The organism is Bacillus sp. FSL M7-1345, assembly GCF_038006985.1.
Lineage (GTDB): Bacteria > Bacillota > Bacilli > Bacillales > Bacillaceae_G > Bacillus_A > Bacillus_A cereus_U.
In genome coordinates, this window is record NZ_JBBOWG010000001.1 from 4,399,846 (window position 1) to 4,457,516 (window position 57,671).

Genomic DNA, 57,671 nt, shown 5'->3' on the forward strand with positions numbered 1-57,671 from the left:
CCGCTTATAGCGATAGCTGCCCCTTTATTACTTCGCGCTCACAATCTTATAATAAGAACGAACTGTTAAAAAGTAATATCCGATATAAATGACACCGTATACTCCGATACTAATTAGGAGCGGAATCATAATTTCAAATGGTAGTATGTTCCCTAAACCTTTTAATGCAAACAAACTGTGTAGAATTCCGATTACTAACGGAATCGCAAAGATAAAGCTTACTTGTTTTGCGATAGCTTTTTTCATTTCCTGTTTCGTTACCCCGACTTTACGAAGTACAACATAACGCTCACGATCAGCATTTGCTTCTGTTAATTGTTTAAAGTAAATGATAGAACCTGTTGCTAGTAAGAATACAAGTCCTAAGAACATTCCGATGAACATCATTAGTCCAGTTCCTTCAAGCCCCATTTGGAAACCAGTGTAGAAATCTCTAAATGATGGTACCATTTCTGATTCACCAGCTGGCATCACTTTTGTTAATTTTTCTGTTAATACTTTACTGTTTCTTTCATCTTTTACATCAATATTTTTTACAACACGTGTTCCAAATGCTTGCTTTGCTTGTTCATATGTTTCATCTGAAACGACAACAACTAGTTCACCTAAGTTCGTAATTGCATTATCATTTGCGCCTTGAATCGCTAATTTCTTCGTTTCATTTCCAATTTGGAATACCGCTTTATTTCCTTTATATTGAGGGCTAAACTCATGCCCTTCAATATAAGAACTATCATATATAAATGCTTCACCAGCAGCTACATTCACTGTTTCTGCATCGATTTTTTTAGCAAGTTTATTAAATTCAGATTGAGACATAAATTGATATTTCTCTGAGATACTGTAGTTCATATTAAGGATGAAATCAACTTTATCTCCTTCAAACTTTCCTTTTACAGGAACCATCTCAACTTCAAATTGATCTTTTACAGGATGATTCTCTTTCTCTTCAGCAAAAATCGCATTTACTTTCTTATCTAGTTCTGCATCTTTTTTCTCATAAGAATAGCTGTATGGCGCGAATGCTTTTGATTGTGTAAATGTGTTGTAATACATCGTAACTGATGTACCAACTGCCGTTAATGTTACCGCACTTAAAATAGAAATTGTTGCAAGTGACTTTGCATTCCCTTTAATACGATATAGTAGCTGTGACGTCGTTACCATATTCATACCGTTATAAAACGATGATTTATTATTTCTTGCACGTTTTAATACGAATACTGTAAAGAACATAAATAGTAAGTACGTACCTACTACTGTCGCAAGTAAAATATAAAGTGCAACTGCCATAAAGTCTGCATACTTAACTGCCTTCATGAACATTAATGCTAAGAAATAACCTGAACCGATTAAGAAAATCGAAATTAACGCCATAATTACAGATCCTTTTGGCATTGCTTCTCCTTCGCGTTCTGCGCGGAAAAGTTCAATTAGCTTGAATCGATAAATTAAACGATATCCTTGAAGTGATGTATACAATATAATCACAAAGAAAATAATTGCTGTATCAACAATTGCAGCCATCGGTACTTCAAAATGAACATTTAAATTTAACCCCATCATACTTACTAGTAGTTCAAGGAATAGTTTTGAAAGGACGCTACCAATCGCAATCCCAATAATTAAAGACATTAATCCCATTAACATATTTTCATAAAAGAGCATTTTACCGATCTGTCTTTTTCGAATACCTAGTAACGAATATAGCCCAACTTCTTTTTTACGCTTCCGTGTAAAGAAACCGTTCGAATATATAATGAACACCGCTACGAAGATGATTAGCATGACACTTGAAACTTGAAACGCACCGCTAATTTTTTTAGAACCTTCCGCAGCTTTTTCCATTTGCGAATTATATTGTAGTGCTTTAAATGTAAAGTAAATTACAATACTAAAAATCATAGATGCAAAATATACAAAGTAGTCTTTAAAGTTCCGCTGTATGTTGCGGAGGGCAATGCTAGATAAGGTCATCAGCCATACCTCCAGAAATGGAAGACATTACGTCAACGACTTTTTGGAAGAACTGTTTACGTGTTGATTCACCGCGGTGCAATTCTTTATATAACTCACCATCTTTAATGAAAATAACTCGTTTACAATAACTCGCCGCAAATGCATCATGCGTTACCATTAAAATTGTAGAGTTATCATATTCATTTAACGACTTCATACTTTCTAATAAATCTGTCGCTGATTTAGAATCAAGTGCTCCAGTCGGCTCGTCCCCAAATATCATACTAGGACTTGTAACGATCGCACGCGATGCTGCGCAGCGCTGCTTCTGTCCACCAGATACTTGATATGGGAACTGACTTAAAATATGATCAATACCGAATTTCTTTGAGATTTCAAGAACGCGGCGATCAATCTCATTCGCTTTCACCTTCGATAACGCAAGAGGTAACGCAATGTTTTCTTTTACCGTTAACGTATCTAATAAGTTATAATCTTGGAAGATGAAACCTAAATGATCACGGCGGAACAACGCCAGCTTATCATCGTTCATCTTCACGATATCTTTTCCATCAATTAAAATTTCACCGTCCGTCGCATTATCAATTGTAGAAAGAACATTTAAAAGAGTCGTCTTACCAGAACCAGAAGGTCCCATAATTCCAACGAACTCACCTTCTTTTACTTGTAAGTTAATACCTTTTAAAGCTGCAAATTTATTCCCACCTGTGTCATACACTTTTTCAATATTTTTTGCTTCTAACACTGTTTTCATCTCGACATCCCTCATTTCTTCTATTCTCTATTTTCAACTATATACACTCTCTACTCTTGCCACTATCGATGTTTCTTACACAAACATGACAGTTATGTAAGGCACATAAGTAAAGACATAAAAATTTAACCTACTGAATGAAAGTACTTTGTTACTATAGCATTGGGATATCATACCATCCATTCATTCTCCTTACAGGAACATTACAATTTTGTAAGGTTAAAAATGCACCCTACAAAGCTGTGCACGAAATGTCGGATGGAGCTATTTTGTTCCTGATATTCTATTTATAGAGGAGGTCATATAATGGATTCACTTAAAAATATGAATGCGGCAATGCAGTATATTGAAGACAACCTTACACACGAAATTGATTTTAAAGAAGTCGCAAAAATAGCTCTCTGCTCCGAATTTCATTTCAAAAGAATGTTTTCTTTTTTAGCTGGCATATCACTATCAGAATATATTCGCTGTAGACGTCTTACGCTTGCTGCCTTTGAACTAAAAGATAGCAATGCAAAAGTCATTGATGTCGCTATAAAATATGGATACAACTCACCAGATTCTTTTACACGTGCATTTCAAAATTTGCACGGAATAACGCCTTCAGAAGCTCGAAGTACAATTCGTTCTTTGAAAGCTTATTCACCAATGACCTTCCAACTATCCATTCAAGGAGGAAATGAAATGAACTATCGAATTGAAGAAAAAGAGCCATTTCAAATCATTGGTATACAAAAACGAGTACCGATTGTTTTTAACGGTGTAAACGAAGAAATTGCTTCTATGTGGAAAAGTTTAGACAGCCAATCAATCGAAACATTAAAGTCCCTTTCAAATATTGAACCTACAGGAATTATTAGTGCTTCTACGAATTTTTCTGAAGGAAGAATGGAGGAAAAAGGAGAACTCGATCACTATATTGGAGTAACTACGACAAAAGATTGTCCAAAGCAATTCAAACAACTTGAAATCGCAGCTTCAACATGGGCTATATTTGAAGCTGTCGGTCCATTTCCTGATGCATTACAAAATGTATGGGGACGTATTTATTCCGAATGGTTCCCTTCTTCAAACTATGAATTAGCGGAAGGACCGGAAATATTGTGGAATGAAAGTAAAGACGTATCTTCGCCGAATTTCAGAAGCGAGATATGGATACCTGTTTTGAAGAAATAATATCTAAGTCCAAATTTCCCTAAAATAAAAAAGCTACTCTTCCTTTGAAAGGAGCAGTAGCTTTTTATTTTAACTTCTTCTTTATAAACAAAATACGAATATGACATTAACTTTATTTTATACTTCTTCTCGATTCGTTCTTATACAAGAAAATAGTAATAATCGTAAGCACTATAATAACTACAAAAGTAAATACTCTGTAGTTCGAGATCGTAGCAGTACCGATTAAAAAGGCAGGTATAACAGCCGTAATTAAACCACCAAACATACCAACAAACGATCCTACACTTTGTTTTACTATTTGAGTTTCTGATATCCAATCATAATAACCAAATCGATTATTAATAAAAATCCCCCATACTGCCGAAAAGAATGAATATGCTATCGGTGTTATTACGACTAAAAGAGAACTCCAAACATCTAGTTTTAATCCTATTATCAGTAATAAAGCACTAATAAGTGATGCAGGTATACTTAATGAAAGATTCATAAGAATTTTACTGTCATAAATCATCTTTGGCGCTATAGGCAATGACTTAATAATCCATACATTTTTTCCTTCTAAAGACAATGACACACATGTTGTACACGTCATCGAAATCGCTGCTGCAATAGCAAATGGCGCAATCTTTTGCAACAGGGTCTCAATTCCAGGATACGCTATTAATTGACTTGGTCCTACTACAACTATAGCTAGCGCGAAAGCTATCGCCATCACGACTCCCATTCCACTGTTTATGACATACACTGTAGAAGAAAAGAAACGCTTCATCTCTTTTTTATACAATGCGGCCAATACACTTTCTTTTCTCATGCTATGAATCTCATAATTTGAAAGCATATGATAAGTGGTAATCTCTGTGTTTATTTGCTTATATTTTAGCGAAAGTATTTTTACAAAAAGATAATACCAAATAACCGATATCCCAACAAACAGGGTGAAAGCTACAATATCAGCATGAACAATTGCTTTTTGAAACATGTTAGCTAATGGGTAAACTTTAGTTAATTGCTCTGAAACAATTGCACCCATTCCGTTCATATCATTAAGGCTATATTGAGCATTTCCGCTTTTTAGCATAAAGAAACCGAATGTAATCATTACTATAAAACTTAAAATCGTAGTTATTTTATTCGTATTTTTAAATTTAGAAGCGATTGCCGTAATCGCAGCTCCAAAGATCGCTGCTATTGTTGTTGGAATTAAAGATGCTATAAACATACTGATAAACCACATAAAGTAAAAAGAAACTGATGGCCTCTCATGTATGCCATAAACAACTCCCATTGGTAGCATGATTATGATTGAAAAGAGTGTATTCAGCAAATATAAATACAAAAACCTACTTGTAATAACAGTACTTACACGAATCGGTAATGACATTAAAAGATCGTAGTCCTTAAAAGCAAAAATCTCTCCATTTGCCTTAAATATAGTGAAAAACAACGTCAATACACTGCTAATAACTAGTGCATAAACTGGGATAATTTCACTTATCCCTAGTTTCACCAACCCATATGCTGAGGCTCCGCAATATAGCATTAACATGACACCAACTAAGGCAATAGATGCTGTCAGCAAAATTTTATTCTGCTTCTTTTTCTTATCTTTTTCATATTTAAAAGTATTTAAACCAAGCTGCGTTATCAACCGGATTTTCAAAAGACCTAGACTATTAGTATTCATTAGCAAGCTCCTTCATAAAGAGCTCTTCCAATGATCCTTCCTTTATTAAAGAATTCACTTCCCCTGAAAGTGCTAATTTCCCTCTATTAATCATCGCTATTTTATTACATAACTTCTCCGCCACATCTAAAACATGTGTAGAAAAGAAAATCGCACTTCCCTTTTCACAAAGCTCCTTCATAATACCTTTCAATACTACGGCTGCCTTTGGATCAAGACCAACGAAAGGTTCATCTAAAACTAATAATTTCGGTTTATGCAAAACCGCTGATATAATCGCCACTTTTTGTTTCATACCGTGTGAATAGGAAGATATTAAATCTCCCAAGTAAGGTGTAATCTCAAAAGCATCCCCATACTTTTGTATCTGTGCTTCTCGATCCTTCGCAGACACTTTAAACACATCAGCAACAAAGTTCAAATATTGAATTCCTGTTAATTGCTCATATAAATCTGGATTATCAGGAATGTACGCCATTACTTTCTTACATGCAATCGGATCCTTTTTTACTGAATGGCCATCAACAAAAATTTCACCCTCTTCAAAATCTATAACTCCTACTAACGACTTAATCGTTGTACTCTTCCCCGCACCGTTATGCCCAATAAATCCAAAGATATCTCCTGCTTGAACAGTAATATTTAACTGATCTACTGCTTTCTTGCCACCTTTGTATGTCTTGCTAAAATTTATAATTTCTAACATGTGATTTCCCCCAAACTATCCTTTTTAACTGAATTTTCAGACCTAAAAGCAAAAAATTTACTCAGCGAGCTTTTTCATTATCCCCACTGAGTATTTAAATCTCTTAACACATAGAAACTATAAAATTTGACTAATACAGCTCACAATTGCATTTCTTTTTTATAAACTACATATGAATATATCATCGTACCAACAACCAGTACAACGACAACGCTTAACAAACAAATCATCTTCCACATTCCCGGAAGAAACGAGGAAAATATGATTACAATACCACCAATCATCATAATCTTTGATCCTATCCTCTGCGTTTTTCTCCATACATTTTCACTACTTAAAGTCCATGGTGTCTTAATACCTATGAAGAAATTTGGTTTACATTGCTGCATATAATTGCCGAGTACAACGAAAAGGATACCGACCATTATGTTCACAACAATTCCAATTGGAATGTTGTACCCTAAAGCATTTGCTAGTGTCATCATATTAATAGTAAATAAGAAAAATAAAATTGCTCCATTTATCATTCCAAGTGCTTTAGGAAATCTTTTGTAGTTGTCGTACTTCGGATCTATCTTAGGCAATACAGTAACTAGTGCATATATAAAAACCATAATTGCTACATCAAAAATCAGCATTCCCATTTTTGACATATGTCCATCTACCTCACCATTAATATTCCAATGACTTGGAACTTCTCCCGGTAAATAAGGCCACGCGATGCACCATGCAATAATCGTTAAAGCAATTAATAATAATGGAAATAGATGCTTCCTCATTTCCCCTCTTCCCCCTTATTCGTAAACGTAAATACCCAGGTCAATAAATCTTGAAATACAGTTGTGTTCAAAGAATACATAACGAATTGCCCTTTTTTTTCATCTTGGATAAGTTCAGCATTTTTGAGCGCATTTAGGTGATGTGAAATACTTGGCTTTGTCATATTGAACTGTTCAGCAATTTCGCCAGCTGTTAAATCGCCTTCTTTTAATAAATCTAAAATTTTTCGCCTTGTTGGGTCTGCTAATGCTTTGAATGCTTGATTCAATGTCTTTCTTCCCTTCACTAATTAGACATTTAGATATTTATCTAAACATTAAATTAAAAACCAGTAATTGTCAATTGTATCCATAGCCTTTTTACTTTTTCCACTTTTGACCTATAAATACGCCACAGCTATGCTATATATAACAAACAGGAAACCCTATTCATTTGATTTCTTTGTTTTTACTTCGTACGGGGCAAAAAAGGCTCTGACCGCTTCTATGCATGGCTGGATCCTCTCTCTCCCCTAAAAAGATAGGTTTTATGTTATTTTTAAAATCTTTATATTTATATAGCTCTCATTTCAACATAATGAAAAGACGAGAAACACATGGTACACTATAGCTACAATTGTTTTTTTTAGGAGGAATATACATATGTATAAAATTTTAATCGTTGAAGACGATCCAAATATTTCATCATTACTACAATCTCACATTCAAAAATATGGCTATGATGCTGTTGTTGCGGAGAACTTCGATGATATTATGGAATCGTTTAACGCTGTGAAACCACATCTTGTTTTACTTGATGTAAACTTACCGAAATTCGATGGTTTCTACTGGTGCCGTCAAATCCGTCATGAATCTACTTGTCCAATTATTTTCATTTCAGCTCGTGCTGGTGAAATGGAACAAATTATGGCGATTGAAAGTGGCGCGGATGATTACATTACGAAACCGTTCCACTATGACGTTGTAATGGCAAAAATTAAAGGTCAATTACGCCGTATTTATGGTGATTATGCACCAAATATTTCTGAACGTATCGTTGAAGTAGAAGGTTTAAAACTATTCCCTGAACGTCCAGAAATTCATTTCGGATCTGAGCAAGTTCTTTTAACAAAGAAAGAAGCTATTTTAGCAGAAATGCTATTATCTAAATTCCCTCGTACAGCAAGCCGTGAAGATTTATTAGCTGCCCTTTGGGATGATGAGAGCTTCGTTGAAGAAAATACATTAAACGTAAACATTACGCGTCTTCGTAAAAAGTTTAATGAGCTTGGTATTGAGAACTCTATTGAAACAGTACGTGGACTCGGATATCGTTTTAACACAACTTGGAGTGAATAAGCATGAAGCTATTTTTACGTGATCATTTTGCATTTTTTCTACTATATGTATTAAACTTCGGAATCATTTTCGTTCTCTATGATGCAGTAGATGGATTTCAAAATAATAAGTTTTACTTCATCGTTTTAAGCTTATATTTATTCATCTGTTTCCTCGCTTATCGTTACGTTCGTAATCGTAGAATGTACCACAGATTAAGTGAACCACCAGAGAAAATGGAAGATGCGTTTATTGAAAGAGCGACTGCTCCTATGCCCCACGGTGTAAACGAGCTCGTTCGTACGCAATATCGTCTATTCCAAAAAGACCTACAAACATTTGAAGTAAAACAGCAAGAACACCAATTATTTATTAACCACTGGGTACATCAAATGAAAACGCCCGTTTCTGTTATGCAACTTATGGTGCTTGAGATGGAAGATGAACATTTAATCCCGCAATTTAAAAAAGAATTAGAGCGACTAAATCAAGGACTCGATATGGCTTTATACATGGCAAGGTTAAACAACTTCCATGAAGACTTCCATGTTGAGACCGTTTCATTAAAAGATGCTGTAACAAAAAATATTAACGGATTAAAAGAACTATTCATTCGAAACGGGGTCTTCCCTGTTTTAGAAGTTCATTCAGATTTAAAAGTTGCTTCTGATGCGAAATGGCTAAAGTTCATCATTTATCAGTTAATGACAAATGCTGTTCGTTATTCTGGTGAACGCGGAAAGAAAGTTTTCTTATCAGCTTATCGAAATGGAAAAGATATCATTTTGGAAGTTCGTGATGAGGGCGTTGGTATTCCGCAAGAAGATGTTCGAAGAGTATTTGAACCATTTTACACTGGGAAAAATGGTCGTACATTCGGAGAATCTACTGGTATGGGACTTTATATCGTAAGTAAAATTTGTGATTATTTAGGTCATTCTGTAAAACTAGACTCTGAAGTTGGTAAAGGAACGACGATTAAAATCATCTTCCACAACGCTGCAAACAATCAAGCAGAAAATACGGAGAAGGTGACCAAAGCATGATCGGAACATATGCTAGCAAAATGTATGAGAATATACTCTCATACATTTTTTGCAATAAAACTACATATTGGCCTTCTAACGGGAGGTACATATTATGACATTTTGGCAATTTGCATTTAAAAATGTAACGCGCAACTCAAGAGCTTATTTTGCCTATTTTTTAAGCAGTTCCTTTTCCATTGCTGTTTTCTTTTCGTTTGCTGTTTATTTATTTCATCCGAAATTACAAAATTTCAGTATGATCTCTGAAATTTCAGGATTAATGATTTTTTCAGAAGTTGTCATTGTACTGTTCTCTTTCTTCTTTTTACTATATTCAATCGGATCGTTTTTAAAAGTTCGTAAAAAACAGTTTGGTATTTTAACCGTTTTAGGTATATCGAAAAAGCAATTACATCGTCTTGTTTTTACGGAAAATATGTTAATTGGTATTTTATCTATCTTTTTTGGTATGCAGTTTGGGCTTGTCTTTTCGCAATTTTTCTTATTAGTGACGGCGAAAATTACGCACGTACCAGGGATATATTTATATATACCTACGAATGCTTTCATTTTAACAACGATTGTGTTTCTTGGTCTCTTTATCGCTGTATCTGCATTCACACCAATGCTTATTCGAACAAAAAAAGCATTGCACCTTTTAAAAACAAACAATGTAAAACAAAAAGAAAGAAAACCATCCATATTAATTTCTCTATTTGGTGCTATCTGTTTATTAGGTGGTTATATTTTAGCTGTAAATCCTAAATATTTCTTCTCAGTAAACCCGCAAGTAGGCGTTATATATATGGTTTCAAGTATTTTTGTGATTCCAGCACTTGTTACAATTGGGACATATTTTTTCTTTTCTCAAATTAGTTTCTTACTTATTTATATTTTAAAGAAAAGAAGAAGTTTTTATATGAAACGGATTAATATGCTTTGGATTTCTGATTTAGCAAGTCGTATTCGAACAAATATTAATATGCTTTTTATTGTAGCGATGCTATCTACAGTAGCCTTCACAATGATTACATTTCTATATGGATTTGGAAAGTTTACAAAGCTAGATGTTACGAGAAGTTCACCTTTTCCATTTTCTTATTTTTCATATGACGCAAATCCTTTTGCTAACAAGCATTTAACTTGGCTTGAACAGCAGTTACAAAAAGAAAATTTCTCTTATAAAAAGATAGAAGCTGATTTATATGAAACACCACTGAAAGAAGATGCAGGTATAACGACTTACAATGACGTCTATGCAATGAAACAAAGTGACTATAATAAACTTGCAGCTTCCCTGCGAATGAAACAACTATTCATGAGCGATAACGAAGCATATGTCTTAAGCGGCAGCGCTTATTTCACCTTATTCAGCCAATTTGATCCAAGCTTCAATAGAAAATCCATTACACTTTCTAGCACAAATACGATATTACAAGTAAAGGGCTATGAACAAGCAGGGGCCATTCCATCTAACTTTTCATATCAAACTTTAATTTTACCTGATGTTGTTGTAAACAACTTACCAAGTACAACAAAGCATGTATCAGCGTACAATTATAACGTACAAAACTGGGAAAAGACGTATGAAATTGCTAATGATTTTATGAAAAAAATACAAAAAGATCGACAGGAATTCCAATACGAAGGCCCCCTTATACGCTCCTATGAATCAGCAGACTCATTATATAGAATCACATCAGGAAGTGCTGCATATTTCCTAATCGGGACATTCTTAGGTGTCATTTTCTTTATTGGAGCAGGCAGCGTTCTTTACTTCAGAATGTATACAGATTTAACAAACGAACAAGAAAAATATGTAGCAATTTCAAAAATTGGTGTAACAAATGCAGAGATGAAACGATCTGCAACCATTCAACTTAGCATTTTATTTTTCGTTCCATATGTTATGGCATCCATTCATACAATGTTCGCAACAAAAATGCTTCAAGATATAATTGATTTATCACTATTCAAAGAAATTTCAGCCGTTCTTATTATTTTTGGCATAGTTGAAATCGTCTTTTTCTTATTCATTCGTTCCTTTTACATGCAAAAGTTATCAGAGTATACGAATGGTTAAGTTTTATGAATATATTAGTACAGGAAAAGGGTATCTCTTATATCCTTTTCCTCTTCACTCTATTAGGAGGTTCAGGTGAATGACATTTTGGCAGTTTGCCTTTAAAAACGTAACACGGAACGCCAGAGCTTATTTCGCCTATTTTGTAAGCAGTGCGTTTTCCATTGCTATTTTTTTCTCATTTGCAGTTTATTTATTTCATCCTAAATTGCATATGACAGACGTGAATTATGCTCTGAACATATTAATGACAATTTCAGAAGTTATTATTGTATTCTTTTCATTTTTCTTCTTACTATATTCGATCGGTACGTTTTTGAAAGTACGAAAAAAGCAATTTGGAATTTTAACAGTACTTGGCATATCTCAAAAGCAGTTAAAACGGCTCATATTTCTAGAAAATATGTTAATTGGTGTCCTATCCATATTTTTCGGCATTCAATTTGGCCTTGTCTTTTCACAGTTCTTTCTACTAGTTACTGCCAAAATTACACATGTACCTGGTCTATATTTATATTGGCCGACAAGTGCTATTATTTTAACAATAATAATCTTTTTCGGACTCTTTATTCTCGTATCTTCCTTTACACCGATGCTGATTCGTACGAGAAAAGCTGTACGACTTTTGCAAGAAGGTGAAAAACAAAAAGAAAGAAAAGCATCTGTACTCATTTCTCTCTTTGGCGCGACATGTTTACTATCTGGATATGTATTAGCAGCAAACCCGCTATATTTTATGTCACTAGGAGATATTGCTGGAGTTTTGTACGCCGCCACCAGTATATTTGTCATTCCATCACTTGCTGCAGCTGGGACATATTTTTTCTTTTCACAAATTAGCTTCTTACTCATTCGTATATTAAAAGCGAGAAGAAAGTTTTATATGAAACGTATTAATATGCTTTGGATTTCTGATTTAGCAACCCGTATCCGGACGAATATTAACATGCTCTTTATTGTGACGATGTTATCAACGCTCGCTTTCACAATGATTACATTCTTATATGGGTTTGGGAAATTCACAAAGTTTGATGAAATAAGGCAAAACCCTTTCCCTTTTACTTATTTATCACATACCGAAAATACGTTAGCTGATGAACATTTAAATTGGTTAGAACAAAAATTTAACGAAGAGCAGTTTACTTATAAGAAATTTAAAACAGATATATATGAAGTATCTTCGGCGGAAGAAAGCCCGCAGCTCTATTATGCAATTAAACAAAGTGACTACAACATACTGGCTAATGCATTAAGCTGGGAACATCTCAACGTAAAAAATAATGAATCTTATATCCTTATTAAAGATTTAGACAGTCAAGTTATTGGAACCATTCATGATCAAAAAGCAAAAAACACTCTTACTCTGAACCAAAATTCTTTACAGTTACAAATAAAAGAATATAAAAGTTATAACCCGTTCCCAAATAGCTTAATATCACAGTTACTCGTATTATCTGATGAAAATGTAGAAGCATTATCAAACGTTTCAAAACAGATGAGTGTATATAGTTTCAAAGTGAACGATTGGGAAAAAGCACATGACATTGGTTCAGCATTTACAACAAAAATTAATAAAGATGATGAAGCTATCCAAGCAGAACACCCACCGTTCCATGCAAGTGAAGCGAGCGATTCTCTATACAAAACAAAACTAAATGTCGCTTCGTTCTTCTTAATCGGTACTTTCCTAGGTGTCATTTTCTTTATCGGTGCTGGTAGCGTTCTTTACTTCCGTATGTATACAGATTTAACAAATGAGCAAGAAAAGTATATAACGATTACGAAAATCGGCTTAACAGAAGCCGAGATGAAGCGTTCAGCGACAATTCAACTTGCTATCTTATTCTTTGTTCCATACATTATGGCATCGATCCATACGATGTTTGCGACAAAGATGTTGCAAGAAATATTAAATCTCTCATTATTCGCTGAGATTACAGTTGTACTTGTAATCTTTGGAACGGTTGAAATTCTCTTTTTCCTTTTAATTCGTTCCTTTTATATGCAAAAATTATCACAACATATTAAGTTTTAAAAATAGAAAGGTGATTATTATGGAAGAAGTATTACACATAAAAAACGTCTCAAAAGTGTATGAAGGAAAAGTCCCTCATACTGCTTTAAAAAATATAAATTTACACGTAGATAAAGGTGAATTCGTTGCAATTATGGGGCCGTCTGGAAGCGGAAAATCTACATTTTTAAACGTTATCTCTACAATTGATTCACCTACTTCTGGTGAAGTCATTATTAATGGAAAACAACCGCACACGTTCCGCAGAGAGAAGCTTGCTATTTTCCGTCGCCAAGAGTTAGGATTTGTTTTCCAAAACTTTAACCTATTAGATACACTAACAATCGGTGAAAATATCGTGCTACCTTTAACGTTAGATAATGTCCCTTTGAAAGAAATGGACGAGAAGCTCGATAACATTTCAACAAAACTTGGAATTGATCATATTTTGGACAAGCGTATTTTTGAAGTTTCTGGAGGACAAGCACAACGTACCGCAGTAGCACGTGCTGTTATTCATCACCCATCACTTCTACTTGCGGATGAACCGACAGGAAACTTAGATTCGAAAGCGGCAATTGATGTAATGGAATTATTTACGAAATTAAATAAAGAAGAAGATGCAACAATTTTAATGGTTACTCACGATCCGTTTGCAGCAAGTTATTGTAACCGAGTTATTTTCATTAAAGATGGTGGGCTTTACAACGAATTGCACCGCGGATTATATCGTGAGAAGTTTTATCAAGAAATATTAGATGTTTTAGCATTATTAGGAGGAAGACGTGGATGACGTTTTGGCAATTTGCATTTAAAAATGTCTCGCGTAATTCTAAAGCTTATTTCGCTTACTTTGTAAGTAGTGCATTTTCTATCATGGTTTTCTTTTCCTTTACTGTATACGCGTATCATCCGCGGTTACAAATTATAAATAAATTGCATGAACAAGATCCGCTCATGAACTTAGCTGGCATGGCACAGTTTATTATCGTTTTGTTCTCGTTCTTCTTTCTCTTATATTCTATCGGGACGTTTTTAAATGTACGAAAACAACAATTTGGTGTTTTAACTGTTCTCGGTATATCTCAAAAACAGTTAAAACGTCTTTTGTTTACTGAAAATATGATAATTGGAATGCTCGCTATCTTTGCAGGTATTCAAGGCGGCCTTGTGTTTTCTAACTTTTTCTTACTCGTTACCTCTAAATTAACAAGTGCAAAAGGCCTCTATTTATATTGGCCAACACAAGCAATTATCGTTACAACAGTAACTTTTATTATTTTATTTTTCATCGTTTCTACATTTACACCGATGTTCATTCGTACTCGTAAAACAACTCGATTAATTAAAAATAATAAAAATGAAAAAAACGAAAAAAGACCGTCTATACTCATTTCATTATTTGCCTTAATGTGTTTAGGGCTATGCTATTGTATTGCCGGTTACCCGCAAAGCTATATAACAGAAAAAAATTTACAAAACGGCTCTGTATACCTTATTATGTTATCTATTTTACCGCTCGTAGTAGTCGGAACATATTTATTCTTTTCACAAACATTTCTCCTCTTTATCTTTATCTTAAAAAAGCGGAGAAAGTTTTATATGAAACAAATAAACATGTTATGGATTTCAGATTTAGCTAGTCGTACTCGTAGTAATATTAATGTGCTCTTTATCGTTTCTATGTTATCAGCACTTGCATTTACAATTATTATTGGATTATTTGCCGCTAATAATAATACGAAAGCATCGATATTAGAACGATATCCTTTCCCCTTCACATATATGTCCAAAGATGGAAATTCATTTGAACAAAAACACATTGCTACAATTGAAACGGAGCTTACAAATGCAAATTTTCAATATAACAAATATAAGTTTACAGTATTAAAAGATACAGCTTTAAAAGAAGACATTGCTCTTATGAAAATGAGTGACTATAACACACTTGCAAAACAATTAAAAAGACCGGAAATAACTCTTGATTCTACACAAGTTTATATTATTTCTCGGTACTCGCCAGAGCTCTTAAATCTTGTATCAAATCCATTTGCAAAACAAAATACAATTACAATTGGATCTAATAAAAAGGAATTTCATATTAAAGGATTTATTAATAAAGGGATCGAACCAGCCTTTCTTTTCCCACATATAATTGTTGTACAAGATTATGTATTTGATAATATGATTCCTCATATTGAAACGACCATAGTTTATAACTACTTCGTTGAGAACTGGGAAGATTCAATTGTTCCGACGAAAAATATGTTAAAACATATTAGGAATGATACGGATAGCTTCTATGAGGCATATAAAGATACAGAATTGGCTCCTAACACCCCATTTGATATTTATACAGCTGCTGATGATCTAAACTACAGTAAAGGAAATTCAATTGCTACTTTCTTTATTTGGACATTTCTCGGCTTTATTTTCTTTATCGGGGCAGCCAGTGTTTTATACTTCCGTATGTATAACGACTTAACGACTGAAAAACAAAAGTACATTACGATTACAAAACTCGGCTTAACAGAATCAGAAATGTTTCGTTCTGCAACAATTCAATTAGGAATTTTATTTTTCATTCCTTATATAGTTGCTGGTATTCATACAATATTTGCGATTAAGTTTTTACAAAGCATGTTTTCTTTCTCTTTATTAAAAGAATTAATCATTATACTTACGTTATTCGGGATTATCGAGATTATTTTCTTCTTCTTAATCCGCTCCCTGTACATTAATAAATTATCACAGCATATAAAAATATGAATAAAATAGCCTTGTGCAATATGCACAAGGCTATTTTCAATAGTTTTTAATAATTAGCAGTATCCACCATAGCCGCCGCCATAGCCACCATAACCGCCGTAACCACAACCACCGCCGCCTCCGCCGAAGCAGCTAGCACCGATAATGATTAATAAAATAAACAATACGATTAGAAGCGCAAAACCGCCTCCGCAGCCACGTCTACGGTCGCAATCATCATGCCTGTGTTCACACTTTTCGCTCATTACTCTATTCCTCCTTTAGTATCATTCATAACAAGTTCAACTTGCTCTAAATGAGGGGATTCCATTTATATTATGTTTTCAGGGCAAATAGGAAGCTTGGCATTCCTAAAAACGGGCTTGTTTCGTGAAAAGAACCCCAACACAAAAAGAGGATACCTTTAAATAGGCACCCCCTTCTTTTAAACGAACATATTAAGTAAAAGTACAAAACCAAATGCAATAAATGATAATAATGTCTCAAGTACAGTCCACGTTTTAAACGTTTCCTTCACTGTTAATCCTAAATACTCTTTTACAAGCCAAAATCCCGCATCATTTACATGAGAAAACATTAATGATCCTGCCCCTGTTGCAATAACGAGCAATTCTAAATTTACACCAGACATATGCTGAATGACTGGTGATACAATTCCTGCCGCTGTCGTTAATGCTACTGTAGCTGATCCTGTTGCAATTCGAATTAATCCAGCTACCATGAAAGCTAATACAATTGGTGATAATGAAACATGCTCTGCCATTTGAGCGATTGCTGTTCCGACACCGCTTTCAATTAATATTTGTTTAAATCCACCACCTGCACCGATAATTAAAATAATTGAACCGACCGGTAATAAACTTTCATCTGTTAATTTTTTAATCATCTTTTTATCAATACCTTGTCGTATACCTAATAAATAAAACGCTGCGAAACATGAAATAAGTAAAGCGATTACCGGACTTCCTACAAATACTAAAAATTCAGTTATTTTATCCGGTAATGAAATATATGGTGCGACTACTGATAAAATCATTAAAACTACTGGTAATAAAATGATAAAGAATGAAGCTTTACGACTTGGTAAATCGGTAGATACTGTTGTAACACGAACAAGTTCTGGTTCATTTTCAGGTATAACTCGCTTATGTAGCCACTTTGCAAATACAGGCCCTGCGATAATTGCTGTTGGTAACGCGATAATTAATGAATACAATAGTACCTTCCCTAAATTCGCATTATAAATACCGATTGCTGTCATCGCACCTGGATGCGGCGGCACTAGCCCATGTACTATGGATAATCCCGCAATAACAGGCAAAGCAATTAATAATATATTTTGCTTCGTTGTTTTTCGAATAGAAATAACGAGTGGTAATAAGATGACGATCCCTACTTCAAAAAACACTGGAATCCCGATTACAAATCCAGCAAATAACATTGCCCAAGGTAATTTTTTTACCCCGAAGAATCGAATGAAGAAATCTGCTACTTGCATGCCAGCCCCTGAATCAGACATCATTTTACCCAAAATTGTTCCGAGAGCTAAAATACCAACTAAATGTCCTAGTACACTACCAACACCAGTTTCATAGGCAATCACTATTTTTGTTAAGTTCAGCCCAGACATAATAGCTAAAAACAAACTAGCAACTGTTAAACTAATAAATGCATGCCACTTCCACCACGATACTCCTAAAATAACAATTGCGATTGCAATTAACGTGACGATTAATAAGTATATATCCATATCCCATTCCCCTTCGATATGAAAAATTTTTACAAAAAAAGAGGGAATTAGTCCCTCTTCACTTTTTACACATCATAATTTACAACGTAATGCTGCATTTCCGTATTGTAGTAGCCTTCACTATATTCAATTACTTCGCCAACTTCATCGTAAGAATAGCGCATACGTTTTAATAATGCTGTCCCCTCTTTTTCACCTAAATATTCCGCAACGAAACTAGGTGCAAATCCAACAGCGAATTCATCTCTGAAGTTTTCTAAATGTATACCTCGGTCCTCGACTAAATCATAAAGCGATTGTAAATCAAAGTCCGATAAGTCTGTACTTGCCATTCGAGCTGAAAAATAGTGTGTATAATGAATGTACGGGGCATCATTTAAAGCGTATAGACGCTCGATTCTGAAACTCTCTTTGCCAAATAAACGAAATGGCACTGTCCCTTCTTCATTATGGACTACTTCTGCCTTTAACAATTTCTTTTGTACTTTATATCCTTCTTCCACTAACACTTCTGTAAATTTCTTACCCTTTGACAATTTTGTCGCAGAAGTATTACGAATCACTTTCGTTCCTTTACCGCTTTTCTTTTCCAAATACCCTTCTTGAACGAGTTCTTTAATTGCGTTTCGCACTGTAATTTTACTCACTTTGAACTCTTCTTCTAATTGTGGTTCAGAAGGAATATTTGTATGAATCGCATATACACCATGCAATATTCGATCACGAATAATATTTTTTATTTGTAAATATAATGGTCCTTTTTTTCTCGTTACGTTCACCGTTACACCCACTACCTTTCCACATCACCTACTGATGCCGTCATTGCCCGAAGTATATCTTTCTCTGATGACATTGGCGTATCACCGACGATTGTATGTGCAAGCATTCCAGCTGCTGACGCAAATGAAACAGCTTTCTCTGGTGCAAATTCTTCTATCTCGCCATGAATAATTCCGCTCGTATAAGCATCTCCAGCACCTATTCTATCATATACAGAAAACGTAAGTGTTTTTGCAAAAGTGAACGTCCCATCTTTACATATGAATCCGCGAAGTGAGTGTGTATTATCGCTATTAATAGAACGATGTGTACCAGCAATTGTAGCGATATGATATATTTCAGCCACTTTTGGAATAAGGTCAACAAGTTGTGCTTCTCGCTCTGTCTCTTCTGTTTTCATTCCAAGAACGAACATTGCATCTTTTTCGTTCATCATTACAATATCAGCTAGCCCTAGCATTTCTTCATAATGCGGTTTTGCCTGTTCATACCCATCTTCTCCCCAAAGCGATGGACGATAGTTGCAATCAAAAACAACAGTACCTCCGTTTGCCTTAACTGCCTTCGCCAAAGATTTCATATGATGACGCACAGTATCATTCATCGCAAGTGTAATCCCGCAAAAATGAACGATATCAATTTCTTTTGCGATTTCTTCAAATTGGTACATCTCTTCACATGCCGTATTGAAACTACTTTCTAAACGATTGGAATACGTAACGCGGCTTGCACGTACGCCAAACCCATTTTCTAAAAAGTACATGCCAACATATTTACCGCCCCTTGAAATAAACGGTGCCTGAATGCCTAACTTTTGAATATGCGATACCGCAGCATCTCCAACCGAGTTTTCCGGTAAAGTTGAAACAAGAAACCCTTCATGCCCTAGATGAGAAAGGGCCGCTGCAACGTTCACGCCTGTACCTGAAAAAGAATAATTTAGCGTATTAGCTTGCGACAACAATTCATATCCTGGTACTTGCAGGCGCATCATTACTTCGCCGAACGCTGCAATTTTCTTACGCATATTGATCAACTAACTTCCTCACTACCGCTAATAGTTCGCGAACATCTTCTACTTTCGTATTGCCAGTTTCTTTATCAATAATAGAAGAGTACACATGCGGGATAACTTGCTCTACGTTTGCTTCAAGCGCAATACGTACAATTGTTTCAAAGTTTTCTTTATCAATTCCGCCTGTTGGCTCTAATGCGAATCCTTCTTCCGCACAAGCTTTCGCAACTGCGCGATATTCTTCTTCGTGAGCCAAACCTTTCATCGGGAAGTATTTCAATGAATTTCCGCCCATATCACGTACAAGTGCGATCGCTGTTTTAATTGGAACGATTGCCTTTTCTTCTCCAGCTGCACTTATTGGACCAGTAGAAATATTTACGTAACCTACTTTTCCTGTTGGTGATACTAAACTATTAATCCAGCTATCTTTCCCGCCAAGATTTGCGCGCGTTGCCCCAACTGAAGGGAACACTTGGTTAATATGACTACCAGGATAATGCTTCGCAATTTCAGCTACAACCGCCGCTTGACGATTATCTCCAGCACCTAGTCCGATTGATACCGCGTCATCAATTTCTTTTCCGTATGCTTTCATCGCTGTAACTGCTTCTTCTACTGTCGGATAATCTTTTGATAACACGCCGACTACTACATAACCTTCTGCTGCTTCAAAAATGTTTTTCGCATTCTCGATATTGTTCGCTAATACATTTAATGCTACGCGGCCTTTATAAAAACGTTTTTGAATGTTTGTCATTTTAGTTTCCCCCTACAATTTCTCTCATTTTTTCTTCAATCACATGTATATCATCACCTTGAAGTGGACGTGGATCGATATCAAAGAACCCTTGTCTTACTCCGTAATCACGTGTGTAAATTGCGATTTCCCCTTCGCGTAACGCGGTCACAACATCTTTTGCAGTTTTATTTAATTCGTTCTCGTTAATATGAATACGCGCTCTAAAGATCGATCTTCCAGCTTCATCTTGAACGATTGTTACATTTACACCGTTTAACTCTTTCAGCGGCATAAGTACTTGCAACAATTCTTTTTCTTGTTCACTCTTATCTTCTTTCACTCCGTATTCATCCAGTGCTTGAAGTAAACCGAAAGTCGTCTCTTTCCCAACTTTCATACTTCTTCCGATGCAATGTAATTGCACCTTTAGCCATTCAATATATTTTCGTTTACCGCCAACAATACCAGAAGTAGGTCCTTCAATCGCCTTTGAACCGCTATAAATTGCTAGATCTGAATACTTCACATATTTTTGAATGTCTTCTTCAGCTGCCGCATCAACGATAAGTGGTACATTATTTCGCTGTGCAACTTCCCATGCTTCTTCAACAGAAATCATATTTTTTTGCACTGCATGATGGGATTTTACATAAAGAATAGCTGCTGTATTTTCACCAATCGCATCTTCAATATGCTCTGCTTTCCCTTCATTTGCGTAACCTACTTCAACGAGCTTACCGCCGCCTAAATAAATCATCGTTTCAACAGGAGCACCGTATTGAACGTTATGACCTTTCAGCATGATCACTTCATTTTTCGCAATAACCTCTTGATGAAGCCGTTCACTTTTACGTCGATTTCCTCCTGTCACAATACCAGCGATAGAAAGCGCAATTCCGCTCGATGCTGAGTTCACAACAACTGCTGCCTCTGAATCTAGAATGCTAGCAATATGGTCTCCCGCTTTATCTACTAAATCTGCAATTTCTACATAATTTTGTCCACCATGTTTCATCGCATCCATGACTGTATTTGTCGGAGCCGATACACCTAAAATACTCATTCTACCGCTCGCATTAATAACTCTTTTTAATCCATACTTAGCATTCAATGAATGACCCATTAATTACAACCCCTTTCGTATCAATTCTTCTTTCAGCAATGCGCTGATCCCCTTCTGAATCAATTAACGTAATCGGTTCATCTTTAACCGTAAACAAAGTTAAGTTCGCAATATCCCCTTCTTGAATGCGGCCAAGCTCTGGTTTTTTCAGCCATTCTGCCGCATTTTTCGTAACCGCATCAATCACTTCTTCGAGTGTGTAACCTAAGTAAAGGAATTTCGAAAGAACGTTAGCCATACTATAAACTGGACCGTGTATACGATTCTTCCGGTAAATATCTGTACTAATTGTATTAAGAGTAATGCCGTGACGCTTCGCTGCTTCTGCTACTTTAAAAGAAAAGCTAGCATTGCCATGCCCAACATCTAAGTGAACACCGCGATTCACTGCATCGATTAACACAGGTAGCGGTTTGCCTTCTTCATCAAATAAATTATTTTCTTTCCCGTTTAAGTAATGTGTAATGACATCATCTTTTTCTAAAAGAGGTACAACTTCCTCTATACGTGGAGGCGCTGAACCGATATGTACCATAATCGGTAATGATGTTTCACGAGATAAAGAGCGCGCTACGTGCAGCGGTTCAATTCCGCTATCACAAACGACACTTTTACTCATTCTCGCTTTTAACCCAACGATTACATCTTTATACTTTTCTACTGCATCTATTACTTTCTCTTTATCTATCCATTCCATATTGGATAATTCATCAATTCGTTTCAAACCGATGCGAGAAATATTTAAAAAGGCAAATAAATTCGTTTTTGCCTGTTCTCTACTTAATACTAAATCCGTAATGCGATCAGCCCCGCAGCTACCCGCATCAACAATTGTCGTTACCCCTTGCTTAACGCCAATTTCATCCACCTCATCGCCATACGGATCAAACTCTGGAAAAGCATGAACGTGCAAATCAATCCATCCACTCGATACGTAAGTACCTGCGTAATCAAGAACCTTTCCACCTTCGCCAAAACCAGCCTTCGTCACCTGTGCGATTTTATTATTTTCAACTACAATGTCAATCTCTTCCCCGTTCACACGTTTCACATTACGTAGCACGAATCGTTCTGTCATTGTATTTCCACCCTTTTCTATAAGAAGCCGTAAGAATACGCTTACATTAAAGTTTCATTTTTATATCTCTTTCTCACTTTTAGCGTAACATAAAAAAAGGAAGAAATAAATATAACGTTATAATGTTTAAAAGCGATTAAAAAGCTATCTATTTCAGATAGCTTTCTTCTCTATTCCTGAACCGTCACAATAACCCCGTCCATATTGTTCCCCGAAATTTCATACTGCTTATTCACCGGAACATTCACGTTCATACGATCTGAAACTTTATAATAAGAAACCGTATATTTCTTACCTTCCACATCCGTTGAGATCTCTTTTTTCTCTTTTAGAAAGTCCAAGTATTCCTCTAATGTAATTTTCTCTTTTTGCATAATCGCACTATGAGGTAAGCCTACATAGCGTATATGCCATGGCTCATATTGAATACCCGTAATATTACTTTTATTTTTCGGATAACGTAAAACAAATCCATATTTCCAGACGTTCTCTTCAATCCATTTTCCTTCAGGAGCCTTCTCCATTTTCTTCTGAGTAGACCCTACATCGAGTGATAACCCTAAATTATGTTCACTGTATCCTGCTGGGAGTGCATAATCAGATCCCATTTCTTTATATAATTTACTTTGTTCTTTAAAATCTCGATACCCGCTACTCATTAAGAAATGCTGTACTCCATCTTTGCCAGCTGCATCGACAACGTTTAAAAACTTTTTTACAATATCCTTTGATAAACGAAGATTTCTATCAAATACCACATAACCTCTTACTAATTCACTATTGTGATTTACATTTATAATGTCGGACCTAATGCTATCTTTTTTAACTGGGTAATCTTTATTAACTAATAATAGATTTCCCTTATAAATCTCTTCTTTTGTAACCTCTACCTTTTCAATATTCGCCGATTTTACCTTATTATCTTTTTCTGCAATTTTAACATCGATATCCTTTTGAAATAATGGTGATATATAAAAGCCTACACAGACTGTACATAATATAAAAAGAGAAATAAATACCCACTTTTTCATTTCTAGTTCCTCCTTAACGTAACTTACGTATAGAATAGAAAAAACTATTAAAATAAAAAGTGGGGTAAAGTTTAAATTTTTATTAAATCGCCTGATTCTCTTCTTTTGGTAATCTCACTTCAAATATCGTTCTAATTACATTACTTTCAGCAGAAATGGTACCGTTATGCTGCTCGACAATATTTTTCGCAATAAATAACCCAAGGCCTGTACTACCTTGCTGCTCTGATCTTGCCTTATCACCTGTATAAAACATATCAAATAAATATGGTAAATCCTCTTCTGGAATGCTATCTCCGTAATTAATAATTTGTACAACTACCTCTTCATGATCAATATATCCGTTCATATCAACAAAATTCCCATCATATCCGTAACGAATCGCATTCGTTAAAAGATTTTCAAAGACTCGAGCTAATAATTTCCCATCACCATTAATATGTAAGTGGGGCGCAATATTCAATCTCGCTTCTAAATCCTTTTTTTCTAATGACGGATACAATTCTTCCTCTAACTGTATAAGTAGTTCACTTATATCAATTGGTCTTTTTTCCAACTGCAACATGCCATAATTCATTCTCGTTATTTCAAATAATTCATCAATTAAGCTTTCAAGCCTTTCCGATTTCGTAAAAGCAATTGTGGAAAAATGTTTAATTTGTTCCTTCGTCAAATTCTCATCTTTAAGAATTAAATCTAAATAACCTAAAACAGATGTTAACGGTGTTCTTAAATCATGAGCTAAGTTAACAATGAGCTGATCCTTACTACTTTCCGCAAAGTCTCCTCGTTCAACTGCTTCTTTTAATTTCTCACTCGCTACATTTATTTCACGAGCAATATATCCAAACTCGTCATTTGATGAAACGCGAACTTGATTTGTAAAATCTCCGTTCGCCAAATGATGAATCCCGTTCGAAATCTCATCAAAATATTTTAAGTATGGTCTAGTAAGGAAGAAGAAAAACATAATGGATAGAGGGATGAAGATAATTAAAAAGAAATTAATATCCCCAATTTGTCTTACCATTGAACGAAATTGGGCTAAAGGATCCTCATAACGAACTACTAGCTTATAATAAATCCGTAATCCTTCATAAAGTAAATACGTTATGCCCGCAGCAAATATCATACTTAACGCAAATAGCATAACCATCTTCGAGCGAAAGCTTCTCATTTTTTTAGCCATTGAAAGTATACCCTACTCCCCACACTGTTTTTATTAACTTATTCTTTCTTTTATCTTCTCCAAGTTTTTTCCTCAAAGTACGGATATGTACCATAACTGTATTTCCACTCTCGTAATACCCTTCAGCCCATACTTGCTGAAATATATTTTCCACACTGTACACTTTCTTCGGGTGACTTGCTAATACATATAAAATATCAAATTCTTTTGGTGTTAATTCAATTGGCTCTCCGTACACATTTACTGTTCTTCGCTCAGGATCAATAGCGACTCCGCCAATTTCTAAAGCAGATTTATTCTCCGCTACTTTCGGTTGATTTAACGTAAGAAATCGGCGTAATTGTGCATTTACACGTGCGACTAATTCAATCGGTGTGAAAGGCTTCGTCATATAATCATCTGCGCCTAGAACAAGACCTGTCACCTTATCAAAATCAGATGTTTTCGCACTTAAGAAAATGATTGGCATGTGGTGCTTACCGCGAATCTGCCTCGTCACTTCATATCCATCCATTTTCGGCATCATAATATCTAAAACCACTAAGTCGATTGGTTGAGTTTGAATAATATGCATGGCTTCTTCTCCATCAGCTGCTTTAACGACGTGGTAACCCTCTTTTTCTAAATGTATCTCAATTAAATCAGCAATTTCCGCTTCATCATCAGCTATTAAAATTGAAATGTGCTTCATTTTAGTCCCCCTACTCCATTCTGTTTTCATACGCTCGATTGTACTGTGATAGTAAATGAAATTATATCGGCGATTTTCCAAATATATCGACCACAACTTGAATTATATCGGCGATTTTTCAATTATATCGACCGTAACTCGAATTATATCAGCGATTTTTCAATTATATCGACCGTAACTCGAATTATATCAGCGATTTTTCAATTATATCGACCGTAACTCGAATTATATCAGCGATTTTTCAATTATATCGACTTACCGACAATTAACGACAAAATCCTCCCGCTATTTGCGGGCATCCTGATTAAAGGTTCAATTTACCTCTCCAAAACAATCCGCTGCTTCGTGATTTTTTCTAGTCTCCCGCGGTCTACTTCATACTCAGTATCAACGCTTTGCGGTACAATTACTTTCCCGCCCTCAAGCATCACTTCCGGTGAAATAATATCTTTCTCCCAATGTCTGCTAGAAGCAGATATATCTCCAGGAATCGTAAAGTTCGGCAATGAAGCAAGCGCAACGTTTTGCGCTCGTGAAATCCCCATTTCCACCATACCGCCGCACCAAACCGGGATATTATGCTCCATACAATAATTATGGATTTGAATGGATTCTGTTAATCCGCCCACTCGCCCCGGTTTAATATTAACGATTTGGCAACTACCAAGTGTAATCGCAACACGTGCGTCTTCTAAACTATGGATGCTTTCATCTAGACAAATCGGCGTTTCAATTTTCTTTTGCAGTTGTGCATGATCAAGAAAATCATAATCCGCTAACGGTTGTTCAATCATCATCAATTGAAATTCATCTAGTCGTTTCAATTTCTCCGTATCCGCTAATGTATAAGCTGAATTCGCATCAGCCATTAACGGGATGTTCGGAAACTCTTTGCGAATTTCTTTCAGTAATTCGTAATCATGTTCCGGCTTTATTTTCACTTTAAAGCGCTCGTATCCTTCTTGCGCGTACTTCTCGAGTTGTTTTAACATAACCGGAATCGTATTGATCCCAATCACAACGCCGACTTCAATTTCAGTCCTAGTTCCACCAAGTAATGTCGCTAACGACTGCTTTTGACGCTTCGCATATAAATCCCAAACGGCACCTTCAATTCCGGCCTTTGCCATTCGGTTTCTCTTTATATGTTGGAACAAAGACGGTACTTCATTCGGATGAGAAATTTCAGCTTTCAATAAATCTGGTAATAAAAAATCCTGAAGTACATGTAGCGCTGTCTTCACCGTTTCTTCCGTATACCAAGGCTCAGAAAACGCAACGACTTCCCCAAAACCAACATATCCATCCGTATCTTCTAATTCAATGACGATACTTTCACGTTTTTCGTAAGTTCCGTAACTTGCGGCAAATGGGATAACGAGCGGCATTTCCGTTATATAAAGTGTTGCCTTTTTTATTTCCACCTACATCTCCTCCACTAATTGTCTTAACTCTCGTCTTAACAATTTCTTCGAAGCATTTCGTGGTAATTCCTCTAAGAAACATGCTTTCTTCGGCACTTTATATTTCGCTAATTTCTCTTCGCAAAAACGAAGAATTTCTTCTTCTGTTACCTCTCCACTTTTTACAACAAAAGCAGCTGGTACTTGGCCCCAACTTTCGTCCTTCATACCGACAACGCCCGCTTCCACTACCGCTGGATGAGAGAGCAATACTTCTTCAATTTGAGCTGGATATATATTTTCCCCACCAGAAATAATTAAATCACTGCGGCGATCTAATACGTATAAAAATCCTTCCTCATCTAAATAACCGAGGTCACCAGTATGAAGCCAGCCATTTCTGATCGCCTCACGCGTCGCATCTTCACGGTTAAAGTAGCCACCTGTTACGTTCGGTCCTTTTACAACAATTTCACCTTCAGCACGGGGCGGCACTACTACGCCGTCTTTTTCAATACGAAGTTGGCATTGAAATAGAGGTTTTCCAGCTGATCCTACTTTCGTTAACATATAATCTGCTGATAACGTACAAATTTGCGACGACGTTTCTGTCATACCGTACGTTTGATACACAGGAATTCCTTTTTCCACACACGTTTCTAATAATGGTTTCGGCGCTGGTCCTCCCCCAAGTAACATGCATCGTAAAGAAGATGGATATGTTACTTCTCCAAGTCGTTCTAATAAATCTGTTAACATTTTAGAAACGACAGAAATAATCGTAACGCCTCTCGTTTGAAGTGCTTTATGAATAAAATTAGCATCATATTTCGGAACGAGTAAAATGCGCATACCATACATAATATTTTTCATTAAAAGAGATAGCCCGCCAACATGGAACATTGGCATACAAGCTAACCAACAATCATCTTCGCGAAGCCCTAAATTAAGCGCGGAACCGACTGCACTTGCCCAGTGGTTACCGTACGTTAAAATAACGCCTTTCGGTTTCCCTGTCGTCCCTGACGTATAAATAATTGTCATCGCTTCTTCTAAAGAGAATTCTTCTTGTATAGATGCTTCCGCCTTCGGTCCATTCATCACTTCAGCAAATGAATATACGGGAACATCCTTAGCCCCAAAATCTTGATCCGTCACTAAACAAACAACTTCAGCATCATCCATTTGCCAAAGTAGCTCTTCTCTTGAAAGACGCGTATTTAAAAGCACAGCTACTGCACCTACGTAAGATAAGGCGTGAATAACTGTAATCATCTCCATACCATTTTTCATCAGAACAGCCACCTTTTGCGCCCGCTTCACTCCTACATGTGAAAGTTGTTCACAAACAGATACTACTTTTTCATGCAGCTGCATAAAAGTAACCTTTTCATCCTCTATTTCAATTGCAGTGCGATCTGGTGTTAAAAATGCACGTTGCATTAACCAATTCGGCATCGTCTCCATTATTCATTCTCCTTTCATGAAAGAAAGAGACTTGATATAAAATCAAGTCTCTTAGTTGTTTTGTTTCCGGTTTTGATCTTCGGGCTGCGTCTCACATTGTGTGCGGGGCAAAAAGCGCCTCTTTATCAGAAGCTCCATCCCCCTCACATTCTAAGCGAGCCGCTTCCGCTTTTGATCACGGGAAACGAGGGAATTGACCGAAGTCCGGAGTACGTTTTTCTTTGAACGCGTCGCGGCCTTCTTTTGCTTCGTCAGTTGTGTAGTACAATAACGTTGCGTCTCCAGCTAGTTGTTGTATACCAGCTAAACCGTCTGTGTCTGCGTTGAATGCAGCTTTTAGGAAACGAAGTGCCATTGGGCTGTTTGCTAAAATTTCTTGTGACCATTGTACTGTTTCTGCTTCAAGTTGCTCTAATGGTACAACTGTGTTTACTAAGCCCATATCAAGCGCTTCTTGTGCGTTGTATTGACGGCATAGGTACCAAATTTCACGAGCTTTCTTATGGCCTACCATACGAGCTAAATAACCAGCTCCGTATCCACCGTCAAAGCTTCCTACTTTAGGACCTGTTTGTCCGAATACAGCGTTGTCTGCAGCGATTGTTAAGTCACATACGATATGAAGTACGTGTCCACCACCGATTGCATAACCTGCTACCATTGCGATAACTGGTTTAGGGATTGCGCGAATTAGACGTTGTAAGTCTAATACGTTTAAACGTGGGATTTGGTCGTCACCTACATAGCCACCATGACCGCGAACTTTTTGGTCGCCGCCAGAACAGAATGCACGTCCACCTTCACCTGTTAAAATGATAACGCCAACATTTGCATCATCACGAGCGTGCGCAAAAGCATTGATTAACTCCATTACCGTTTTAGGACGGAATGCATTATGTACTTCAGGGCGGTTAATCGAAATCTTTGCGATGCCATTGTATGTTGAATAAATAATATCTTCGTAATTGCCTTCTTTTACCCATTCAATAGTCATTACTATTACCTCCTTTTATATTTCTGATCTCCTCTATAAGTGCAACTTCCTTCTTGCTGAAAAAAGCATCACTGCATAGTTTTTAGAAATCCCTTTACTATTGTATCAAACTTTTCCGGTTGTTCCACATGAATTGCATGGCCAGCACCATCAATTTTGACAAAATTCGCGCGAGGGATGCATTTTTCTATGTTTTTTAATAGGCGAAAGAACTTTTCATCGCTTTCTCCATTCAGTAAAAGGACAGGCATTTTTAAGTTTTGCAATTCGTTCCACCATGAAGGCTGAGCCCCTGTTCCCATGCCACGAAGGCTATTTGCAAGTCCTGTTGGATTATTAGCAAGCCGTTCTTTTCGCACCGCTTCTTTTACGTTTTGCGCTAAACGTTGTTGCGTTTCAAATAGCGGAATATTTTCCCACATCGATACAAAATTTCGGATGCCTTCTTGCTCGATTTTATCGGCAAGTCGTTCATCTTTTTCCTTGCGTTCTTTTCGCTCTTCCTCACTCTCAAGTCCAGCTGTACAGTTTTCTAAAAGAATAGAACGCACATATCCTGGATATAAGCATGCCATCGTAATCGCAAGTCTACCACCCATTGAATAGCCAAGTACATGTGCATTTTCAATATGAAGATGATCCAGTAGTTCCTTCATGTGCAGCGCCACATTTTGAATATCATAATGCGTCACCTCTTCAGGACTTTCCGTTTTCCCGTGTCCAACAATGTCTACTAGAATGACTTGAAACTGCTCGCTCCAAGAAGGAATAAAGGAACGCCACGTTTCCATGCTTCCCGTAAAACCATGAAGAAGTAGAAGTGGTTCCCCGCTTCCGGCTACTTCATATTCATACGATACACCTTGCAATGTTACTTTCATTTTGATTCACCTTGCAAAGATGTAGTAATAACGTCCATTGTTTTTGTCCATAATTCACGATGTAATTTCAAGTTTTCTTCGCGATTCGTACAAATTTCCACAACGTGTAATCCTTTCGTTGTCGTTCCAGTTTGTACTTCTTCTCGGAAGTTTTCCCATCCATCTACACGGCTAAATGAACCACCATACATTTTGACAACATGCTCGTAATCAAGCCCAATTGGTGTTCCAAATAATGATTCGAAATGTTCCTTTTTCTCGTATTGTGGTAAGAATGAGAAAATACCTCCACCATCATTATTTACAACAACAATCGTTATATTTAATTCATGTAATTTTGCGGCTAATAATCCGTTTAAATCGTGATAAAATGATAAATCACCGATTACTAATACGAGCGGATCACAAATAATACTCGCTCCTAAAGCTGTTGAAATAATTCCATCAATACCATTTACACCGCGGTTCGCCATTACTTGAATGTTTTTATCCGACGTGAAGAAAAATGAATCTGTATCGCGAATTGGCATACTATTACTCGCAAATAACGTTGCCCCTTCTGGTAATACGCGTACAATATCCGTAATGACTTTTCCTTCAAATGCAGTTTCATATGTTTCCATTTCACGAAGCGTTCCCTTCGTTTTTTCGTTTATATGTTGCCACATTCCGAACCAATCATTCTTTTTCATAATTGGCATTTTATCTATTAATGCCCTGCAAAATCCAATGTCACTAGCTTGTACAACTTCTGTCGCAACAAGAGCTGGATCTCTCCATTGTCCAGATTCATCGACAACGATATGAACAGCTTTCGTTTGCTTTTTTATAAACTGTGTTAATGCTTTAGAGATAGGCATACCACCAAAGCGAATTAAAACTTCCGGTTTCCACGTTTCTTTTAACAGTTCATTTCGTAAAAATGTATCGTAACAATCGATCACCATCGTTTTATCGTGATGTCCGCTACGAATATTAGAAAGTGGATCTGCTAAAATTGGATACCCTGTTTTCTCAGCTACTTTCATAACAACTTCTGTGATTTCTGGATGACTGCCGTCTCCACAAATAATAAGCCCCTTTTCCATATTTGAAAGGCGCCCTACAAGAGAATTTACATATTCACTCGGCATCGTCACATTTCCTTGCTGAACTACTCCTGTATATTCACCACGCCCTTTATCCCATAAGCTTTCTAATGAAAAATCTGGGATTAACGGCTCGCGAAGCGGAAAATTGAGATGGATAGGTCCTTGCGGTGCTAGAAGTGCGCTTGCTATCGCACGCTGTGTCGTCATACGAGCGTAATGATACATCGTTTCGCTCGCCTCCGGAAGTGCCATCTCCATAAATTGCTTCACAAAAGTACCGTATAAATTAAATTGATTCATCGCCTGTGGTGCACCCACATCTCGTAATTCATGCGGTCTATCCGCCGTTAATACGATAAGCGGCACTCGTGAATGAAACGCTTCACATACAGCTGGATAATAGTTCGCAGCTGCCGTCCCTGACGTACATAATAGTGCAACAGGACGTTTTTTTGCTTTCGCAATACCAAGCGCAAAGAATCCTGCTGATCTTTCGTCTACATGTAAATATGTTTTTATTCCTTCATGTTGTTCCATTAGTAAGGCAATCGGCGTTGACCGTGAGCCTGGACTAATAACAACATCACATACATTTAGACGCGTCAGTTCGTCCACGAACGCGCCTAAATAATATGATAATGCTTCTATATGATTGTTCATTTCATTAATTCCTCCAAAGCACCAAGCATCGGTCTAAACTTCAAACTTGTTTCTTCATATTCAAGCTGCGCTACTGAATCAATTACGATACCACAGCCGGCAAATAAGGATGCTTTCTCGCCGTTTAATAATCCGCAGCGAAGTGCAACCGCAAATTCACCATTTCCTTCATCATCTATAAAGCCAATTGGGGCACCATATAATCCTCTATCTAAAAGCTCTACATCACGGATTAATTTCAACGCCTCATGACGAGGTGTACCACCAAGAGCTGGCGTTGGATGTAATTCTTCTACCATCGCTAAAAGACTTGCATCGCCTTTTGCTTCTACTGGCGTATATAAATGGATTAAATTTTTCGTCGTTAATAAGCCTGGGCTCTCCGGAATATTAACAGATTCGCAATGCTCACTTAGCACACCTCGAATCATGTTAACTACATAACCGTGTTCAGCCAAATTCTTTTCATCATGAAGAAGCGTCTCACCATTTTGTTTACTTTCTTCTATAGAATTGCCATGACCAATTGAACCAGCAAGGCACATCGATGTAAACTTCTCGCCTTCTTTTCGAATCAATCGCTCAGGTGTCGCCCCTAAGAAGCATGCTCCTTTATAATCAAAAGAAAATACGTAACAATCCGGTTGCCCAATGCGAAGCGCTTCTAAAACAAGAACGGAATCAATATGCTGATCCATCGTTAATTTTAGCTCTCTTGCTAATACAACCTTCTGCACGTTCCCTTGCTTCATTTCATCCTGAACTTTTCCAATCGCATTCATCCAGCCCTTCGGATCAACTTCTACTTTAGAAGTAACTGTTAATTTTGATCCTTCTAGTGCACATTTACTCTCTTGTAAAATTCTCTCTTCTACAGAAATAATTTCGTTATAAAGAGTTTCTGCACAATCTTCAGCTGAAACGAACTGATTAATGGTTAACCACGCTTTTTCATTTTTTACAGTTAATAAAAATGCTGGTAGTGAAAATGTAGTATCATCAAATTCTTTCCAAAGATTCGTTTTTTCTTTTTCTTGGTCAAATGAAAATCCACCAAATAAAAGAGGACCTGTTCCAAATTCATATCCTTCTCTTTGTACAAATGCTTTCTCTTTCACTTTATCCCACTCGTCACGAGCAGTTTGAAAGCGTTTGTGAGAAGAATTTGCTATAGTGAAAACAGAGCCAATTCCAGCAAATATTACATGCTGAGCTGGGTCTGCAAAATAACATCTATTTTCGAATGAGACCCTTTTTCCTGCTGCATAAAACAGAAGTGGATCCACCCAATCTATTTGTTTTACAAAACTAACTAATGTTTTTTCATCAGTCGCACGCTTAATAGCTGTAACAAGAACTTCTTGTAAGCCTTTTTGTTTCGTTTGAATCACAATTGTCTCCCCCCTATGGGCGAAAAATAGTCATAATTACGCTTGATTTTAAGATACACCTCAAAGGAAAGGCCTGTCAACGTTTAGCATTTCTGAGAAATTCACCTTCTCTTCCTAGAAAATAAACGTTGACACTAAATGATGCTTTTTCTACACTTAATTGTGTACAATATGTGACCAAGGAGGGTTCAACATGGAAATGAACGTCGAAACGAATTCCTCTCCTACAGCGCAAAAGCCAAGTAAACAAACCGGCTGGCGCATTTGGTGGAGTTTATTACGTCCCCATACATTAACAGCAGCTTTCGTTCCTGTTTTCATCGGAACAGTTTATGCAATGCAGGTCGGAGGTATAAATCAAATACATCTTCCTCTTTTCTTTATGATGCTTCTTGCTTGCCTTCTCATTCAAGCAGCAACGAACATGTTTAATGAATACTTTGATTATAAAAGAGGACTCGATCATGAAGGTTCAGTTGGAATCGGCGGTGCTATCGTCCGCGATGGCATTAAACCAAAAACCGTGCTTAACTTAGCATTCGGATTTTTAGGCATCGCAACGCTATTAGGTGTTTATATTTGTATGAACTCTAGCTGGTGGCTTGCTGCAATCGGTCTTGTTTGTATGGCCGTTGCTTACCTTTACACTGGCGGCCCCATTCCAATTGCATATACACCATTTGGAGAACTAACAGCAGGATTATTTATGGGTGTCATTATTATTGGTATTTCATTCTTTATCCAAACAGGGGCAGTAACATCAGAAGTGATTTTATTATCTATTCCAAGCTCCATTTTAATTGGTGCAATTTTACTATCTAACAATATTCGTGATTTAGATGGTGATAAAGAAAATGGTCGTAAAACGTTAGCAATTCTCGTTGGACGCGAAAGAGCAGTTGGTGTACTTGCTTCTATGTTCATCGTTTCCTACATTTGGACAATCGCTTTAATCATCGTTAACATCGTATCACCATGGATGCTTATCGTATTCTTAAGTGCACCGAAAGCATTTAAAGCGACGAAAGGCTTTATCGGCAAAAGCATTCCAATGGAAATGGTACCTGCGATGATTTCAACAGCAAAAACAAATACAATTTTCGGTCTCCTAATGGGAATCGGATTATTGCTTGGATACTTCCTATAAAGTGAAACTTTAATCAGTGGGGATTTTCTTCACCCTCACTGATTATTAGTTGAACCAATCGGGCGTTTACGGGCAGTTGGTCTCCCACCTAACTTCTTTGCTCCAGCCAAATTTTAAGGTGGGAGTTTTACTGCCCGTTAATGCGGGATAAAAAGGAGCTGCTTACGCAGCTCCTTTTTTCATATACCAACTTCCCAGCTGAAATTCATCTCATAATTCCTACTCCGAACGCTCATACTATGTAAAGAAACCGAATTGTAGGAAGGTGGACGACTATGTTAACTCCACAACAAATAAATCAATTTAAATCTATTTTAGAAAAACAACAGCAAGAAGTTGAACAAACGATACAAACTCATGAAAATGAAAACCGTGCATCTGAACGTGATTCAGTAGGAGAATTGTCTAGCTATGACAACCATCCAGGTGATATGGCTACAGAATTGTACGAACGTGAGAAAGATTTCGGACTCATCGAATTTTGGCATAAACAGTTAGAAGATACGAAACATGCTCTGCAAAAAATTGAAGCTGGTACGTACGGAATTTGCGAAGTGTCTGGTGAGGAAATTCCATTTGAAAGATTAGAAGCAATGCCAACTGCTACAACGTGTATTCAGCACACTACAAATAAATTAGATATGAACACGCGCCCAGTTGAAGAAGAGGTGCTAGCTCCTTCGTTTCACAAGCACGACGAAGATCATTCTGTTGAATACGATGCTGAAGACGCTTGGCAAGACGTCGCAAATTACGGAACATCAGAAACACCCTCCGATTTAGAAAGACAGGATTCAAAAAACTATAACGGTATGTATGTAAATAGTGAAGAAAATGTTGGTTATGTAGAGGATTTCGAAAACTTTATCGGAACAGATATGTATGGAAAAAACCCACAAGTTTTCGCTACAGAGGAACATGAAGAATATGAACAATTGCTTGATGATTTTGAAGAACGCACCTTTAAAGGTGAATTATCTTCAGATGAGTCTAGTTCTAAAGCATAAAAAAAGCATTCCGAAGTTCGGAATGCTTTTTTTCGCTAGCTAATTAGTTTTTTGTAACGTTAGCTGCTTGTGGTCCGCGGTTTCCATCAACGATTTCGAAAGAAACTTCTTGACCTTCTTCTAAAGTTTTGAAGCCGTCGCCTTGAATAGCTGAGAAATGTACGAATACGTCTTCTCCGCCTTCAACTTCGATGAAGCCAAAACCTTTTTCGCCGTTAAACCATTTAACTTTACCTGTTTGCATGTCATGTACCTCCTAAATAAAAATGAAACTATGAATCCACATGAAAAGGTGGATATAAAGGACATGAATGTATAACAAGCTTACAGCCTTTAATACAACGTGCTTTATTTCCGTACCACATTATGTAGCTCAATAGTGTTTTCACTATATCACGCTGAATCCAAAACGTCAAATGAGAATACTTTCATCCTATCATTTTTTATAATCCTAGTATAATCTTAAATTTCCATTCTATTTTTATTCAAAAATTAACAAAACTACAGTATTTTAATTCCGTTGATTTCTGTACAATATAATTACTACATATGATGAGGTGAAAAAATGCAAGCACATGAAATCGAGTATAAATTATATGGCGATGATATGCAGTTTGTTGAAATTGAATTAGATCCAGAAGAAAGCGTTATCGCTGAGGCTGGCGCAATGATGATGATGGAAGATCATATCGAAATGGAAACGATTTTCGGTGATGGTTCTGGACCATCTAGTGGTCTATTCGGTAAATTAATGGGCGCAGGTAAACGTCTCGTTACAGGTGAAAGTATGTTTATGACTGTATTTACAAATACAGGTCATGGCAAACGACACGTATCATTCGCCGCTCCTTATCCTGGAAAAATTATTCCTGTTGATTTAACAGAATATCAAGGAAAAGTAGTCTGCCAAAAAGATGCATTTCTTTGTGCGGCAAAAGGTGTTTCTATCGGAATCGAATTTACAAAGAAAATTGGAACTGGTTTCTTCGGTGGTGAAGGTTTCATCATGCAGAAACTTGAAGGTGACGGACTCGCTTTCATGCACGCAGGCGGAACAGTATATAAGCGTGAATTGAAACCTGGTGAAAAACTTCGCATTGATACAGGTTGTCTCGTTGCAATGACAAAAGATGTTAACTACGATGTTCAATTCGTTGGAAAAGTAAAAACAGCTCTATTTGGCGGCGAAGGTTTATTCTTCGCTACGCTAGAAGGTCCTGGAACGGTTTGGATTCAGTCCTTAACACTTAGCCGCTTAGCAGCACGCCTTACAAGCCCAGCAGCTCAAAATAGCGGTGAAGGCAGCGTTTTAGGCGGACTTGGTCGCCTTTTAGATGGGAAAGAATAAAACACTAGAAAAAGATAGTCCCCTCCTTCATAGGGAACTATCTTTTTCTTTTGGACTGTATAAACCATTTTGAATCATATAGTATTCCATCGCTTTATTAAGCCATGTCTCTTCTTCCTATAATAAGATAATAAAATTGTTTAAAAAACAAATAAAAGTGTTATAAAGTATAGAAATAGTACTTGACGGATTTGTATTATATACTTATATAAATAAGAAATACATTTAAGTGTGGGGCTGATTAAGTGTTTAAATATAACGTATGTTTCTTAAAAAGTAAGGATAAAGTCTTGATGTTGAATCGTGAAAAGGCACCGATTATGGGCGTGTGGAACGGTGTTGGTGGCAAAAATGAAATAGGTGAAACTGCTGATGAGGGTGCAATTCGTGAAGTGTTTGAGGAAACAGGATTCAATGTAAATCAGTACTATTCAAAGGGGATCATTACATGGAATACTAGTGATCATAAAAAAGATGGATTATATGTGTATTTATTTGAAGTAGATACAATATTAGAGAGTGAATCTATAAAAAAAACTAGAGAAGGTATTCTCGATTGGAAGCAAATCGATTGGATACTGAATCCCTCTAATTTAGGGATTGCTGAAATGGTAAAAGAATATTTACCTGTTCTATTAGAAAAAGCGGGCGATTATTCATTTGAATATAAAAATGATATATTAATACTTGTAAAATAAAAGTTTTTACATACAGATTTCATAATTAAACACCTTTATTATCTATTTTTAATGAGGAATTTAATAAAGAAACTTAAAGAGTCTTGCTACATGTGAATTGTAATAAGGCTCTTATTTTGCTATTTAAAATTAAACACTTATATTCTCTCTATACACTTCCTCATTACAAGTATATCGCACCATCTTATTATAATATTTTCATAAAACCCTTCTACATCCTCTACTTTTTCACTTAAAGAATACACCGCCTCTTCTCCGCGACATACTTAAGAGTTACCTTCATATGCTGACCGACAAAGTTTTGAACTTCTGGATCATCAACTGGTTTTCCAAATAGCCTTTTTTCAAAAAGAATGAATCAAGTCCCTCACTGCATATATTGAACTATACCTTTTCTTAAGGAGGGCTTTCTTGATGCGTACTCCTTTATCCTTCGATAAAGATACTGCCATACTGTTAGCATCTTGCTGCGATCTAACGTATGAACAATATAAACAAAATGGGATTTTTGAAATACCTGATGGATTCCAATATGTACAAGGCTTTCAAGGAAAAGCGATTCAAACGATGGAATGGTTTGGGTTCATATTAGAATCTGAGGATACGATCATTGTAGCTTTCAGGGGCACACAAACAGATACAGATTGGATTATCGATTCACTCGTCAACCAAAGGCCATACCCATACGCTTTAAATAGCGGAAATGTCCATAACGGCTTTCTTTCAATTTATGAATCTTGCCGGGATCCTATTATGGATATGCTCGTGTCATTACCAGCCCATAAGAAACTTCTTGCAACAGGCCATAGCTTAGGAGGTGCACTCGCTACACTACACATACTAGATGCACGTATAAATACTGCCTTCGCACAGTACGGTCTTTATACATTTGCCTCTCCAAAAGTTGGAGATATCGCCTTTCGAAATTATTATAAACTGCAAGTAGCTAGTAGCTTTCGTTTCGTCAACTTATTCGATGTCGTTCCACTTCTCCCTCCCCGAAACATAAATTTTAATGATCGTGATTGGGAATATGCACACGTTCATCACAACATGACATTTACGAAAAATACAAAATCCATTACGAATAATCATTCCATTACAACATACAAAACATGTCTGACCTCTCATTTTTAACCAGTAAACAATTGGAAATTCAATATTTGTATACTATAATAATCTATGAAATTACTTTCGGATGAGGGGACCTTACATGCTAAAATTTATCTTTGCACTTTTTCTTATAATAATTTTTTCGTTTACAGGTTTCTTTACATTTTCATACTTTGCGACAGGGGAATATGGCGGAACAGGTATAATATATACGTTCATGCCTTACCTTTCTTAAGCAAAATAAGTAAAACGAGCTTAATCTCATTAAGCTCGTTTTATTTTTCTAAGCAAGCGTATCCCTGTTTTAAAAGTGAATAAATAAAAGCCCCTTCAAAAGGGGCTTTCATCTAAAAAAGTTTAACAGTATTACCAATACCCCAAATTTCATTACTGTACTGCAAAATTGTTCGATCACTCGCAAAATGCCCCGATTGTGCAATGTTCAAAATCGACATTTCCAGCCATTTCTGCCTATTTTCGTATGCCCTTCCGACAGCTTCTTGTCTTTCAGCATATGGGCTAAAATCTCGAAGAACGAAGTATTCATCATTTTGAATAACGAGAGAATCATAAATCGCTTCAAATTCAGCTCCCGACTGTGCAAAGAAACCATTCGTTAACTGATCTACTACTTTTTTAATATGCATATTGTGGTGATAATAGTCACTTGCACGATATCCACCATTTTGGTAGTAATGAAGAACCTCATCCGCTGTTAAGCCGAAAATGAAGCAGGCATCATCACCGACCCGGTCTTTTATTTCAATATTAGCTCCATCTAACGTTCCGAGTGTAATTGCACCATTCATCATGAATTTCATGTTACCTGTTCCCGATGCTTCTTTACTCGCAGTTGAAATTTGTTCACTTACATCTGCCGCCGGGAATATATCTTCCGCTAAAGAAACTCGGTAGTTTTCTAGAAAGATAACTTTCATAAATTGACTTACGTACGGATCGGTATTTACTTTTCTTGCAAGCTCATTTATTAATTTAATAATTTTCTTCGCATAATAATAGCCCGGTGATGCTTTCGCTCCAAAAATAAAAGTACGCGGGTAAAATGAAAAACTAGTATCCTCTTTTAAACGGTTATACAAGTATAAAATATGAAGAACATTTAATAACTGTCGTTTATAGGCATGTAGCCTTTTCACTTGCACATCAAAAATAGAATTTGGATCAATAGTGATCCCCATTTTATTATGAATGCGCTCCGCTAAAATAATCTTACGCTCTTGTTTTACCCCTGCAAGCTTTTCTTGAAAACTAGTATCATGTATGAAGTTTTGCAGTGCTTGCAGCTTAATTGGCTCTTTCTTCCACTCTTCACCAATCGCTTCCGAAATAAGATTCGTCAGCTGCGGATTCGCCTTCATTAGCCAGCGCCTATGAGCAATTCCATTCGTTTTATTATTAAACTTATCTGGATAAAATTCATAGAACAATCGCATTTCACGCTGCTTTAAAATTTCTGTATGAATTTTCGCCACACCGTTAACGCTATGGCTACCAACAATCGCTAAATGAGCCATTTTCACAAGATCATGCGCAATAATGGCCATGTCCTCAATACGCTTCCAATCGTACGAATAACGGTCCCAAAGCTCATGACAGAAACGTTCATTAATTTCTTCAATAATCATATAAATTCTCGGTAATAACGGTTTGAAAATGTGAATTGGCCATTTCTCAAGCGCTTCTGATAACGTCGTATGATTCGTATAGGAAATCGTCTGCGTTGTTATATGCCAAGCTTCTTCCCATGTCAATTTTTCTTCGTCTAATAAAATACGCATAAGTTCTGGAATTGCTAGAACCGGATGTGTATCGTTTATATGAATTGCGATTTTTTCATGTAACTGACGAAGATTACCGTGTCTCTCCCTATGCATACGAACGATATTTTGCAAACTTGATGATACGAGGAAATACTGTTGTTTCAAACGAAGTATTTTCCCCTCATCATGCGTATCATCTGGATATAAAAATTCCGATACGGCCTCTGTTTCACGCTTATATTTCAAAATATCCTTACAATTTTGCGGGAAAGGAACTGGCTCCGCATTCCAAAGCCGAAGCGTATTTACAGTACTTGTTTCATACCCTATAACTGGAACGTCATATGGTACTGCCATAATAACTTCTGCATTTGTATGCCTGAACTCTAAACGTCCATCAATTTCTAGTGGTTCAACGTTTCCAAAATAACTTACTTCTACGGCTTGGTCATACCTTCTTACTTCCCAAACGTTTTCATGAAGAAGCCACTGTTCTGGAAATTCTACTTGATAGCCGTCAACAATTTTTTGATCAAACAGGCCATGCTTATAACGAATACCACAGCCATGTCCTGGTAAGTTTAAAGAAGCGAGTGAATCGAGGAAACAGGCTGCTAAACGTCCAAGGCCACCATTACCAAGGCCAGCATCTGCTTCAATCTCTTCTAACTCTTGCAAAGAAATTCCAAGTTCAGAAAGCCCCTTTTCACATACATCTCGAATGCCTAAATTTAATATGTTACTGCCTAGCAAACGCCCAAGTAAAAACTCAATGGACAAATAATACATTTGTTTTTGATCTCCAGAACGATAACTTTCATTCGTTGCAATCCATTGACTATTCATATACTCACGTACCATATGACCAAGCGTATTATACTGATCACGAGTTGTAGAATCTTTGAAACTTTTCCCATACATCATTTCTAATTTTTCTAGAAAAGCGGATTTAAAGCTTTCAACATGAGTAAACATTTTTTCACCACCTCAATGTTATTCCATGAGACTTTTATACAATTTCTTGTATGCAAGAGCAGATTTCCCCCAGCTATAATCTTCAGTCATCGCTTGCTTTACAAGCTTATCCCATACCGGTTTATCTTGATAAAACTCAATTGCACGAAGAATTGTATGTAACATGTCATGCGCATTAAAATTCGTAAAGCTAAAGCCATTCCCAATTCCAGTTTCCTCATCGTAAGAATGTACAGTATCATTTAATCCGCCTGTTTCTCTTACAATTGGAATCGTGCCATATGCTAGCGCAATAAGTTGTCCAAGTCCACACGGTTCAAACAGCGATGGCATTAAAAACAAATCGCTTCCCGCGTACACTTGGTGCGCTAACGCTTCATTAAATCCAATATATACTTTTACCTTTTCTGGATATTCGTATGCCATCCATTCAAAGAACTGCTCGTATTCAGAATCGCCTGATCCCAAAATAATACATTGTACATCTTCTTCCATTATTTCACGGAATACAGTACGTACTAGATCAAGCCCCTTTTGCTTCGTTAATCGTGTTACCATCGAAATAACTGGTGTATCTTCTTTTTCTGGTAAACCAAAATAACGCTGCAATGCGCGTTTATTTTCACTCTTTTCCTCTAATGACTCTGCACTATACTGAGCCGTAATATATGGATCTGTTTCTGGATTATATACACTCGTATCAATTCCATTTACAATGCCACTAAGCTTATCGTTATGCTTTCGTAGCAATCCATCTAACTTCTCACCGAAAAACTCATATTGAATCTCTTCTTTATATGTCGGGCTAACCGCTGTAATTTGGTCAGATGCGATAATACCGCCTTTCATAAAGTTCACGTTTCCATAAAACTCAAGCTGTTCACTATGAAAATATTCATGACCAAGCTCCAGTAAGTCGTACATCACTTCAGGAGGAAATACACCTTGGAACTGCAAGTTATGAATCGTATATACCGTTTTAATATGCTCATATAACGGGTTATCTTGATACTTTTCACGAAGTAAGAAATTAACCATAGCTGTATGCCAATCATGGCTATGAAGAACATCTACTTCGAAATCAAGATGCGGAATACACTCTAAAACTGCTTTTGAAAAATAAGAAAAACGCTCCCCATCATCATAATGGCCATAGAGAGAATCTCTCTTAAAATAATATTCATTATCTATTAAGTAATACGTAATCCCATCCTGCTCACCTTTTAAAATCCCGCAATATTGGTTTCTCCATCCAAGAGGAACGTTAATTACTTTATGAAGCGTACATCCTTCTCTTAACTCTTTCGGGATAAGACTGTAGTTTGGAAGTATAATGCGAACATTCACTCCTAATTTTTTTAATTCTTTTGGAAGCGCTCCTGCTACATCAGCTAGACCTCCGGATTTAATAAACGGTACACATTCTGATACTGCAAATAAAATATTCACCTGTTGTTCCACTGCACGAAAAGCGTATACATCATAAATCGCTCTTCTTACAGCTTCCTCCCTTCAAGTTTTCATATAGAGTAAAACCTTAATTAGTGGGGGTTTTCTAAATCCCCCACTAATTATGCACCTGCTATTTACGAATAACTGTTGATTGTACTATTTTGTACACTACCTTTTTCTACAACATATGGCTCATCAGCACTTCCTTTTAACACTACGCCGTCGCCAAGTTTCACATCTTTATCAATAATAACACCATCTATTATGCAATTATCTCCAATTTTGCTCTTTTGCATAATAATACTATTACGAACAATTGAACCTTTTCCAATTTTAACAGAACGGGAGATAACACTATTTTCCACTTCACCTTCAATAATACTACCGTTTGCAATCATCGTATTTTTCACTACTGCACCCTTCATATAACGAGTTGGCGGCTCATCTTTTACTTTCGTAAAGATTGGTGCTTCTTTCTTAAATAATTGCTTCCAAATAGTAGGCTGCAAAATTTCTAGACTATGCTTATAGTAACTTTCAATCGAATCAATGATAGCTACATATCCTGTATGCTCATACGTAGCAATATGCAGTGATTTCCCGCTCTTTTCTCTCACTACATCAAATAAACTGTATTGCTCCACATCTTTATATGTCTCAAATAAGTCTAGCAATAATTGTTTCTTTAACACATATGTTTGAAGCGAAACCCCTTCATGACAAACTTCAGTAATATCTGCAGACGTATGTATATGTCGCTCTAACACCGCTTGAAAGTTTAACGCTGTTACAAGATGGCTATTCGTAATAACAACATATTCTTCTCTGCTTCTTAGAAAATAATCAATATGTCTTCTAAAATGTGCAAAAGATCCAAATTCGTCATGATCACATTGGCAGTTCGGTGGGAATAAAAACAGTCCATCACGCTTTCTATCTAAATCCCACTGTTTTCCTGAACCGACATGATCCATTAAAGAACGATTTTTATGACTTGTAAAAACCGCCACGCTATGAATATTAGAATTCACCATATTTGAAAGCATGAAATCAATGAGGCGGTAACGGCCTCCAAACGGTAATGCCGCTAATGAACGATGCCCTGTTACTTTCTTTAAGGAAGGAAAACTTCCCGTTGCATTAATAATTCCTAACATTTTTTCTCCCATTCATTTCATCCCCCTTTTCTATTTTCCTTCAGCAATTAGTACTACATCATCAACATTTTTTTCTGGACGAATTATTGTCCCATCTTCAATAACCATTTCCGATCCAACGATCGCTCTTTCAATCACAACGTTTTTACCAATCTTTGCCCCCGGCATAACGACAGAATCGATTACCATACTACCTTCTTCCACCGTCACTCCTTGGAATAAAACAGAATGCTTCACGTCCCCTTCAATGACGCACCCTTCATTAATAAGTGACTCTTCTACTTTTGCCTGTTCTGCAATATATTGAGGTGGCTCGTTTGGATTTACAGAATAAATGCGCCAATTACGATCATTTAAATTCAACGATGTTTCATCGCGAAGTAAATCCATATTCGCTTCCCATAAGCTTTTCACCGTTCCAACATCTTTCCAATATCCTTCAAACGGATACGCCATCAACTTCTTCCCTTCATCTAATAAAAGCGGAAGTACGTCTTTTCCGAAGTCATTACTAGATTCAGGATTTCTTGCATCCATCTCTAAATATTCTTTTAAAATAGACCAGTTAAAAATATAAATTCCCATTGATGCAAGATTACTTCTTGGAAATTGCGGTTTCTCCTCAAATTCAACAACTTCCATCTCTTCATTCGTATTCATGATGCCAAAGCGACTTGCTTCATCCCACGGCACTTCAATAACAGAAATTGAAACATCTGCTTCTTTCTCAATATGGTAATCTAGCATTTTACTGTAATCCATTTTATAAATATGATCGCCTGATAAAATAAGGACATATTCTGGTTCGTACTGACTTAAATAGTTTAGGTTTTGATAAATAGCACTTGCCGTACCTGTATACCACTTCACACCTGAAGACTCCGCATAAGGAGGTAACACAGTGACTCCACCATTTACACGATCAAGATCCCAAGCGTTTCCGATTCCAATATAATTATGAAGTTCTAACGGTTGATATTGTGTTAAAATCCCCACCGTTTCAATACCGGAGTTTGCACAGTTACTTAACGTAAAATCAATAATGCGATATTTACCACCAAATGGAACAGCTGGCTTGGCTAAATTTTTTGTTAATGCACTTAAACGACTACCTTTTCCCCCTGCTAGTAACATTGCTACGCACTTTTGTTTTTGAGCCATCTTGTTTTTTGCTCCCCTTTCTCGTCTTCACTGGTCGTAATATGGATACGCCAAATGGTGGAATTGTAATTTCTACATGTGCCGCTTGATTATGATATGGCTCTAGAATCGTCTTGAGACGTTTCTTATTAACTTGCCCCGACCCGCCATATTGCACCGCGTCACTGTTTAAAATTTCGTTATAATACTCGAAATCTGGTACACCTACTTTATAGTTTTCATATGTAGCTTTCGTAAAATTACATACGACAACTAACGCATCTTCCTCCTTATCCCCTTGGCGGATAAACGAGAAAATACTTTGCTCATTATTATTAGCATCAATCCACTGAAATCCTTCAGGCGAGTGATCTAACTGCCAAAGTGGTTTTGAGCGCTTATACAATGCTATGAGCTCTTTAAAGTAATCATGCATGTAACGATGCATTTCAAAATCATGTAAATTCCAATCTAAATCTTCAAGGTCTTTCCACTCATCAAATTGCCCGAATTCTCCACCCATAAAGAGTAATTTCTTACCTGGATGAGTAAAGAAATATCCATATAATAAACGAAGTTGGGCGAACTTATCCCAGTAATCTCCCGGCATTTTATTTAATAACGATTTTTTCCCATGAACGACTTCATCATGAGAAAGCGGCAATATAAAGTTTTCAGAGTGAGCATATATTAAAGAGAATGTCATTTTCTCATGAATGTATTTCCGGTACTCTGGCGCACATTCCATATATTTCAGCACGTCATTCATCCAACCCATATTCCATTTATAATTAAATCCAAGTCCACCCTCGTATGTTGGAGCTGTTACAAGTGGCCAAGCTGTTGAATCTTCTGCTGTCATAAGAAACTCTTCATCTTCTGCAAACACAGCTTCATTTAACTCCCGTAAGAAAGAAACAGCGTGTTCATTGCTTTGCTCTTTTCCTTCTTTATTCCAGTACAGCATATTCGCAACTGCATCTACTCTGAAACCATCAATATGGAAATATCTCATCCAAAATAACGCATTTGAAATTAAGAAATTACGTACTTCTCTCTTCCCTAAATCAAAATTAACAGTTCCCCATACCAGGTTTTCTTGTACGTCTCTATCTTTATATTCATAAGTCGGTGTCCCATCAAACAAATATAAACCGTGAGCATCTTTACAAAAATGCCCCGGCACCCAATCTAAAATGACACCGATTCCATATTTATGACATTCATCGACAAAATACATCAAATCATGTGGCGTGCCGAATCTACTTGTAGCTGCATAATATCCCGTTCCTTGATATCCCCAAGAACGATCATATGGATGCTCAACAAGCGGCATAATTTCAATATGTGTAAATTGATGTTCCACCACATACGGAATGAGCGCCTCAGCCATTTCTCTGTAAGAATACAGAGCACCATCTTCTTTCTTTTTCCAAGAACCGAAATGTAATTCATAAACTGTCATCGCTTCTTTATAAATCGATTTTTTCTTTCTCTTACGAATCCAGTTTTTATCATTCCATTCATATCCCTCTATATCAAAAACTACAGATGCCGTATTTGGTCTTACTTCTGCATATACTGCGTAAGGATCTGCCTTTAAAATAACGTCACCGTTCATCGTTTCAATCGCATACTTATATATCTCATTCTCTTCAATATGCGGTGCAAACAAGGACCAAATCCCCTCTTCTGTCACTTGTAGCATCTTATGTTGCTTATAATCCCATTCATTAAAATCCCCAACAACACTCATTGCTTTCGCATGAGGAGCCCATACTGTGAATCGTACACCTCGCATCCCATCTTCCGTCACAATATGTGACCCAAAGATGTTATAACTGTCATAGTACTTTTCTGTATGAAACTCATCTCGTTTCACTTCTTCACAATTTATTACATCCAATATGTTCACCTCACTAAGATGACAGAAATTTTTTACTCTTTATCATTTCTGCAAAAAACTGAAATATCCTTGTTGTTTTTTAAAAAATATTCGTTTTTTTCTTAAATTTCACTTAAAATGTTTACATTTATCGTGTAAAATATCGAATTTTGACGAATATTCATTGCAAACGCTTCATTTCACCTTACTATTTTCACCTTTCATTGTTGCTCAATATTACTTTATTGATTTCTCTCCATTTTTCACGCTATTTCTCACGTAAAATACAAGCGAAATAATCTATTGTTTAAAAATGTTTCTCAACATTTTTTGCCACAAAATTTATCATTTCCCGACGGAAAACTCCCACCTCAAGGAATAGGTAGGACATGGTCTAATGAGTATGCGGGAGATGAATGGCGTTTAGGAAAAATTGCCACAAGGTTAACTCCTAAAGAATAAAGTGAAATTCTGCTCGCAAATAGTGGGATAACGCACAAAAGCACTCTATTCAAAAATAGAGTGCTTTTTCTATAAACGACCCTTATCCAGCAAAAGGGGTATATTGGGGATATACAAGGGAAACCGGAAAAGGAATTTATATTAATTTATATTAATTCAGAGGTAGGAAGCAGTTTCCCGCCTCTGAATTATTTAGCAATTATTATAGTACTGGTGCCATTGTTTCTTTTAATACTTTTACAGAATGAGCGAATTTCGCTTTTTCTTCTTCGTTTAATTCAAGTTCTACGATTTCACGTACACCTTCGCGGTTAATAACAGCTGGAACACCTACGTAAGCATCTTTCTCACCATATTGACCTTCAAGGTATGCAGATACAGTTAATACACTGTTCTCGTTGCTTAAGATCGCTTTAGTTACACGAAGTAGTGACATACCGATTCCGTAGTAAGTTGCGCCTTTACGCTCGATAATGTGGTAAGCTGCATCGCGTACATTTTCAAAGATTTTATCTAAATCTTCTTGGTTATACTGTTCGTTGTTCGCTAAGATTGTTTCTAGTTTTTGTACACCTACAGTAGCGTGGCTCCATACTGGAAGTTCAGTGTCACCGTGCTCACCAACGATGTAAGCATGAACGTTACGTGGATCTACATCTAAGTAGTCACCTAACATGTAACGGAAACGAGCAGAGTCTAAAGTTGTACCAGAACCAATTACGCGCTCTTTTGGAAGACCAGATTCTTTCCAAGTTACGTAAGTTAAAATATCAACTGGGTTTGTTGCGATTAAGAAGATTCCATCGAATCCGCTATCCATAATACCGCGAACGATTTGTTTAAAGATCTTTGTATTTTTCTCAACTAAGTCTAAACGAGTTTCGCCTGGCTTTTGTGGTAATCCAGCAGTGATAACAACTAAATCTGCATCTTTACAATCTGCATAGCTACCGCTCCAAACTTTTGTTGGTGCTGGAGAGAATGGCACTGCATGGCTTAAGTCCATTGCTTCCCCTTCTGCTTTTGCTTCATTAACATCTACAAGTACGAATTCTTCAGCTACACCTTGGTTGATCATTGAGTAAGCGTAACTACAGCCTACAGCTCCTGTTCCTACTAATACTACGCGATTGATACCTTTTTTCATGTTAATTTCCCCTTTCAATTGTTTACATCTATTTTTTATTATTGTTTAAGTAAGTAATTAAAATACTAATTTAATGTTGTTTAACTTCTTTACATACATATTGTAGCACGGATTATTGTGAATTACTTCACAAATTATGACCTATTTGTGAACTTTTTCACATAGAGTGTAAAGTTATCGTAGCAAGTGTGGAATCAATACCAATTTATGCGTTTTAGTTAGATTGTGAAAGGGGTGGACTTTGGTTTTTATCGGTAAGTGAAATTATATCGGCGATTTTCTGAATATATCGACCATAACTCCAAATATATCAGCGATTATTTAAATATATCGACCGTAACTCAAATTATATCAGCGATTTTTAAAATATATCGACTTACCGACAAAACCCGACAAGGATAGCACCATAAAGAAGCTCTCTCTTTTCTATTAATTAGACGATTCAAATAGAAAAAAGTATACAACATTTTTTAATCAGTGGGGCGGTTGTTCACCCCCACTGATTATTAGCCCACACCAATCGGGCTTTTACGAGCAGTTGATCTCCCACCTAACTTCTTTGCTCATGCCAAAATTTGAGGTGAGAGTCTTACTGCCCACAAATAGCGGGATAAAAAAAGCAGACTACTAATAGTCCGCTTTAAATAAAACATATACAACAAAAAAGAGATAGCAGATTATGCTATCTCTTTTAGTATGACCCGTACGGGATTCGAACCCGTGTTACCGCCGTGAAAGGGCGGTGTCTTAACCACTTGACCAACGGGCCAAAATCTGGCAGAGAAGAAGGGATTCGAACCCTCGCACCGCGTTCGCGATCTACTCCCTTAGCAGGGGAGCCCCTTGAGCCACTTGGGTACTTCTCTATAGTATGGCTCCGCAGGTAGGACTCGAACCTACGACCGATCGGTTAACAGCCGATAGCTCTACCACTGAGCTACTGCGGAATAATTATGGTGGGCCTAAATGGACTCGAACCATCGACCTCACGCTTATCAGGCGTGCGCTCTAACCAGCTGAGCTATAGGCCCATAAAAAGCGGGTGAAGAGAATCGAACTCTCGACCAGAGCTTGGAAGGCTCTTGTTTTACCACTAAACTACACCCGCATTAAATTAAAAATGGTGAGCCATGAAGGATTCGAACCTTCGACCCTCTGATTAAAAGTCAGATGCTCTACCAACTGAGCTAATGGCTCATTTTGAAAGTGGTGCCGGCTAGAGGACTTGAACCCCCAACCTACTGATTACAAGTCAGTTGCTCTACCAATTGAGCTAAGCCGGCTTGCGATTTCAAAATGGTGGCTCGGGACGGAATCGAACCGCCGACACGAGGATTTTCAGTCCTCTGCTCTACCGACTGAGCTACCGAGCCTTTATGTAAAAAAAATGGCGGTCCCGACCGGGGTCGAACCGGCGATCTCCTGCGTGACAGGCAGGCATGTTAACCACTACACCACGGGACCATTTGGTTGCGGGGACAGGATTTGAACCTGCGACCTTCGGGTTATGAGCCCGACGAGCTACCGTACTGCTCCACCCCGCGATGATATAATATTTAATTTAGAAAAAATGGAGGAGGTAGAGGGATTCGAACCCCCGCGCGACTCTCGCCGCCTGTCGGTTTTCAAGACCGATCCCTTCAGCCGAACTTGGGTATACCTCCGAGATATGAACTTTGAGTGGTGGACCTTGTAGGACTCGAACCTACGACCGGACGGTTATGAGCCGTCTGCTCTAACCAGCTGAGCTAAAGGTCCTTATGGTAGCGGCGGAGGGGATCGAACCCCCGACCTCACGGGTATGAACCGTACGCTCTAGCCAGCTGAGCTACACCGCCATAAGTAATATTCAAATAAGTGGAGCCTAGCGGGATCGAACCGCTGACCTCCTGCGTGCAAGGCAGGCGCTCTCCCAGCTGAGCTAAGGCCCCATATTTTGAAAAATCGGGAAGACAGGATTTGAACCTGCGACCCCCTGGTCCCAAACCAGGTGCTCTACCAAGCTGAGCCACTTCCCGTTAATAAAAAAACGCGCCCGAGAGGAGTCGAACCCCTAACCTCTTGATCCGTAGTCAAACGCTCTATCCAATTGAGCTACGGGCGCATATGGTGCCGAGGGCGGGGGTCGAACCCGCACGGTGGTCACCCACCGCAGGATTTTAAGTCCTGTGCGTCTGCCTGTTCCGCCACCCCGGCATGTCATATTGAAAATTGGAGCGGAAGACGGGATTCGAACCCGCGACCCCAACCTTGGCAAGGTTGTATTCTACCACTGAACTACTTCCGCAAGACATGTATGAGTTATTATATTAAAAGTGCGGGTGAAGGGAGTCGAACCCCCACGCCAAAGGCGCCAGATCCTAAGTCTGGTGCGTCTGCCAATTCCGCCACACCCGCATATTATAATTTTAAAAGAAAAAATGGGGCGACTGATGGGAATTGAACCCACGAGTGCCGGAGCCACAATCCGGTGCGTTAACCACTTCGCCACAACCGCCATGATTTTCTGGTGCCGACTAGAGGACTTGAACCCCCAACCTACTGATTACAAGTCAGTTGCTCTACCAATTGAGCTAAGTCGGCTAGAATGGTGGAGGATGACGGGATCGAACCGCCGACCCCCTGCTTGTAAGGCAGGTGCTCTCCCAGCTGAGCTAATCCTCCGAATTGCCTGGCAACGTCCTACTCTCACAGGGACAAGGTCCCAACTACCATCGGCGCTAGAGAGCTTAACTTCCGTGTTCGGTATGGGAACGGGTGTGACCTCTCTGCCATCATTACCAGACTGTATTCATTTAAGACAAGAATCATCATAACTCATTCGACATTTAAAGTCAACAAGTTTTTTATATTCTTTCAAAACTAGATAACATTAGCTTCATATTATATGGTTAAGTCCTCGATCTATTAGTATTCGTCAGCTCCACATGTCACCATGCTTCCACCTCGAACCTATCAACCTGATCATCTTTCAGGGATCTTACTAGCTTACGCTATGGGAAATCTCATCTTGAGGGGGGCTTCATGCTTAGATGCTTTCAGCACTTATCCCTTCCGCACATAGCTACCCAGCTATGCCCTTGGCAGAACAACTGGTACACCAGCGGTGCGTCCATCCCGGTCCTCTCGTACTAAGGACAGCTCCTCTCAAATTTCCTGCGCCCACGACGGATAGGGACCGAACTGTCTCACGACGTTCTGAACCCAGCTCGCGTACCGCTTTAATGGGCGAACAGCCCAACCCTTGGGACCGACTACAGCCCCAGGATGCGATGAGCCGACATCGAGGTGCCAAACCTCCCCGTCGATGTGGACTCTTGGGGGAGATAAGCCTGTTATCCCCGGGGTAGCTTTTATCCGTTGAGCGATGGCCCTTCCATGCGGAACCACCGGATCACTAAGCCCGACTTTCGTCCCTGCTCGACTTGTAGGTCTCGCAGTCAAGCTCCCTTATGCCTTTGCACTCTACGAATGATTTCCAACCATTCTGAGGGAACCTTTGGGCGCCTCCGTTACACTTTAGGAGGCGACCGCCCCAGTCAAACTGCCCACCTGACACTGTCTCCCGGGTCGATAAGACCCGTAGGTTAGAATTTCAATACAGTCAGGGCGGTATCCCACCAGCGCCTCCACCGAAGCTAGCGCTCCGGTTTCAATGGCTCCCGCCTATCCTGTACAAACTGTACCAAAATTCAATATCAGGCTACAGTAAAGCTCCACGGGGTCTTTCCGTCCTGTCGCGGGTAACCTGCATCTTCACAGGTACTATAATTTCACCGAGTCTCTGGTTGAGACAGTGCCCAAATCGTTACACCTTTCGTGCGGGTCGGAACTTACCCGACAAGGAATTTCGCTACCTTAGGACCGTTATAGTTACGGCCGCCGTTTACTGGGGCTTCAGTTCAGAGCTTCGCTTACGCTAACCCCTCTCCTTAACCTTCCAGCACCGGGCAGGTGTCAGCCCCTATACTTCGCCTTACGGCTTCGCAGAGACCTGTGTTTTTGCTAAACAGTCGCTTGGGCCTATTCACTGCGGCTTTCCGTTAAGAAAGCACCCCTTCTCCCGAAGTTACGGGGTCATTTTGCCGAGTTCCTTAACCAGAGTTCTCTCGCACACCTTAGGATTCTCTCCTCGCCTACCTGTGTCGGTTTGCGGTACAGGCACCTTTTATCTCGCTAGAAGCTTTTCTTGGCAGCGGGGAATCAAAGACTTCGCTCCATAAGGAGCTTCCCCATCACAGCTCAGCCTTCACGATAAGCGGATTTGCCTACTTATCAGCCTAACTGCTTGGACGTGCACAACCAATCGCACGCTTCTTCTATCCTTCTGCGTCCCTCCATTGCTCAAACGATAAAGAGGTGGTACAGGAATATCAACCTGTTGTCCATCGCCTACGCCTGTCGGCCTCGGCTTAGGTCCTGACTAACCCTGAGCGGACGAGCCTTCCTCAGGAAACCTTAGGCATTCGGTGGACGGGATTCTCACCCGTCTTTCGCTACTCATACCGGCATTCTCACTTCTAAGCGCTCCACCAGTCCTTCCGGTCTGACTTCACTGCACTTAGAACGCTCCCCTACCACTGATACCATTGGTATCAATTCGCAGCTTCGGTGGTGTATTTAGCCCCGGTACATTTTCGGCGCAGAGTCACTCGACTAGTGAGCTATTACGCACTCTTTAAATGGTGGCTGCTTCTGAGCCAACATCCTAGTTGTCTAAGCAACTCCACATCCTTTTCCACTTAATACACACTTTGGGACCTTAGCTGGCGATCTGGGCTGTTTCCCTCTTGACTACGGATCTTATCACTCGCAGTCTGACTCCTAAGGATAAGTCATTGGCATTCGGAGTTTGACTGAATTCGGTAATCCGATGAGGACCCCTAGTTCAATCAGTGCTCTACCTCCAAGACTCTTACACTTAAGGCTAGCCCTAAAGCTATTTCGGGGAGAACCAGCTATCTCCAGGTTCGATTGGAATTTCTCCGCTACCCACACCTCATCCCCGCACTTTTCAACGTGCGTGGGTTCGGGCCTCCATTCAGTGTTACCTGAACTTCACCCTGGACATGGGTAGATCACCTGGTTTCGGGTCTACGACCACGTACTAAACGCCCTATTCAGACTCGCTTTCGCTGCGGCTCCGCCTCTTCAGCTTAACCTTGCACGGGATCGTAACTCGCCGGTTCATTCTACAAAAGGCACGCCATCACCCATTAACGGGCTCTGACTATTTGTAGGCACACGGTTTCAGGATCTCTTTCACTCCCCTTCCGGGGTGCTTTTCACCTTTCCCTCACGGTACTGGTTCACTATCGATCACTAGGGAGTATTTAGCCTTGGGAGATGGTCCTCCCAGATTCCGACGGAATTTCACGTGTTCCGCCGTACTCAGGATACATTCAAGAGAGAACGAAGTTTCGACTACGGGGTTGTTACCCTCTGTGACGGACCTTTCCAGGTCGCTTCGTCTACCTCGTTCCTTTGTAACTCCGTATAGAATGTCCTACAACCCCAAGAGGCAAGCCTCTTGGTTTGGGCTAGATTCCGTTTCGCTCGCCGCTACTCAGGAAATCGCATTTGCTTTCTCTTCCTCCAGGTACTTAGATGTTTCAGTTCCCTGGGTCTGTCTTCCATACCCTATGTATTCAGGTAAGGATACCATACCATTACGTATAGTGGGTTTCCCCATTCGGAAATCTTCGGATCAAAGCTTACTTACAGCTCCCCGAAGCATATCGGCGTTAGTCCCGTCCTTCATCGACTCCTAGTGTCAAGGCATCCACCGTGCGCCCTTTCTAACTTAACCAAACTAAAATTAAAAAAATATGAGCTACACTGTTATCTAGTTTTCAAAGAACATACATTTAAACTTGAGAGATAGTTCTCTCAAAACTGAACGAAACAAAACAAGTCAACGTTTATTGATGAACTGCGTTCATCAATTCTCCATAGAAAGGAGGTGATCCAGCCGCACCTTCCGATACGGCTACCTTGTTACGACTTCACCCCAATCATCTGTCCCACCTTAGGCGGCTGGCTCCATAAAGGTTACCCCACCGACTTCGGGTGTTACAAACTCTCGTGGTGTGACGGGCGGTGTGTACAAGGCCCGGGAACGTATTCACCGCGGCATGCTGATCCGCGATTACTAGCGATTCCAGCTTCATGTAGGCGAGTTGCAGCCTACAATCCGAACTGAGAACGGTTTTATGAGATTAGCTCCACCTCGCGGTCTTGCAGCTCTTTGTACCGTCCATTGTAGCACGTGTGTAGCCCAGGTCATAAGGGGCATGATGATTTGACGTCATCCCCACCTTCCTCCGGTTTGTCACCGGCAGTCACCTTAGAGTGCCCAACTTAATGATGGCAACTAAGATCAAGGGTTGCGCTCGTTGCGGGACTTAACCCAACATCTCACGACACGAGCTGACGACAACCATGCACCACCTGTCACTCTGCTCCCGAAGGAGAAGCTCTATCTCTAGAGTTTTCAGAGGATGTCAAGACCTGGTAAGGTTCTTCGCGTTGCTTCGAATTAAACCACATGCTCCACCGCTTGTGCGGGCCCCCGTCAATTCCTTTGAGTTTCAGCCTTGCGGCCGTACTCCCCAGGCGGAGTGCTTAATGCGTTAACTTCAGCACTAAAGGGCGGAAACCCTCTAACACTTAGCACTCATCGTTTACGGCGTGGACTACCAGGGTATCTAATCCTGTTTGCTCCCCACGCTTTCGCGCCTCAGTGTCAGTTACAGACCAGAAAGTCGCCTTCGCCACTGGTGTTCCTCCATATCTCTACGCATTTCACCGCTACACATGGAATTCCACTTTCCTCTTCTGCACTCAAGTCTCCCAGTTTCCAATGACCCTCCACGGTTGAGCCGTGGGCTTTCACATCAGACTTAAGAAACCACCTGCGCGCGCTTTACGCCCAATAATTCCGGATAACGCTTGCCACCTACGTATTACCGCGGCTGCTGGCACGTAGTTAGCCGTGGCTTTCTGGTTAGGTACCGTCAAGGTGCCAGCTTATTCAACTAGCACTTGTTCTTCCCTAACAACAGAGTTTTACGACCCGAAAGCCTTCATCACTCACGCGGCGTTGCTCCGTCAGACTTTCGTCCATTGCGGAAGATTCCCTACTGCTGCCTCCCGTAGGAGTCTGGGCCGTGTCTCAGTCCCAGTGTGGCCGATCACCCTCTCAGGTCGGCTACGCATCGTTGCCTTGGTGAGCCGTTACCTCACCAACTAGCTAATGCGACGCGGGTCCATCCATAAGTGACAGCCGAAGCCGCCTTTCAATTTCGAACTATGCAGTTCAAAATATTATCCGGTATTAGCCCCGGTTTCCCGGAGTTATCCCAGTCTTATGGGTAGGTTACCCACGTGTTACTCACCCGTCCGCCGCTAACTTCATAAGAGCAAGCTCTTAATCCATTCGCTCGACTTGCATGTATTAGGCACGCCGCCAGCGTTCATCCTGAGCCAGGATCAAACTCTCCAATAAAGTTAGTTTGTCTAGCATCTAAAAATAAAAATTGACGTTCACGTTGTTTGTTTCGTTCAGTTTTCAAAGAACTACTCAGTCGCTCATTTGCGACTTCCTTATGTTAACACCTTCGTTTTTCGATGTCAACTAAGTTTTTCAATTTCTTTTTTGTCGTTTTCTGCGTTTCCGCATCAGCGACGGTTATTAATATATCATGTAAAAAAATGAAATGCAACACCTTTTGAAAACTTTTTTCAAACCAACTACATTTCTTTTTTAATATCATATACTTAAACGAAATATCTCTTTCATTTCTAAGTAATTCCTACATATATTCTATATAAAGTCACTCTGCCAAAAAGCGTTTCTTTCTATATAAACGTTTTATTCATATACCATATCATACAAGGAGGAATATACATGGACTACACCGACTTATTAATAAAACTAGGTCTCTCGGCTATTTTAGGATTCGCCATCGGTTTAGAGCGCGAATTAAAACGTAAACCACTCGGTTTAAAAACGTGTTTAGTTATTTCTATAATTAGTTGCCTCCTGACGATTGTTTCTATTAAAGCTGCTTACAACTTACCACATACCGATCATATGAATATGGATCCACTTCGACTTGCCGCTCAAATTGTATCAGGAATCGGTTTTTTAGGTGCCGGTGTAATTTTACGCAGAGGAAACGATAGTATTGCGGGATTAACAACCGCCGCTATGATTTGGGGTGCTTCTGGTATTGGCATTGCCGTTGGAGCTGGTTTCTATATCGAGGCTACTTTCGGAATGTGTTTCCTTATGATTAGTGTAGAACTTATACCCTTAACGATGAAATTCGTCGGTCCTAGATCATTTCGCCAACGTGATATCGCAGTGAAACTTGTTGTACGAAATATGGACAATATCCCCATTGTAATTGAAGAAATAAAAGAAATGGATATAAAGGTTAAAAATATGAAGCTTAAAACATTAGAAAGCGGCGCTCACTACTTACATCTTAAATTGTCTATCGATCAAAAAAGACATACTGCCGATGTTTACTATGCTCTCCAACATCTTGAAAGTGTTCAACAAACTGAAGTTGAAAGTATGTATTAATTATGAAACGAACTCTCTTTTTAATTAGAGAGTTTTTCTTTTTTCTATAATGGTAACAATGAATGTAGTCCTGAAACGTAAGGAGGAATAGGAACTTGAAATCCCGTCCGAATTTAGTAGATACATTTCGTGATTCCATTATTTTTCGTTTAATTTGTTTTATTATTGTACTTACTGCTTTCTC

Annotated in this window: 43 protein-coding genes, 22 tRNA genes, 3 rRNA genes and 1 pseudogene (1 of these 69 running past the window's edge); 14 read left to right on the forward strand and 55 right to left on the reverse strand. The window is 38.3% G+C overall.

Annotated features, from left to right (window positions below; all coding sequences use genetic code 11):
- Nucleotides 1-27: 27 nt before the first annotated feature.
- Nucleotides 28-1,977 carry an ABC transporter permease gene (locus tag MHB76_RS23040; protein ID WP_088079565.1) on the reverse strand — a complete coding sequence of 650 codons (1,950 nt, stop codon included), beginning with the start codon at nt 1,975-1,977 and terminating at the stop codon, nt 28-30.
- A complete protein-coding gene (locus tag MHB76_RS23045; RefSeq protein WP_002067765.1) occupies nt 1,964-2,734 on the reverse strand; it encodes an ABC transporter ATP-binding protein in 771 nt (256 codons plus the stop codon). The genes MHB76_RS23040 and MHB76_RS23045 overlap by 14 nt, the downstream gene beginning before the upstream one ends.
- A gap of 306 nt (nt 2,735-3,040) precedes the next feature.
- Between MHB76_RS23045 and MHB76_RS23050 the strand changes: the two genes are divergently transcribed.
- Entirely contained in the window at nt 3,041-3,913 is an 873-nt protein-coding gene (locus MHB76_RS23050; RefSeq protein ID WP_340987783.1) for an AraC family transcriptional regulator, read from the forward strand.
- 112 nt (nt 3,914-4,025) lie between these two features.
- On the opposite strand, the gene MHB76_RS23055 is transcribed toward MHB76_RS23050, so the two are convergent.
- The 4 genes from MHB76_RS23055 to MHB76_RS23070 form a co-directional block, all read right to left on the reverse strand.
- Entirely contained in the window at nt 4,026-5,600 is a 1,575-nt protein-coding gene (locus MHB76_RS23055) for a permease (protein WP_340987785.1), read from the reverse strand.
- Nucleotides 5,590-6,306, reverse strand: coding sequence for an ABC transporter ATP-binding protein (locus tag MHB76_RS23060; protein ID WP_002034493.1), 717 nt, complete (start codon nt 6,304-6,306; stop codon nt 5,590-5,592). The genes MHB76_RS23055 and MHB76_RS23060 overlap by 11 nt, the downstream gene beginning before the upstream one ends.
- A 140-nt stretch (nt 6,307-6,446) precedes the next feature.
- Entirely contained in the window at nt 6,447-7,085 is a 639-nt protein-coding gene (locus MHB76_RS23065) for an SdpI family protein (protein WP_340987787.1), read from the reverse strand.
- Nucleotides 7,082-7,354, reverse strand: a complete 273-nt coding sequence (locus tag MHB76_RS23070) for an autorepressor SdpR family transcription factor (protein ID WP_002129626.1) — start codon at nt 7,352-7,354, stop codon at nt 7,082-7,084. The genes MHB76_RS23065 and MHB76_RS23070 overlap by 4 nt, the downstream gene beginning before the upstream one ends.
- A 373-nt stretch (nt 7,355-7,727) precedes the next feature.
- Here MHB76_RS23070 and MHB76_RS23075 point away from each other — a divergent pair, with 373 nt between their 5' ends.
- The 6 genes from MHB76_RS23075 (at nt 7,728) to MHB76_RS23100 (ending at nt 16,296) form a co-directional block, all read left to right on the forward strand.
- Nucleotides 7,728-8,423, forward strand: coding sequence for a response regulator transcription factor (locus tag MHB76_RS23075; protein ID WP_002034497.1), 696 nt, complete (start codon nt 7,728-7,730; stop codon nt 8,421-8,423).
- Nucleotides 8,424-8,425: 2 nt separating this feature from the next.
- Complete coding sequence (locus MHB76_RS23080; protein ID WP_002034498.1) at nt 8,426-9,448, forward strand: sensor histidine kinase; 1,023 nt, start codon at nt 8,426-8,428, stop codon at nt 9,446-9,448.
- 94 nt (nt 9,449-9,542) lie between these two features.
- A complete protein-coding gene (locus MHB76_RS23085) occupies nt 9,543-11,513 on the forward strand; it encodes an ABC transporter permease (RefSeq protein WP_340987791.1) in 1,971 nt (656 codons plus the stop codon).
- A 79-nt stretch (nt 11,514-11,592) separates the two neighbouring features.
- Nucleotides 11,593-13,548: an ABC transporter permease gene (locus MHB76_RS23090; protein WP_340987793.1), complete on the forward strand. Its 1,956-nt coding sequence runs from the start codon at nt 11,593-11,595 to the stop codon at nt 13,546-13,548.
- 19 nt (nt 13,549-13,567) lie between these two features.
- On the forward strand, nt 13,568-14,320 hold the full coding sequence (locus MHB76_RS23095) for an ABC transporter ATP-binding protein (RefSeq protein WP_002112520.1): 753 nt from the start codon (nt 13,568-13,570) through the stop codon (nt 14,318-14,320).
- Nucleotides 14,317-16,296 (forward strand): ABC transporter permease, encoded by a 1,980-nt coding sequence (locus tag MHB76_RS23100; protein WP_340987795.1) that lies wholly within the window; start codon nt 14,317-14,319, stop codon nt 16,294-16,296. The genes MHB76_RS23095 and MHB76_RS23100 overlap by 4 nt, the downstream gene beginning before the upstream one ends.
- Before the next feature lie 53 nt (nt 16,297-16,349).
- Here the strand turns inward: MHB76_RS23100 and MHB76_RS23105 are convergent, their stop codons facing one another.
- From MHB76_RS23105 to MHB76_RS23180, 16 genes are all read right to left on the reverse strand, one after another.
- On the reverse strand, nt 16,350-16,541 hold the full coding sequence (locus MHB76_RS23105) for a YjcZ family sporulation protein (RefSeq protein WP_002167484.1): 192 nt from the start codon (nt 16,539-16,541) through the stop codon (nt 16,350-16,352).
- 179 nt (nt 16,542-16,720) lie between these two features.
- Nucleotides 16,721-18,046: a gluconate permease GntP gene (gene gntP, locus MHB76_RS23110; RefSeq protein WP_340987797.1), complete on the reverse strand. Its 1,326-nt coding sequence runs from the start codon at nt 18,044-18,046 to the stop codon at nt 16,721-16,723.
- A gap of 65 nt (nt 18,047-18,111) precedes the next feature.
- Nucleotides 18,112-18,837 carry a GntR family transcriptional regulator gene (locus tag MHB76_RS23115; protein ID WP_078173898.1) on the reverse strand — a complete coding sequence of 242 codons (726 nt, stop codon included), beginning with the start codon at nt 18,835-18,837 and terminating at the stop codon, nt 18,112-18,114.
- The gene (locus tag MHB76_RS23120) at nt 18,837-19,853 is read right to left on the reverse strand and encodes a sugar kinase (RefSeq protein WP_078173897.1); all 1,017 of its coding nucleotides are present in this window, start codon (nt 19,851-19,853) and stop codon (nt 18,837-18,839) included. Before MHB76_RS23120 ends, MHB76_RS23115 begins: the two co-directional genes overlap by 1 nt.
- The gene (gene dagF, locus MHB76_RS23125; protein WP_078173896.1) at nt 19,846-20,601 is read right to left on the reverse strand and encodes a 2-dehydro-3-deoxy-phosphogluconate aldolase; all 756 of its coding nucleotides are present in this window, start codon (nt 20,599-20,601) and stop codon (nt 19,846-19,848) included. Before dagF ends, MHB76_RS23120 begins: the two co-directional genes overlap by 8 nt.
- Nucleotide 20,602: 1 nt before the next feature.
- Nucleotides 20,603-21,706, reverse strand: a complete 1,104-nt coding sequence (locus MHB76_RS23130) for a DgaE family pyridoxal phosphate-dependent ammonia lyase (RefSeq protein ID WP_002112526.1) — start codon at nt 21,704-21,706, stop codon at nt 20,603-20,605.
- A complete protein-coding gene (locus MHB76_RS23135) occupies nt 21,684-22,784 on the reverse strand; it encodes an amidohydrolase/deacetylase family metallohydrolase (RefSeq protein WP_340987800.1) in 1,101 nt (366 codons plus the stop codon). Before MHB76_RS23135 ends, MHB76_RS23130 begins: the two co-directional genes overlap by 23 nt.
- A gap of 170 nt (nt 22,785-22,954) precedes the next feature.
- On the reverse strand, nt 22,955-23,815 hold the full coding sequence (locus tag MHB76_RS23140) for a D-Ala-D-Ala carboxypeptidase VanY (RefSeq protein ID WP_002160065.1): 861 nt from the start codon (nt 23,813-23,815) through the stop codon (nt 22,955-22,957).
- Nucleotides 23,816-23,897: 82 nt separating this feature from the next.
- On the reverse strand, nt 23,898-25,004 hold the full coding sequence (locus MHB76_RS23145) for a sensor histidine kinase (protein WP_016095903.1): 1,107 nt from the start codon (nt 25,002-25,004) through the stop codon (nt 23,898-23,900).
- Nucleotides 24,997-25,695 carry a response regulator transcription factor gene (locus MHB76_RS23150; protein ID WP_002160063.1) on the reverse strand — a complete coding sequence of 233 codons (699 nt, stop codon included), beginning with the start codon at nt 25,693-25,695 and terminating at the stop codon, nt 24,997-24,999. Before MHB76_RS23150 ends, MHB76_RS23145 begins: the two co-directional genes overlap by 8 nt.
- A gap of 317 nt (nt 25,696-26,012) precedes the next feature.
- The gene (gene menC, locus MHB76_RS23155) at nt 26,013-27,119 is read right to left on the reverse strand and encodes an o-succinylbenzoate synthase (RefSeq protein ID WP_078173893.1); all 1,107 of its coding nucleotides are present in this window, start codon (nt 27,117-27,119) and stop codon (nt 26,013-26,015) included.
- Nucleotides 27,120-28,565 carry an o-succinylbenzoate--CoA ligase gene (locus tag MHB76_RS23160; RefSeq protein ID WP_340987803.1) on the reverse strand — a complete coding sequence of 482 codons (1,446 nt, stop codon included), beginning with the start codon at nt 28,563-28,565 and terminating at the stop codon, nt 27,120-27,122.
- 175 nt (nt 28,566-28,740) lie between these two features.
- Complete coding sequence (gene menB, locus MHB76_RS23165; protein WP_070140056.1) at nt 28,741-29,559, reverse strand: 1,4-dihydroxy-2-naphthoyl-CoA synthase; 819 nt, start codon at nt 29,557-29,559, stop codon at nt 28,741-28,743.
- 68 nt (nt 29,560-29,627) lie between these two features.
- The gene (menH, locus tag MHB76_RS23170) at nt 29,628-30,440 is read right to left on the reverse strand and encodes a 2-succinyl-6-hydroxy-2,4-cyclohexadiene-1-carboxylate synthase (RefSeq protein ID WP_078173891.1); all 813 of its coding nucleotides are present in this window, start codon (nt 30,438-30,440) and stop codon (nt 29,628-29,630) included.
- A complete protein-coding gene (menD, locus tag MHB76_RS23175) occupies nt 30,437-32,191 on the reverse strand; it encodes a 2-succinyl-5-enolpyruvyl-6-hydroxy-3-cyclohexene-1-carboxylic-acid synthase (protein ID WP_078173890.1) in 1,755 nt (584 codons plus the stop codon). The genes menH and menD overlap by 4 nt, the downstream gene beginning before the upstream one ends.
- On the reverse strand, nt 32,188-33,582 hold the full coding sequence (locus MHB76_RS23180) for an isochorismate synthase (protein WP_002112544.1): 1,395 nt from the start codon (nt 33,580-33,582) through the stop codon (nt 32,188-32,190). Before MHB76_RS23180 ends, menD begins: the two co-directional genes overlap by 4 nt.
- Before the next feature lie 193 nt (nt 33,583-33,775).
- Here MHB76_RS23180 and MHB76_RS23185 point away from each other — a divergent pair, with 193 nt between their 5' ends.
- Both MHB76_RS23185 and MHB76_RS23190 read left to right on the forward strand, forming a co-directional pair.
- A complete protein-coding gene (locus MHB76_RS23185; protein ID WP_340987808.1) occupies nt 33,776-34,729 on the forward strand; it encodes a 1,4-dihydroxy-2-naphthoate polyprenyltransferase in 954 nt (317 codons plus the stop codon).
- A gap of 275 nt (nt 34,730-35,004) precedes the next feature.
- Nucleotides 35,005-35,736: a yteA family sporulation protein gene (locus MHB76_RS23190; protein ID WP_002112546.1), complete on the forward strand. Its 732-nt coding sequence runs from the start codon at nt 35,005-35,007 to the stop codon at nt 35,734-35,736.
- Nucleotides 35,737-35,779: 43 nt separating this feature from the next.
- Here the strand turns inward: MHB76_RS23190 and cspD are convergent, their stop codons facing one another.
- Nucleotides 35,780-35,980, reverse strand: a complete 201-nt coding sequence (gene cspD, locus MHB76_RS23195; protein WP_001193051.1) for a cold-shock protein CspD — start codon at nt 35,978-35,980, stop codon at nt 35,780-35,782.
- 321 nt (nt 35,981-36,301) lie between these two features.
- On the opposite strand from cspD, the gene MHB76_RS23200 reads away from it, so the two are divergent.
- Nucleotides 36,302-37,084 (forward strand): TIGR00266 family protein, encoded by a 783-nt coding sequence (locus MHB76_RS23200; RefSeq protein WP_002160055.1) that lies wholly within the window; start codon nt 36,302-36,304, stop codon nt 37,082-37,084.
- Nucleotides 37,085-37,111: 27 nt separating this feature from the next.
- Here the strand turns inward: MHB76_RS23200 and MHB76_RS23205 are convergent.
- Nucleotides 37,112-37,201 (reverse strand): annotated as a pseudogene (locus tag MHB76_RS23205) (MerR family transcriptional regulator); the annotation flags it as partial.
- Nucleotides 37,202-37,329: 128 nt separating this feature from the next.
- On the opposite strand from MHB76_RS23205, the gene MHB76_RS23210 reads away from it, so the two are divergent.
- Nucleotides 37,330-37,782 (forward strand): NUDIX hydrolase, encoded by a 453-nt coding sequence (locus MHB76_RS23210; RefSeq protein WP_033714891.1) that lies wholly within the window; start codon nt 37,330-37,332, stop codon nt 37,780-37,782.
- A gap of 414 nt (nt 37,783-38,196) precedes the next feature.
- Nucleotides 38,197-38,919: a lipase family protein gene (locus tag MHB76_RS23215; protein ID WP_002112553.1), complete on the forward strand. Its 723-nt coding sequence runs from the start codon at nt 38,197-38,199 to the stop codon at nt 38,917-38,919.
- Nucleotides 38,920-39,242: 323 nt separating this feature from the next.
- Here the strand turns inward: MHB76_RS23215 and glgP are convergent, their stop codons facing one another.
- The 31 genes from glgP to MHB76_RS23370 form a co-directional block, all read right to left on the reverse strand.
- Complete coding sequence (glgP, locus tag MHB76_RS23220; RefSeq protein WP_078173886.1) at nt 39,243-41,651, reverse strand: glycogen phosphorylase; 2,409 nt, start codon at nt 41,649-41,651, stop codon at nt 39,243-39,245.
- A gap of 18 nt (nt 41,652-41,669) precedes the next feature.
- Nucleotides 41,670-43,100 carry a glycogen synthase GlgA gene (gene glgA, locus MHB76_RS23225; RefSeq protein WP_002112556.1) on the reverse strand — a complete coding sequence of 477 codons (1,431 nt, stop codon included), beginning with the start codon at nt 43,098-43,100 and terminating at the stop codon, nt 41,670-41,672.
- Between the two features lie 137 nt (nt 43,101-43,237).
- On the reverse strand, nt 43,238-44,272 hold the full coding sequence (glgD, locus tag MHB76_RS23230) for a glucose-1-phosphate adenylyltransferase subunit GlgD (protein ID WP_002160052.1): 1,035 nt from the start codon (nt 44,270-44,272) through the stop codon (nt 43,238-43,240).
- Nucleotides 44,273-44,290: 18 nt separating this feature from the next.
- Nucleotides 44,291-45,421, reverse strand: a complete 1,131-nt coding sequence (glgC, locus tag MHB76_RS23235) for a glucose-1-phosphate adenylyltransferase (RefSeq protein ID WP_078173885.1) — start codon at nt 45,419-45,421, stop codon at nt 44,291-44,293.
- Nucleotides 45,369-47,306, reverse strand: coding sequence for a 1,4-alpha-glucan branching protein GlgB (gene glgB / locus MHB76_RS23240; protein WP_340987814.1), 1,938 nt, complete (start codon nt 47,304-47,306; stop codon nt 45,369-45,371). Before glgB ends, glgC begins: the two co-directional genes overlap by 53 nt.
- Nucleotides 47,307-47,949: 643 nt before the next feature.
- On the reverse strand, nt 47,950-48,894 hold the full coding sequence (locus tag MHB76_RS23245; protein WP_002112560.1) for an L-lactate dehydrogenase: 945 nt from the start codon (nt 48,892-48,894) through the stop codon (nt 47,950-47,952).
- 697 nt (nt 48,895-49,591) lie between these two features.
- Nucleotides 49,592-49,663, reverse strand: a tRNA-Glu gene (locus tag MHB76_RS23250).
- Between the two features lie 6 nt (nt 49,664-49,669).
- A tRNA-Ser gene (locus tag MHB76_RS23255) sits at nt 49,670-49,760 on the reverse strand.
- A 6-nt stretch (nt 49,761-49,766) separates the two neighbouring features.
- Nucleotides 49,767-49,841: transfer RNA gene (locus MHB76_RS23260), tRNA-Asn, on the reverse strand.
- A 7-nt stretch (nt 49,842-49,848) separates the two neighbouring features.
- Nucleotides 49,849-49,925: transfer RNA gene (locus MHB76_RS23265), tRNA-Ile, on the reverse strand.
- A 6-nt stretch (nt 49,926-49,931) separates the two neighbouring features.
- Nucleotides 49,932-50,002 (reverse strand) — tRNA-Gly (locus MHB76_RS23270).
- A gap of 13 nt (nt 50,003-50,015) precedes the next feature.
- Nucleotides 50,016-50,091 (reverse strand) — tRNA-Lys (locus tag MHB76_RS23275).
- 10 nt (nt 50,092-50,101) lie between these two features.
- Nucleotides 50,102-50,177: transfer RNA gene (locus MHB76_RS23280), tRNA-Thr, on the reverse strand.
- Between the two features lie 14 nt (nt 50,178-50,191).
- Nucleotides 50,192-50,267: transfer RNA gene (locus tag MHB76_RS23285), tRNA-Phe, on the reverse strand.
- 15 nt (nt 50,268-50,282) lie between these two features.
- Nucleotides 50,283-50,358, reverse strand: a tRNA-Asp gene (locus MHB76_RS23290).
- A 3-nt stretch (nt 50,359-50,361) separates the two neighbouring features.
- Nucleotides 50,362-50,438: transfer RNA gene (locus MHB76_RS23295), tRNA-Met, on the reverse strand.
- 27 nt (nt 50,439-50,465) lie between these two features.
- Nucleotides 50,466-50,558 (reverse strand) — tRNA-Ser (locus MHB76_RS23300).
- A 17-nt stretch (nt 50,559-50,575) separates the two neighbouring features.
- Nucleotides 50,576-50,652 (reverse strand) — tRNA-Ile (locus MHB76_RS23305).
- Nucleotides 50,653-50,655: 3 nt separating this feature from the next.
- Nucleotides 50,656-50,732: transfer RNA gene (locus MHB76_RS23310), tRNA-Met, on the reverse strand.
- 20 nt (nt 50,733-50,752) lie between these two features.
- Nucleotides 50,753-50,825, reverse strand: a tRNA-Ala gene (locus MHB76_RS23315).
- A 13-nt stretch (nt 50,826-50,838) separates the two neighbouring features.
- Nucleotides 50,839-50,912 (reverse strand) — tRNA-Pro (locus MHB76_RS23320).
- A gap of 12 nt (nt 50,913-50,924) precedes the next feature.
- Nucleotides 50,925-50,998: transfer RNA gene (locus tag MHB76_RS23325), tRNA-Arg, on the reverse strand.
- 3 nt (nt 50,999-51,001) lie between these two features.
- Nucleotides 51,002-51,090, reverse strand: a tRNA-Leu gene (locus tag MHB76_RS23330).
- Between the two features lie 16 nt (nt 51,091-51,106).
- Nucleotides 51,107-51,181, reverse strand: a tRNA-Gly gene (locus MHB76_RS23335).
- A gap of 29 nt (nt 51,182-51,210) precedes the next feature.
- Nucleotides 51,211-51,291, reverse strand: a tRNA-Leu gene (locus MHB76_RS23340).
- Nucleotides 51,292-51,315: 24 nt separating this feature from the next.
- Nucleotides 51,316-51,391, reverse strand: a tRNA-His gene (locus MHB76_RS23345).
- 10 nt (nt 51,392-51,401) lie between these two features.
- Nucleotides 51,402-51,477, reverse strand: a tRNA-Thr gene (locus MHB76_RS23350).
- A 5-nt stretch (nt 51,478-51,482) separates the two neighbouring features.
- A tRNA-Val gene (locus tag MHB76_RS23355) sits at nt 51,483-51,558 on the reverse strand.
- A 5-nt stretch (nt 51,559-51,563) separates the two neighbouring features.
- A 5S ribosomal RNA gene (rrf, locus tag MHB76_RS23360) occupies nt 51,564-51,679 on the reverse strand.
- 102 nt (nt 51,680-51,781) lie between these two features.
- Nucleotides 51,782-54,703, reverse strand: a 23S ribosomal RNA gene (locus MHB76_RS23365).
- 146 nt (nt 54,704-54,849) lie between these two features.
- Nucleotides 54,850-56,401: ribosomal RNA gene (locus tag MHB76_RS23370) — 16S ribosomal RNA — on the reverse strand.
- Together the 16S, 23S and 5S rRNA genes with 22 tRNA genes alongside form the textbook arrangement of a ribosomal RNA operon.
- Before the next feature lie 402 nt (nt 56,402-56,803).
- Between MHB76_RS23370 and MHB76_RS23375 the strand changes: the two genes are divergently transcribed.
- Both MHB76_RS23375 and MHB76_RS23380 read left to right on the forward strand, forming a co-directional pair.
- On the forward strand, nt 56,804-57,487 hold the full coding sequence (locus MHB76_RS23375) for an MgtC/SapB family protein (RefSeq protein ID WP_002160049.1): 684 nt from the start codon (nt 56,804-56,806) through the stop codon (nt 57,485-57,487).
- Between the two features lie 95 nt (nt 57,488-57,582).
- On the forward strand, nt 57,583-57,671 hold the 5' end (the start) of the coding sequence (locus tag MHB76_RS23380; protein WP_078173474.1) for a potassium channel protein. Its footprint extends 907 nt past the window's final position; only the first 89 of its 996 coding nucleotides appear in the window; its start codon is at nt 57,583-57,585; the stop codon falls past the right edge of the window.

Excerpts from the sequence above, each read along its gene's own strand:
- MHB76_RS23040 (WP_088079565.1), bottom strand. The coding sequence starts at position 1,977 with ATGACCTTATCTAGCATTGCCCTCCGCAACATACAGCGGAACTTTAAA.
- MHB76_RS23045 (WP_002067765.1), bottom strand. The coding sequence starts at position 2,734 with ATGAAAACAGTGTTAGAAGCAAAAAATATTGAAAAAGTGTATGACACA.
- MHB76_RS23050 (WP_340987783.1), top strand. The coding sequence starts at position 3,041 with ATGGATTCACTTAAAAATATGAATGCGGCAATGCAGTATATTGAAGAC.
- MHB76_RS23055 (WP_340987785.1), bottom strand. The coding sequence starts at position 5,600 with ATGAATACTAATAGTCTAGGTCTTTTGAAAATCCGGTTGATAACGCAG.
- MHB76_RS23060 (WP_002034493.1), bottom strand. The coding sequence starts at position 6,306 with ATGTTAGAAATTATAAATTTTAGCAAGACATACAAAGGTGGCAAGAAA.
- MHB76_RS23065 (WP_340987787.1), bottom strand. The coding sequence starts at position 7,085 with ATGAGGAAGCATCTATTTCCATTATTATTAATTGCTTTAACGATTATT.
- MHB76_RS23075 (WP_002034497.1), top strand. The coding sequence starts at position 7,728 with ATGTATAAAATTTTAATCGTTGAAGACGATCCAAATATTTCATCATTA.
- MHB76_RS23080 (WP_002034498.1), top strand. The coding sequence starts at position 8,426 with ATGAAGCTATTTTTACGTGATCATTTTGCATTTTTTCTACTATATGTA.
- MHB76_RS23085 (WP_340987791.1), top strand. The coding sequence starts at position 9,543 with ATGACATTTTGGCAATTTGCATTTAAAAATGTAACGCGCAACTCAAGA.
- MHB76_RS23090 (WP_340987793.1), top strand. The coding sequence starts at position 11,593 with ATGACATTTTGGCAGTTTGCCTTTAAAAACGTAACACGGAACGCCAGA.
- MHB76_RS23095 (WP_002112520.1), top strand. The coding sequence starts at position 13,568 with ATGGAAGAAGTATTACACATAAAAAACGTCTCAAAAGTGTATGAAGGA.
- MHB76_RS23100 (WP_340987795.1), top strand. The coding sequence starts at position 14,317 with ATGACGTTTTGGCAATTTGCATTTAAAAATGTCTCGCGTAATTCTAAA.
- MHB76_RS23105 (WP_002167484.1), bottom strand. The coding sequence starts at position 16,541 with ATGAGCGAAAAGTGTGAACACAGGCATGATGATTGCGACCGTAGACGT.
- gntP (WP_340987797.1), bottom strand. The coding sequence starts at position 18,046 with ATGGATATATACTTATTAATCGTCACGTTAATTGCAATCGCAATTGTT.
- MHB76_RS23120 (WP_078173897.1), bottom strand. The coding sequence starts at position 19,853 with ATGCGTAAGAAAATTGCAGCGTTCGGCGAAGTAATGATGCGCCTGCAA.
- dagF (WP_078173896.1), bottom strand. The coding sequence starts at position 20,601 with ATGACAAACATTCAAAAACGTTTTTATAAAGGCCGCGTAGCATTAAAT.
- MHB76_RS23130 (WP_002112526.1), bottom strand. The coding sequence starts at position 21,706 with ATGGGTCATTCATTGAATGCTAAGTATGGATTAAAAAGAGTTATTAAT.
- MHB76_RS23135 (WP_340987800.1), bottom strand. The coding sequence starts at position 22,784 with ATGACAGAACGATTCGTGCTACGTAATGTGAAACGTGTGAACGGGGAA.
- MHB76_RS23140 (WP_002160065.1), bottom strand. The coding sequence starts at position 23,815 with ATGAAAAAGTGGGTATTTATTTCTCTTTTTATATTATGTACAGTCTGT.
- MHB76_RS23145 (WP_016095903.1), bottom strand. The coding sequence starts at position 25,004 with ATGGCTAAAAAAATGAGAAGCTTTCGCTCGAAGATGGTTATGCTATTT.
- MHB76_RS23150 (WP_002160063.1), bottom strand. The coding sequence starts at position 25,695 with ATGAAGCACATTTCAATTTTAATAGCTGATGATGAAGCGGAAATTGCT.
- MHB76_RS23160 (WP_340987803.1), bottom strand. The coding sequence starts at position 28,565 with ATGGAGACGATGCCGAATTGGTTAATGCAACGTGCATTTTTAACACCA.
- menB (WP_070140056.1), bottom strand. The coding sequence starts at position 29,559 with ATGACTATTGAATGGGTAAAAGAAGGCAATTACGAAGATATTATTTAT.
- menH (WP_078173891.1), bottom strand. The coding sequence starts at position 30,440 with ATGAAAGTAACATTGCAAGGTGTATCGTATGAATATGAAGTAGCCGGA.
- menD (WP_078173890.1), bottom strand. The coding sequence starts at position 32,191 with ATGAACAATCATATAGAAGCATTATCATATTATTTAGGCGCGTTCGTG.
- MHB76_RS23185 (WP_340987808.1), top strand. The coding sequence starts at position 33,776 with ATGGAAATGAACGTCGAAACGAATTCCTCTCCTACAGCGCAAAAGCCA.
- MHB76_RS23190 (WP_002112546.1), top strand. The coding sequence starts at position 35,005 with ATGTTAACTCCACAACAAATAAATCAATTTAAATCTATTTTAGAAAAA.
- cspD (WP_001193051.1), bottom strand. The coding sequence starts at position 35,980 with ATGCAAACAGGTAAAGTTAAATGGTTTAACGGCGAAAAAGGTTTTGGC.
- MHB76_RS23200 (WP_002160055.1), top strand. The coding sequence starts at position 36,302 with ATGCAAGCACATGAAATCGAGTATAAATTATATGGCGATGATATGCAG.
- MHB76_RS23215 (WP_002112553.1), top strand. The coding sequence starts at position 38,197 with ATGCGTACTCCTTTATCCTTCGATAAAGATACTGCCATACTGTTAGCA.
- glgP (WP_078173886.1), bottom strand. The coding sequence starts at position 41,651 with ATGTTTACTCATGTTGAAAGCTTTAAATCCGCTTTTCTAGAAAAATTA.
- glgD (WP_002160052.1), bottom strand. The coding sequence starts at position 44,272 with ATGGGAGAAAAAATGTTAGGAATTATTAATGCAACGGGAAGTTTTCCT.
- glgC (WP_078173885.1), bottom strand. The coding sequence starts at position 45,421 with ATGGCTCAAAAACAAAAGTGCGTAGCAATGTTACTAGCAGGGGGAAAA.
- MHB76_RS23245 (WP_002112560.1), bottom strand. The coding sequence starts at position 48,894 with ATGAAAAAAGGTATCAATCGCGTAGTATTAGTAGGAACAGGAGCTGTA.
- MHB76_RS23375 (WP_002160049.1), top strand. The coding sequence starts at position 56,804 with ATGGACTACACCGACTTATTAATAAAACTAGGTCTCTCGGCTATTTTA.